Here is a 48,573-nt window from a genome sequence, read left to right as displayed (position 1 = left end):
ATATCTTTAAGCGTTAACCTGCCATCTGAAGGCAAATCGAGGTCTGCGCAAGAATGTATGCCTAAGAGGCTAACAGCAATTATAAATATTTTTATGATACTTTTCTTCATGATCTAAAATGTTAGAAGTTTGCACTGATACCAATATTAAAAACTCTAAAAGGTTGGAATGTATTCATACTTCCAATTTCCGGATCGATATATTTGGAGTTCATATTGTCGAGTGTGAACAAATTTTGAATAGTAAGGGCCACTCTGATCTTTTCGGAGCGAATTTTAGCCGAAAGCTGTTCCGGCAATGTATATGCCAGTTCCACATTCCGCAAGCGCAGGTAAGAGCGATCGGTTAAGAAGAAATCATTTGCGACATGGTTGGTGGATGGTGATAAAGAGAGGGCAGGATAAGTAATCTCTTCCCCGGCAGCATACCGTTCAGGTGTCCAGGCATTCAAATGGATATCATTGAATATTCCTTTTCCTTGATTTTCATACGCTCCGATGCCACTTAAGAATTGCGAGCTATGCCCCACACCATGCAAGAGGAAAGAAAACTCCCAATTTTTCCAGTTGATCCCTCCCACGATACTGTATTCTTGTTGCGGCCATCTGGCATATCCCAGAGGTGCCTTATCCTTCTCGTCGATGATGTTATCATTGTTTAAGTCTTGATAGATAAAATCGCCCACACGGGGTGTCCCGAAAGAGTAGGTGAGGCTTGAATTGGTCAATTCTTCTTCTGAGTTGAACATTCCATTTCCATTGCTCCTGTCAATCATATATCCCCAAAGCTGTCCGGCGGTATATCCTTGTGTACGGTAAGGATAAACATAATCATTTCCCAGCGAAGGTTCATTAATATTGATCACCTTATTTTTGGCTTGCATAAAGTTTGCCTGCGCAAATACGGACAAATCTTTTGAAAGATTTTTGTTGAAGCCTAAGGATACTTCAAATCCCTTATTTTCCATTTCACCTTCATTGAGTTTAGGAAAATAGGATAAGGGAATCCCTTGATATTGAGGTATTTTTGCGCTGCTGTTGATCAACATATTATTCACATGATGGGAGAAATAATCAAAATCCAACGTGAACATGTTCAGGAATCCCAGGTTTACCCCTGCATTTAGCTTTTTGATTTTTTCAGCTTCCAATTTTGGATTCCCTCTTTCCAGTTCACTACCATCGGAACGGATATTATCCAAATAGAGGAATCGTGCACCCCCAAGCTGGTCACTACCATTGATACCGTATGAGGCTCTAAGCTTCAGTAAAGAGATGACGTTGGATTGAAAAAAATCCTCTTTTGAAGCGATCCAGGCCGCTGAAACAGCCGGAGTAAATGTGTATCGATAATCCGGGTGGAATTGCTCCGAGCCGGAATAGGCCATGTCGGCTTTCAGAAAGTATCTGTCCTTGTATCCATACAGAGCAGAAAGTCCAAAGTTTTGTCTTTTATAGGGCAATACATCGCTGGACGATCCGGTCGCTTCTTTTTCCTGTTTCAAATAATAGGTATGGGCAGAAGCATTGATACTGTGGTCTCCAAAACGGCGATTATAATCGAGACTTCCCAAGAAGTTCAAATAATAAAAGAATACAGATCCCTTTCCGTAGCTTAATGGTGTGTTTTCAAACGTCTTATATTGAATGAAATTATCTAATGTTGAATAATCATCCTCTCTTATAAGCCTCTTATAATTCTGGCTGGTTCCTGTTTCATTTCGCACATAGGTTTGATACGCCATACCGCCACTTACAGATAATCCCTCCGCGAGAAAATCCAAATCCAATTTTAATCCTGTCTGGGCCAAAATATTTGTCTCAATCACTGTGCGATATCCGGATCGGTTCAACATACCATATACGGGATTATCCAGTCCATCTACAGTCACTACCTGTTCGCTCAACTCAGCATTCTCTTCATTGACCGGTGAAAGTGGGCCGTACATTGTGGGGGGTTGATTAAAAATTTGACTGTACACGGTCCATCCCATATTCCCGCCCGCTAACACTTCTCGTTTCACGTTTCCTGTCAATCTCATATAACCGGATATATAATCATTGAATTTGATATCCATGTTCGTCCGGAAGTTGCCAATATTTACATTGGGAGTGGGGTCATACTTTCTATTTGCTTCGTCGGCAATGATCAGGGGTTCGTTCTGATGGACGAAACTCAAGTTGGAGTAATAGCGAAATTTATCCGTTCCTCCGGCGACATTCACACCTACTCGCTGCCTCATCACGAACTCTTTGATGTATTGATCGAACCAGTTATTATTCGGGTAGCGGGGGTCATCACCTGCTTCGAAAAGATCGATTTCATCCTGGGTGAATTGGGAGTACGCACCCAACCCGTCTCTTTCTCCGGCCTCATTGCGTAATTTTGCATATTGTGCCGAACTGACGAATTGAGGACGGCGGGTTACCTGTTGAAAGGATTGGTCGGCATAGGCTTCCACATTCAATTTCCCTTGATATCCTCTTTTCGTGGTGATAACGATCACTCCGGCTGATCCCTGGATACCATATGCTGCTGTGGCTGATGCGTCCTTTAATACGGAAATGCTCTCTATTTCCTTGGGCGAAATGAATTCGATGTATTGCGTGGGAGCAATCACTCCATCTATGATCACTAACGGAGAATTTCCGTTAATCGATGAGAAGCCACGGATCGCTTTGCTATAATTCCCGTATCCAAAGAAGGTTAACTCTGCAATGTTGTTTACCACGGTGAGTCCGGGCAACCTCCCCTCGTAAGTGTCCGATAACACGTTTGAAGGGGTTTTATCCAATATCTCTCCGGAGACGGAGGCAACAGCCCCGGTAATCGATTCCTTCGTAAAGGAATGATATCCGAAATTAACTTCTCCTCCCATATTATGTGGATCGGAAGAGAGTGTGATCTCCTGTTGATCCATTATCTGATCAAGGGATAGACGGATATTTTGATACCCGGGCGCGGATACAATAATAAATTGGTTCTTTACATCGGAAGGTACATTAAACCCCCCATCCTTGGTGGTACGTGAGATGAATTTACCATTTTCCGTCTTAATCTCTGCACCGTGAATCGGTTGGTTAAATTCATTCACAATCCGATTATGCGTACTATTTGTTTCCTGTGCATACGAGGGCATGATCATCAGTAAACAAATAATGTTTAATGTTATGAATTTTATACTTTTCTTCATTTTATTTATCATTATTGAAATTACCATCCTGGATTTTGCCATTTTTGTCCTGTAACCGCTTCAAGGGTTGCCGCTTCATTTAAAGGTAATGGAAGAAGCAGGTCTCTGTTTTGCCACCCTCCCCTGGGATTACCGGAAATATTCTGACGGGTATAGGTGAATCCTCCGTCGCTTTTCTTGTTGATAACCATTGCTGTAAACCACTTGCATGTTTCGCTTAAATTCCCTGTGGGTTCTTGCCAGCGTCGCAGGTCGAAATACCGTTGCTCTTCCCATGCCAGTTCCACGCGCCGTTCATTGCGTATGCGCAGCGTCAGTTCCGCCTGGGACAGGCCTACGGGTAGCTCGGGCATTCCCGAGCGGGCACGCACTTCATTGGCAGCCGCTCTCGCTTCATTTAAATGACCTGCTTCGGCGGCGGCCTCGGCTAAATCTAATAGCGTCTCACCCAACCGATAGTATTTCCATTTCGAATTATTGATCCCGTTATTACCGCTTGCCCCGGGTGTAACCATTTTATTGTGATAATAGCCTGTTCTTGATGAACTGCGGTTCGTTATATCGAAGTTTAGCGCATGTGCTCCACCCACAAACGTCTCAATTTTGACTGTTTTACTATCGAATACAATGGAACTGCCGTTATGAATCACCGTTTCATAAAAACGGGGATCACGGTTGGCATACGGATCATTCGGGCTATAAAGCGTATTTAACGTATTATAATTGGGTTGTAGGTGCTTTTCGTCCAGATAGGGTTTTGTGAGGTTAAGAACCGGTTGCCCGTCGATTGTTTCAAAAGCATCGACCAATTCCTGGGTGGGTGAAGTCCCGCATTTATAGGTATTGGCCATATTACTGCCAATATACCCAATATGCCATACAAACACGTCACCGGACCGTACCTGGAAAATGGTTTCTTTATCCCGCGGTGTGGCTGAATAATCCGCATTTTGGGTGACCAGTTGGCGGAATGCCGCCCCGGGGCCCGTACCATATACTGCCGGCTGCGTTGTTTTGGTGAATAATTCGTACCCGTTTGCCTTTAGTTTGGTGACCGCGTCTTTGGCGGTAGTATAGGCTTCTTCCCAATAGTTTTGTCCTTCATTATGAAGCGGACTGGCGGCAAATAACATTGCTTTTGTCTTGAGTGCCAGAGCTAACGCCTTGGTTACACGCATTGCCTCATTGGAAGTATCAATCCTCCAGGGTAAATTGGGTTCTGCCAGAGCCGCATCGCAATCCGAAACAATGAATTTTGCCACATCATACACGGAGGATCGTGTCATGGTTGAAAAATCAGCATCAAAAGGTAGCGTTTGTTCCAGGATAGGTACTTTACCAAACCATTTAATCAATTCCATATAGAAAAACGCCCTTAATACACGGGCTTCCGCTTTAAAGCGTCCCCTGTCTGTTTCCTTGTTTACGGCCGCTCCATCTATTAACTCAATAAATTGTGTACACAGACGAATTTGCTGCCATGAATTTGCCCAGTAGCCGGTATTATTTCCTCCATGTCCATCATGGGAATCTCTCATAGCGTGACTGCTTGCCGAAGTGTTATCCGTATAGATATCCGTAGAAGGCACACCTTGCGCTTCGTCCGAGGTGTATCCATCGTCACTGGCCGCCACCACTAAAGACTCGAAAAACCAATAGCTATATCCTTTCTGGGGAATTTTTTCATAGCAACGGTTCAAAAGCGCTTCTACCTTGTCCGGGTCAGAAAGAACTTCGTCCATCTGCATGTTGCCGTCGGGTGCCATGTCGAGAACATCCGTGCAGTTACTGAAAATCAGGACCAAGGAAAGTATGATTAATAATCGTTGAAATTTCATATCTTGCATTATTTTGTTAGTTAAAATGAAATATTAAGCCCGAAATTGACCATCCTTGTCAGGGGATACACCAAGGCGTCGGATTGTTCCGGGTCCACAGTGTCTATTGGCATTTTCTTGAAAGTGAGCAGGTTATTTCCATTTAGATAGATCCTTATTTTTTGAATACGCATGGCCTCCATCCATTTGTCAGGAAGCGTATATCCCACCTCGAGAGATTTCAAGCGTAAGAAAGAGCGATCCATGATAAATACATCGTTAGGGGCTTGACTGACGCCACTCGACATTCCCAGCGCAGGATAGAGTATTTTTTCTCCATTCGCGTACCTCTCGGCTGTCCAGGCCTGTTTGTGCCACCCGCTATAAAAGCCGACCAGGGCAAATTCCGTCGCTCCCCATCCACTGGTATACCGGTGTGTTTGTCCTACACCCGTAAAAAGGAAAGAAAAATCAATGTTTTTATAGTTCAGGGATCCCGAAAGCCCGTAAGTAACACGCGGAACATTAGGATATCCTATAGGTACCATATCGCGGTCATTGATCACTCCATCGTCGTTTACATCTACATATATGAAATCTCCTAAACGGGGTGTCCCTCCGATTTGATACTCAGGCAGGTTTTCCAGTTCTTCCTGGGTATTGATATAGCCATTACCATTGCTGTAATCTATTTTATAGCCGAATGGTTGGCCGATGCTGAATCCTGTAACCCGGTTCCTGTATGCATAGTCTTCACCATATTGAACTTCATCGGCATACACCACCGTGTTTTTATTATAGGCATAGTTCCCTTTTACCAAGAAAGAGAAATCTTTATTCACAACCTTTCTGTAGGTTAACTCGGCCTCAAAACCTTTATTGTCTACTTCCCCGATATTTACTTTGGGGATATTTCCTAAAGGTATCCCTTGCAATTGGGGAATCGTATTCCTGCCGATTAGGATTTTATCCCGGTGTTCCTGGTATAGATCCACTGTCAGCCCAAGACTCCCCAATACTTCTACCTCAATACCCAGGTTCGTTTTTTTAGCCATTTCCCATTGAAGGGATTCATTTCCCATTTTACCCTGTATTACACTCTGCCCTCTTCCCAGGCCGGGAAAAACGCCTCCTCCCATATTAATGAAACTCTGATACAGGAATCTTTCATCGCCTAATTTATCGTTCCCCGTGAGACCGTGCGAAGCCCTGAATTTCAGGTTGCTGAGAACGGGACTCTCTCTCAAAAACTCTTCGTTACTAGCGATCCAACCAATAGAGAGTGCCGGAAAAGAGCCAAATCGATTGTTGGGTGCAAACTGTTCCGAACCGTTGTACCCGTAATTAAACTCGGCCAAATACCTGTTATCATAATTGTAAGTAACACGACCTACCACTCCTATTACATTATAGGGTAAATCGGCCCCATATTTATCCCAGTTGTCACGCTGGAAAAGAAACATACCGGTAAGGTTATGCCTGCCGAATGACCTGGCATAATTCAATGAAGCCTGATAATTGACATAATAACGGGTTTGCATGCTTTTCGCTAAGCGAATTGCCGCATCCTGATTGGAGCGGATTGTAGTATAACCGCTGGTTTCGTTGGCACTGCGCGCTACGTCAAAAGCGTAGGTATCCACACCCCGGGAACCTTCCAGGATTGTACTTGCATGGCTATCGAAAGCTATCATTCCTTTGGCGGACAATCCTTTGGTAATAAAATCCAATCCCCAGTCTAATGTCAACGAAGAGTTCAGGTTGTTGGTCATCTCCTGACGATACCCCCTTCTGTTTATTTCACCATAGGTATTCCTGTCCTGCCCCGATTGTGCCACAATTTCATTGGGCGGAACTCCATATCCGGCCACCGTAGTTGGTCCGGGATCTGTCGGAGGAGTGGCCCATGTATAGGCGATCATATTTTGTACCATTCCGGCCACGCTTCCGCTAAACAGATCCGCCGTTTGAGGCGTATTCATCTTTTCGAGATAGGTTGCGATATTGAGCGATGCTTTCAGGTTACTGGCAATATTGTAATCTACATTCCCACGGAAGTTATAGCGATCCATGCTGTAACTGGGATCATAGCCAAGGAAACTTTTCGGTTCTGTCTTAAAATTACCCCCCTGGCCGATATAACCCGCATTAAGGAAATAGGCGAACTTGTCACCTCCACCGTTAAAGTTCGCGTTTACGCGTGTTTGAGGCGCCCAATCTCTAAAATAGTCGTGAAAAACATCCCGGTCCGGATAAAACACCCGGTCTTCCCCGCTACGGTATTTATCAATCATGTATTGAGTAAACGGCATATCAGCCTCACCAGGGTGATCATTCAAATAGGCTTGATTACGGAGCTCCGCGAATTCCCATGAGTGCAAACGGTCGGCTTTCACCAAAAACTGCTGCATGCTCTGATCGACCGAGATATTGAGTTCCGATTTACCCGGTTGCCCCCGGCGCGTAGTAATCATCACAACACCGTTGGCTCCACGTACTCCAAATACGGCAGTCGCTGATGCGTCTTTCAAAATACTGATCGATTCGACTTCGTTAGGATCTATTGTGCTGATATTATTTCGCGGAACTCCATCTATAAGGATGAGCGGAGAAGCATCGTTCAATGTTCCCACCCCACGAAGGTAAAGAGTGACCACGTCGTTCCCCGGCTGTCCCGAAGTCTGCATAGCCGTTAACCCGGGTAAGCGTCCTGCCAATGCAGCAGACAGGTTGGCCGACGAACTCTGTTTTAAATTCTTTGTATCGACAGTGGAAATAGCCGCGGTTACGGATGCTTTCTTTTGTATACCGTACCCCACTACCACTACTTCTTCCAAAAGGCCGGAATCTTCCTGTAATACAATATCAATAACAGTTTTACCGTTCACGCTTATTACCTGACTTTGCATGCCGACGTAAGAAACTTCCAGATTAGCATTTCCCGGGACATCAATGAGCGCGTATCTTCCATCGAAATCGGTAATTGTTCCATGGGTGGTTCCCTGAATCCGAATGGTAACTCCGATGAGTGGTTCCCCTTCTTTATCAGTAACTATTCCTGTTACTGTAATATTTTGGGAATAGATACAAATGGAAATTGTCCACATCAATAGGAACAAAAATCCTTTGGATAAATTTATTAATTTCTTTTTCATTCTTTTTAGATTAATGATTTTAATGTGTTAGATTGCTGACAAATAATTTTTTAAATATTTTTTTATTTTTTACATTGAAATTAAAAATAAATATGATCTTTGGTTTAGATGACAAATTACTAATAAGAAAGGAACTCTATTATTAAAATATATGGATTGGACCGAATGAGGTCAAATAGTATTAACTAGTTTTAAGCCAGGTTTTTATTGAGACCAATTTAACTAAACACATTTTTCACTTTTTGTTATTATAATAACTGCAAATATAAAATCATTATAATTGCCCATCACTGTGAAAATTGATATTATAACTTCACAAAAAGATATTTTGTGTTAAAATAGTCGTACGAGAATTTAACGGGCGTATGGTTCTTTATCATTTTACCACCCGTATTCCTTTCGGTGCCTTGATCTCGCTTTTTATGGTTCCGTCGGCCTGTTTGGTATGCTTTACATAAATTTCCCCGTCAGGGGTAGGAAAGGTGCCTTCGGCAAATTTCAAATCACCCAGGTTGGGACGTATTTGAACCGTTTTGACTCCGGGCTCGAGCACTTGAATCCCCAGGACATGTGCCGTCAGCCACGATGTGGGGCCGGATGCCCACCCATGGCAAAGGCTGGCCCTAAGGCCGATATAGCAGTGGTCACCCCCGTCGGCGTGGATATTGAACTGGGAAGGGTCGGGCAAATGGTCGATCCGGGTAGCATTCAATCGTTCTTCGTAATTGAAATTCTCCCAGAAAGTGGTGGCGCCCAAATCGAGCATCGCTCCCCAATAATCGGAGATAATATCCATCGCTTCCCGGTATTTACCGTCTTTCGCCAATGCTTCCAGCATGTAATAGCCGTAGAAGGTCGCGAAATCATTGGCCCCGTCCCTGAGTATAACCTGCGAAGCCTGGCCGGCAGGTACCATATCGGCCAACGCGAGCAGCGCGGCAGCCTGTTTATTATCATGCATTGCGGGCGTATGTTTGCGCAATGAACGAAGTGCATTGGCACAGGTCTTTTTCAGCTGTTCGTCGTTTGTCCATCCGGCAATATCTGTTCCGGCCTGTATCGCCATGACCATCAACGATTGGAGTCCCGAGTGGGTCACGTTCGGGCTCTCCGAAGTAGGCCAGTCCAGGAAACGTCCTCCGTCGAGTTGCTCGTTGCCGTTCGACCCTATTTTCGAGATAACCTGATGGATCAAGGCAGACAGGTAAGATTGCTGTTCTTTCAGGTAGTCCAGATCTCCCTGATACAGATAAAGATCGCGATGTGCAATTATCCACCATAAGGAATAGGAGGAGATCCCGTTCATCCATCCGGGGAGGGGAGTGGTATCCCTTCCGAAATCGAGACTTTTTTTCACCACCTCGTGTTCGCCGAATACGGTATTTATCGTCATGATTTCGGGATGTATGTCACCCAACCATACCAGCCGGTCCCTTTTTATTCCGTCCCATAAATATTCCTGCATATTCAGATGAACGGTATATGCTCCCGTTTCCCATATCTCGTTCAATCGTTCGTTATCGCATTTGAATGAACCCAGGTAAGGAATATCCCTGTACCGGAAGATCGCTCTTGCCGATCTTATGGGCAGTTCAACACCTTTATCCAGCAGATCTATCCGCACAAACCGGAATCCGGAGTTACCCACCTCTACGGTCCCCAGCCAGGGAAGTTCCAACGTGTAATCTCGCAAAGAGTGATCGTTGGTGGCCGAGCTCATGCCGGGGACAGTATTGTCTATGCAGTCGCTCATGGCTTCCGAAACGGATTCACCTAAACGGATACGGATTTTTACGGGTTTTTTCTCACCTCTTATGGCGGCAGCTATTTCTATTCCCCCATATAGTTCTTTTCCGAAATCCAGCAGAACGGAGGCCTGTACATCATCGTCCGATCGTAGTATGCACATGCCTTCTCCGCTGGTAGACAACTGTCCGTCGAATTTTGTTAAAAGCACCTCCGTATTCTTCACCTGATTGTTTTTATTATCCGATTGCCAGATAATTTTCACAGGCGTAACATATGCCCGGGTAATTTCATCTTTGGTCAGATTATTCTCGAAATTCTTATCTAACGCGTTTTTTTGCGCCGGAACGTTTTCCACGAAAAGAGCAAGAAGCAATATAAATAATAGACAGGATTTCATTTGATTATTGTTTTAATATTTTATAATGATTTTATTATCAGAATTTTATACTGATATTTTGTGTGGTTTGAATGACTGATTATTCCTTACCATAGTATCGGAATTAAACAAGTGCAGGCGTCATTTTCTATAAATATGTTATCGTTCGACCGTGAAATTCCATTACATTAGGCGTTTTCTCGCTATGATATATCCCGAACAAGTTCGGTCTCTATTCATTTAGCTTAACGAAAACGTTCCATATCCCTGAACCGATATCCTCAATTACTGAAAAATTTCCCTCCCGTTTGTGTTTTACCGGCTGGCCATTTACGTGTAGGATCTGTTTTCCGGAATAGAAAGGGAGATACAAATCTGCGGTCGTGTTGGCCGGAATATTGACCTCGAGCCGGAACGAGTGGCCCGGATTGTTGGTAAAGCTTACGGACACATCACCCCGGATGGTGGGATGTTTTATTTCGGCTGATTCCAGCGGTCCCGGCTGCGGCTTGATCCTGATCTTCCGGAATCCCGGTTCCAACGGCTCGATTCCCATCAATTTCCGTGGAATCAGGTTAGCCGGCGCGGTACCCCAGGCATGATTCCAGTCCTGATTGGGTTTATACTTGTTGTCCCATGCTTCCATCGTAATGGTGGAGCCGGCACGGATCATATTGTACCAACTCCTTTCGCCGGTGGAGGTAAGCAGTTGCAGCCCGTATCCGGCATCGCCCCCATCGTACAGGCCATCAAGGAGGAACTGCGCGCCGTATACACTGCAAGCCATTCCCCGCGAGCGGATGAACTTCAACACGCCGTCGATCCGGTTTTGCGGCACTAATCCGAAAGCAAGCGGAAACATATTGGCGTGAAGCGACGCGTGATCCGTCCCGATGCCGTCGATATAAACGCCTCTTTTTTTATCGAAAAGATGCTTATTAAAAGATTGTCTCAACGTGACGGCGCGTTCGTCATAAAACATCTTGTCCTCCGTTTTACCCAACACCCCCGCAATTTGCGCCATCAATGTCAGCGCCCTGTAATGGAAGGCATTGACCACCGTGTTTATGTCGGTAAAGACAAATCCGTCGGTCTCACCTCCTTCTTCCTTCTCCAATCCGAGAATACCGGTATGGGGCCAATCGACAATATCCCGCAACTGCCCGTTGAAATGGACAGATTGGAGCACTTCCGGCGTCATCTTGCCCGTCCGCGTACTGATGAATCCTTTTTCATCGGAGAGGGCCGTCAGGGTTTTTGCTTTCAGGTCTTCGTAAAAATACGTTAACGAAAGTTTGTTGCCGGTGTACATATAATCTTCCCATGCCATGAGGACGGATTGCATTATCCATTCGGTCGGCCAGGTCGGTCGGCCGATCAGGTATTCATGTGTATACCGTGCCATGCTGTAGTCGCCCGCCACGCAATAATGCGACAACTGGTTGATCAGCGCGTCCGCTTCGTAAGGAATTCTCTCCCGGTCCCCGTCAATATATACGCCGGCGAAGGAGGTGGCTTTTATGGAATATTTGCTGATATCCCAAACCCGGTTTAATAGAGTGTCGGCACTATGGAAGTAAGAGTCCAGATCGTTAAACGGATAAAAAGCCGTCTCCCGTATCAGATCTTTTTCCTGTACCGGATGCCGGTAATTTTCGATTTCGCAATAGCGGAAAGGGATCACTTCACCGATGTATTCCGGCATCCGAACAGCCTGCGGACCGGTATTCCTGGTATCGGGACGAACAGTGACCACATAGGTTTTCCATCCTTTTTCAAGCCCTATTTTGTAGAGTGAATAGCGGACAGATCCCCCCGGAGAGCGGTTGACACCACCGTTTTTTTCTGCTTCGCCCAAATGGATGGTCACACTGTCCATCCCATTGTCGGAATAGAGATTCATCCGTATTCTGCCGAACGATGCTTTCCCAAAGTCGGCAAAATAGCGCATCTCGTCCATCCGGTCTATTTTTACGGGATATTCGTCTTGTTTCCGTATCGGGTACCGGTCTGTAGCGTAATCGGTTAAAATCTCAGATGTTTTAAAAGCCGAGAGTTCGGAAAAACCTGATTCTTCACCATGATGATCCCATGTTTTCACTTTCCAGAAGTAAACCTTTCCCGGTTCAAGTGGTTCGCCGTTGTAAGGAATATTGACGGAACAACTTTCTTCCACTTTTCCGGAATCCCACAGGTCGGCCGAATCTTTCAGCAGAAAGTCCCTCCCCGATGCGACTAATAACCGATAGGCTGTTTGCAGGGTGTTTTTCCTCCCGGAAGGTAGCATCCATCCGAAAAAAGGTTTACGGGTGCTTATCTCGGTAAACTGGAAATTCTCCCTTTGTGAAACGGCATTTTCTATCGGTGTTACTGCAGGATAACCATTGACATAAACCTGTCCGGTCTGTGATAACAGATTTACGGCTAATCCGTAGGGAAGGGATCGATCCTGTGCACCGGCGGCAGTAAACAAATATAAATTTATAATCGTTAATAACGCTGTTTTTTTGATATACATGAAAGGATGAGATTAGGTATTATTGTTATATTTAACCCTTCCTAAATTTCTGTATTCCAAAGGGGTAGACCCGACTCTTTTCTTGAAGAACGACAAGAAATATTCATAGGAACTGAAATTCAATTCGTAAGAAATCTCTTTTATTGAATAATTGGTTTCCGCCAATAACTCCTTGGCTTTTCTTAATTTTAATTCCTGAAAGTATTGTGCCGGAGCGTAACCGGTGTATTCCTTAAAAGCTTTTCTGAACAGAGAATAGCTGATCCCCAGATTGGTAGCGATACTTTTGATATCGATATTTTTATGGATGTTTTCAATCATGATGACCTTTGCCTGTTCGATTTTCTGGGCGGATTCCCTGGATTCGAAGTTTCTGTTCTGCGCCAGCGATAGAATCGAACCTAAGATATTAAAAGTAATTCCGGCCAGATTTTGCTGGGCAGCCGTTTTGTCCTCTTTTGCAATTTTAATAGCCGTAGAGAACAGATTAACAAGATCTTCATTTACACCCACATCGAGGATCTGATTCTCGGAAGATATAAAGCCGTTCGCCACAATATCGTCGATGATCTTTCCTTCAAAACCGATGTAATATTCGTTCCACCCGCTCTCTTTGAGCGGACAGTAAGTATGCCATTGTCCGGGAAAAAGGAATATAACCTGTCCTTTGGCAATGTTCGTTCTTTTCGTGGAATCGGATGAAAAGGACCCTTTCCCTTTACTGATATATACGATCTGATATTCAGATAAAACGCGGCCGGTATTCGGGGTGAAATAGTAGCTTTTGGGATGCTCCGTGGACGGATAAACCGCATCAGGAGCTATAGGCTGAAAGCCGACGGTATTTACCGTCAATCCGAATTTTTTATCCTTTTCATTGACCAACAGATATTTAAAATCGATGCCGAAATCATTGAATCTCATATCCTTTCTGTTTAGATTTGCATTTCTTTCTTTCAAATAGTAAATTTACACAAATAAACCGAATTCTATTCCCGACACATTCAAAAGATCCAGAGGGATCTATCTATCGTGTCAATTTGCAAATATTGTCAGATCCAGAGTATGATTCCCAACAACCGTTCCGGGTAATTTTCTGTCGAATCGATATGAACGAGACGTCTATTGTGATGAAAATACGCCGACAGGCTTAAAACAGATTGGGGATCACCAAAGAAAATATCAACACCGTCATACCGATGATCAGGAAAGCGACCGCCTTTTTTCCTGCGCCTTTCCACTCTTTCAGGATAATACCCCATACATTGCTGAAAACCACATTCAGCGACATCAGGATGCTCCATGAAAATGCCATCATCACACTGCCGGGTTCAAAAAAGCTTTGCCCCATACCCAGCCCGAAGAACTGGGAATACCAGAGAAGCCCCGCCAGCGCACAGAACAGAAGATTATTTACCAAAACCGTTTTTGATGAGCGTTTTATTTCTCCGCCGGTTTTATTCTTCCGGTTCATATAGAGACAATACACGAGATTGGTTACAAATCCGCCGAGGGTGACTAATAATGTGACCGGATTCTGTGCAAACAACTCTTTTGCTCCCGCTGCAATGGCCGCTTCCTTTACCGGTATCCCGGCACTCAGCCCCAGACTGAAACAGGCACTCATTACACCGGCAAACAAGGCGATAAGGAGGCCCTTTTTCAGTGCAAAATCTTTGATCGCTTTCTTCCGCTCTTCCTCGGTCATATTTTTTGAACGCAGGCTACCTGCATAACCCACCAATGCAATACCCACCAACGTAATGGCAACTGCCAGCAACAGAATCAACCCCTTTGGCGTGAAAAGATCCGTGCCTGTAAGCATTGCCGGGATAAGTGTCCCGAAAGCGGCACAGGTTCCCAGAGCTACTGATTGTCCGAGCGCAATACCCAGATAACGCATACTCAACCCGAAAGTCAAGCCCCCGACTCCCCAAAGCACCCCGTAGCCAATGGCCTGCCACGTGGCAGATGAGTTGGACGTATATATCTCAATCAGTTCGGGAAGCGAACTTGACATGAATGCCCCCAGAAGGGGGAAGAGCAGCCATGCGAAAACCCCCTGCATCAGCCAGAAGTTTTCCCACGACCACTCCTTTATCTTATTGATGGGGACGTATGAGCTCGATTGGCCCATACTTCCCACAGCAATAATAAGTAAACCCAAGATTGTACTCATCGTTTAGCCTCTTTTAGATGTTATCTGATCTTCATACTCCTGGATCTCTTTAATATATGCATCGTTTACAGGTACTTCCTGTTGCAGGCAATAATAATTGTAAACGGCGTTCCAGGGCATCGACTTCAATTCTTCCAAATAAGCTAACCGTTCGAAATTTTTATTCTGAATCTCGAATTCCCTTAATTTCTGGGTTGGCTCAAGAAGCGCCTGCAGCATGGCTTTCTGCGTAGAACGGATTCCCACTACGTAGGCTCCCAGGCGATTGAGGGAGGCGTCGAAATAGTCGAGTCCGACGTGAACACGGTCAGCATGTCCCGAGCGAATGATTTCCTGCGATAAAGCCAGCAATTCGTCGCTTAGGATCACCACATGGTCGCTGTCCCAGCGTTCCGGACGGCTTACATGCAGATTGATCTCAGGAACGAAGAGCAGCATGGAAGAGATCTTATCGGATATCACTTCGGTCGGGTGGAAATGCCCGGCATCCAATGTCAGCATCATATTGTTACTGACTGTGTAGCCCATATAAAATTCATGTGATCCCACCACATAACTCTCACTTCCAATACCGAACAATTTGCATTCTATGCAATCCTTCAGGTAATCCGTACTGATCTTCTCTTCCAATACCTCATCCAACGACTCCTTGAGCAGTTTTCTATGCTCGTAACGGGATACAGTTCTATCTTTCTCCCCATCCGGGACCCAGATATTATGAATACAGGGATCTCCTTGTTGACGACCAATTTCCGCCGCTATTCTCCTGCACTGTCGCAGATGAGCTTTCCAGAATTTTCGGATTGCAGGGTCAAAATCCGAAAGTGTATATCCGCTATTCGATTTTTCATGTGAAAAGAAGGTAGAGTTGAAATCCAGTTTCACGCCGACCTTTTTCGCCCAATCGATCCACGATTGAAAATGCTTCGGTTCGATCTGATCACGGTCGACGAATTCACCGCCAAAATCGCCGTAGATGGCATGCAGGCTTATTCTGTGTGTGCCGGGGACCAACGTGACCGCCTTCTCTAAATCGTTCCGCAACTCTTCGATGGTTCTGGCTTTCCCCGGATAATTCCCGGTAGCCTGAATACCGCCCGTCAGTTCTCCGTCGGGATTTTCAAACCCCGATACATCGTCTGCCTGCCAGCAATGAATGGAGATAGACAGATTGTTCAACTTCTCAAGAGCCTGGTCAACATTTACTCCCAGGGATGCATATTGCGCTTTTGCATCTTCATACGCTTTTTTAATTTGTTCTTCCTTCATACGATTTTCTATTAATATAATGTGTATCTCTTTTTAGAATCAAGACTTTTAGAGCAGGAGCCAAGACGATTTGGCGATTAGTAGATTTATGGATTTACTGATTTGTTGATTAAGTAATTTTTAAATCGTTACATCATCAAATTATCCCATTTTCTCTTGCTCGTTTTCATGATTATATAATTGTTGTATGTCTATAGATCTTTGTAAACATTCAGGTAGTCGTTATAATGACTGTCCCATTGTGAGATATTTTCAGGCTCGAATATTTCGAGATTGATGGAATTCCGCACAATTTGGCGGATCTCTTTTTTGCTGTCGACTATGCCCGCCGCTTTTGCCTGCAGTAAAATATTTCCAATCGCTGTGGCTTCTGACGGACCCGCAAGCACCGGCTTGCCGATAGCGTTGGCCGTAAAGTAGTTAAGCAGTTTGTTTTGGGCTCCCCCGCCAATGATATGTAACGTGTTAATAGGAAATGTGGCCAGTTGTTGCAGATTTGCCAATACCTGTCTGTAACGGAAAGCGAGGCTTTCGTAAATGCATCGGGCTGTTTCTCCCATCGTTTGGGGGATATATTGGTTTGTTTCTTTACAATATGTCTGAATGGCCGTGGTCATAGAGCGGGGAGCTGCGAAGCAGGGTGAATCAGGGTTGATGAAGCATTGGAAAGGGGCTGACTGTTTTGCTGCAATCACTATTTCTTCATAAGTGAGAGGTTGCTTATTTTCCCATTCCTTTTTGCATTGTTCGATCAACCACATACCGCAGATATTTTTCAGCAGGCGGATGGATCCGTCGGCGCCCCCTTCGTTGGTGAAATTAAGTGCGAAAGTTTCGTCGTTGATGACGGGGTTTTCCGATTCGATGCCCATCAGCGACCATGTTCCCGAGCTCAGGTAAGCGAAATTTTCATCTTCCGCCGGAGTGGCCAGGACGGCCGAGGCCGTATCGTGGCCGGCTACGGCAATCACGGGCAGGTCCTGCAAGCCGGTCAGACGCTGTACGGAAGGGGATATGTTCCCTATCTCATTTCCTGCGAATACGAGAGGGGCGAAATGATTCCCGGTAAGTTTTACCGCTTCGAGCAACGACTTGTCGAACTCTTTTGAATAGGGGTTTATCATTTGGGAGGTGGAAGCAATGGTATATTCCGTCACCATCTTTCCGGTCAGCAGGTAGGACAGGGCGTCCGGCATGAAGAGTACCTTATCTATTACGGGATAAATAGATGAGTCTTCTCTCCGTTGAGTATCAAGTTGAAACAGTGTATTGAAGTTCATGATCTGGATACCCGTTCTTTGATATACTTCTTCCTTTGAAATTCCCATGAAAAAACGTTCCGGCGCGCCAAACGTGTGGGAATCCCGGTAGCTGTAAGGCATGCGTAACGGTTCTCCATCCTTCCCGAAACATACAAAATCCACTCCCCATGTATCAATACCAATAGAAGTAATATGCAAACGGTTGGAACTGACCTCCTGTAGCGATGCTATGATCTGATCATACAAATGGAACAGGTCCCAATATAAACGACCGTTCACTTCGATGATCGGATTGGAAAACCGTTTGATTTCATTTAATTCCAACCGGTCATTTTTTATAGTTCCAAGAATAGCTCTGCCACTGCTGGCTCCTAAATCGATTGCTAAGAATGACACTAAATTATCTATACTCATGATGGGGTTAAATACTGTTTTTTAAAGATTGTCTGCAAACTTACAGGATAAATTGTATATATGTAATGAAATAAATGATTTTGTGACTGTGTTTTTTGATATTGATTCAGTATGTTGTAACCGGAGAGTTTTCCGGGAAAACGGTTATTTTTCCGAATATCAGGGAAGGATGAAATATTTAACTCTTTCTTTAAGTGTGGAGTATATAAATTTTATTTAATTTTACCGCGATTTAAAACTTTGCGGATAATAATTCCTGGATATTTTGGCTATTTTGAGTCTGTTGAGGCCTAACGGAGGATGATTATCTAAAAAACAATGATTTGTTATTTTTCAAATGAATCATTCATGGCTGATCGGTTATTAGCAGAAATGTACTCTCTGCAGTGGACAACTTAGTTATTTGATATGTATATGTTAAGTAGAAGTATCTTACTATCAGAAAAACAAAATGATAAAAATATTAGTGCTTATTGATTACGCCACAGAATTTAGTCGCCGGTTTTTAACCGGCCTGATTCGCTATTCCAATGAGAAAGGACCTTGGGATTTTTACCGTTTGCCGACCTACTATAAAACGTTATTTGGAGAAAACGGAATTCTTGAACGCATCAAAGAGTGGCAAATCGATGCAGTATTGGCGCAATGGGAATATGAAGAAGTCGGTTTTTTGGAGAAACTCGATATTCCTGTATTTCTTCAAAGTTATAAAAAAGAGAGCGGACGTTTTTCCAAGATTTCAGGTGATTTTAAAGGTACGGGAAGTATGGCCGCCCAATTTTTTACCAAAAGAAGGTTTAAAAATTTTGCTTTTTACGGAAATAAGGATTTTTTCTGGTCGAAAGAAAGAGCGGAAGGATTTCGTCGTGAAGTGGAGAAATTCGGTGGGAACTATTATTATTTCGAATCGGAGGTGTTTCATGGAACGGAATGGAGTGGAAGCCATATCGATCTGGATAACTGGTTGCTTTCATTACCCAAACCCGTTGGATTGCTTGCTTGCGATGATAATTTTGCCCTACAGGTATCAGAAATGTGCAAAATTAATAATATAGATATTCCGAATGAATTGTCTCTGATTGGAGTCGATAATGATGAATTGATCTGTAATCTCTCGTATCCTTCTATCTCTTCCATCATCACCAATGATGAACAGGGAGGCTATGATACCGGAAAAATGCTTCATTACCAGATAATGAATAAAAGGAACGTTCCCTTTAATATCAATATAGATCCTATTCGTATAGAGTTGCGGAAATCCACAGAGAAATATAACATATCAGATAGTTATGTATTAAAGACGGTCGATTATATAGAAAAGAATATCACCTCCTCCTTATCCGTTGATAGATTGATCGAGGTGGTGCCTCTCTCCCGTAGAGGGCTTGAGATAAAATTCAGGGAAGTTATGGAGATATCTCTTTATCAATTCATATTAGATAAGAAAATGGATTATGTCAGCGACTTATTATTGAACACCAATAAAGATTTGTTAGATATCGCCATAGAGACAGGGTTTAATGATGTAAGAAGTGTTTATAGAATTTTTAAGAAAATTAAAGGCTATACCCCGATAGAGTTCCGTAAAAGATTTTCAAAAACAGATAGTTGATAATTCCGAAAAATAATGCTTTATTCTAATACCTGTATAGAGGTAAAGAATATTGTTTTTATTATAAAAAGCGGAATATACGGAATTTTACTGTTTCCTGCCATTGATTATTCTTTATTATTCATTAATTCGTATATAATATACGCAAAATATCAGTTGTTTTACGCTATTTGTCTAAATCTACATAATCAAGACACTTTATCTTTGTCATATCTTAATCTCTAAATAAAGTGAAATCCGTTAGATTAGTAATTTCTATTTGCCATTTACGAGTAATACACAAGTAGCACTTAAGCGGATCACAAAATAATAAATAAATGAGATATTTTAAGAGAAGGGAGAAATGAAAAAATATTTGAAAAAGGCGCTTAAGATCCAGGAGTTGTTCTTTCAAAAGGTAGTTAATATAGATTATAGAAAAATGGGGTTACTGTCGAGAGCTTAAAAACTTAATCAAATGATAATTAATTAATAATGAAAAACAAAAAAACAAAAAACAAATTTTTGTTGAAATTGAATAAAGGGATTTTTATCTCTTTGTTCATAGGAATTTCAATTTGTAGCCTAAGTACTGGTGTACGAGCAGAACAAACGTCGGCTGCTGAGATTCAACAGCAGAGTAAAGGCAAACTGACCGGCAGGGTTATCGATAAAGAGAGTGAACCCTTACCCGGCGTTACGATTATTATAAGCGGCAGTACGAGAGGGGTTATTACCGACGAAAACGGTCGTTTTGAGATGGAAGACATCGAAATAGGAAGTATTTTGATCGCTAGTTTTCTGGGAATGCAGGACAAAGAATTTCAATTTTTGGGACAGGAAGATTTGACCATAGTGTTGGAAGAACAGGTAAGCGAGTTGGACGAAGTCGTAATAGTTGCGTTCGGCACGCAAAAGAAGGAAAGCGTGATATCCTCCATCTCAGCAGTCAAACCAGCCGACCTGAAGATCCCCAGCAGCAACCTCACCACCGCTTTGGCAGGACGTATTGCAGGTGTAATCTCTTACCAGCAGAGCGGAGAACCGGGGCTGGATAATGCCGATTTTTTTGTGCGTGGCGTTACCACTTTCGGATATGCCGCTTCACCGCTGATTCTGATTAACGGGGTAGAGATGTCGTCGTCGGATTTAGCACGTTTGCAGGTGGACGATATTGCCAGTTTTTCCATCATGAAAGATGCAACAGCCGCAGCGCTGTACGGCGCAAGAGGTGCCAATGGAGTTATATTAGTGACTACTAAAGAAGGGAAAGAGGGGAAAGCGAGCGTTTCGGTACGTTACGAAACATCTGCCTCGTCGCCGACACGAAACATTGAGTTAGCAGATCCTGTCACCTATATGCAACTGTACAACGAGGCGGTGACCACAAGAAATCCACTGAGGGTTCAGCCCTATTTACCGGAAAAAATTGACAATACCATTGCAGGCACCAATCCATATGTGTATCCTGCAGTAGACTGGTACAAGATGTTATTCAAGAATCAGGCCGTAAACCAGCGGTTGAATTTCAACGTGAGCGGTGGTGGAAAGGTAGCCCGTTATTATGTGGCGGCCACATACACCGACGATAAAGGTGTTTTAAATGTTGATGGACGGAACAATTTCAACAACAATATCAACCTGAAACGATATCTGATTCATTCCAACATTAACATCAATCTAACGAATACTACCGAAGCGATCATAAGGACGCATTCCACTTTTGATAATTACACGGGGCCAATTGATGGAGGTACAGGTTTGTACAACAAGATAATGCGATCCAATCCTGTATTATTTCCACCTTATTTCCCTTCCGATGAGACGTATCCGTACCCTTCCAACCGTATTCTATTCGGTAATGCCGGTATCACGGGAAACTACATTAACCCTTACGCCGACATGGTAAAGGGCTATAAGACTTACAATGCGTCTACCGTACTGGCCCAGTTTGAGTTGAAGCAAAATCTTGATTTTATCCTGAAAGGACTGAAAATCCGTGCCATGTACAACGAGACGCGAAATATCTACAGCGACGTCAACAGAAGCTACCGTCCATTTTATTACTCGGTTGGAAGTTATGACAAATACTCTAATACTTATATGCTTACTGAATTGAACCAGACTACAGGGACCGATTATCTGGATTATAGCGAGGGACCTAAAACAGTTGAATCCTCTCATTACGCAGAGGCTGCCATCAATTACGATCAGATATTTGGCGAAAAGCACGCTATTAGTGGCATGCTGGTGGGAACACTTCGAAACAAGCAACTCTCGAACGCCGGTTCGGTGCAGCTATCCCTGCCATACCGGAACGTAGGAGTGTCAGGACGTGCGACATATGCTTATGATAACCGCTATTTTCTGGAAGCTAATTTTGGATACAATGGCTCCGAACGATTTGATGCCGGTCACAGATTTGGTTTTTTCCCATCCCTCGGTATCGGATACTTAATTTCAAACGAACCATTCTATACCGAACAGTTGAAAAAGATCATGCCCATGTTTAAATTTAAGGCTACCTATGGTTTAGTGGGTAATGATAATATTGGCGATCCCGAAAGCCGTTTCTACTTTTTATCCCAAGTAAATATGAATGCCGGCACTACCCGGAGATTCGGTACCGATTTCGGTTACACCAACGACAGAATTCTCATACAGAGATATGCCAATCCATTCATATCTTGGGAAGTGGCAAAAAAAACCAATATTGGATTAGAGGTCAACTTACTCGATGCCATTGATATAAATGTGGATCTCTTTAAGGAATATATTAATGTCCCGTTCGTTTATTCCTCAGACGATGGGGCTTACAGGAGCCGAAGTACCGCAAGCCAATCTAGGAGAAGCTGAAGGGCAGGGGGTAGATTTCTCTATAGATTACCACCAGTCATTTAACAAAGATTTGTGGATGATCAGTAGGGTCAACTTCACATATGCCACCAGTAAATACGTGAAGTACGAAGAGCCGGATTATACAGAAACTCCCTGGTTGTCGCATGTAGGCCAGAAATTAAGTCAGCCATGGGGTTACGTTGCCGAGCGACTGTTCGTGGATGAATACGAAGTAGAGAACTCACCCTACCAGGGTTCTGCAACGGTAATGGCTGGTGACATCAAGTATCGCGACATCAATGGTGATGGGCAAATAACCACTCTTGACCAAGTGCCAATCGGTTATCCCACCACCCCTGAAATCATATATGGATTTGGGGTGTCTGCAGGGTGGAAGTCGTTCGATGTATCCTGTTTTTTTCAGGGATTGGCAAGGAGATCGTTTTTTCTAAGAACAACCTCCAGTGCGACACAGTACTCTACTATGCCATTTCAGAATCAGACGCAGTTGTTGAAGGCGTACGCTGACGACCACTGGTCGGAATACAACCGCAATCTCTATGCTTTGTTTCCCCGGCTTGACAGCGAGGAAAATGTAAATAACCGTATGCAAAGTACATGGTGGATGCGGGACGGCTCCTTCCTTCGCCTCAAAGCTCTTGAATTGGGATATACCATGCCCGCGAGTCTAACCGGAAAAATTAACCTGGAAAAAGTACGGGTATATGCCAGCGGAACAAATCTATTGACGTTCAGCAAATTCAAACTTTGGGATCCTGAAATGGGCGGCAACGGGATGGGGTATCCTATTCAAAAAGTAATTAATGCAGGTATTCAAGTATCTTTTTAAAATTCAGCCATCATGAAAAAGTATATTTTTATCATCATTTTAATAATCGTGTCGTCGTGGTCGTGCAACGATTTTATGGACGTTATTCCCGATAACATTGCCACGATTGACAATATTTTCGGTGATCGGACACAGGCCGAGAAATATCTCTTTACCTGCTATTATCCCCTCCCTCCATTTTCCACGAATAATGATCCTGGAATGGTTTGCGGGGATGTCGTAGCGCATCGTTTGGATGTAAACAATTATGCGCAACCGGGTTATAACCTGATGCTACGAGGAAACAATGTATCCAGTCCCATATTCAATTATTGGGGAACAGGATATGCCGGAATACGTTTTTGCAATACATTTCTAGAAAACATTGACCGTGTACCGGGTATGGACAGCTTTGAAAAAGCTCGGTGGGTAGCAGAGGTAAAAGTTCTCAAGGCCTTTTATCATTTCTGGCTGCTTCAAATGTATGGGCCAATACCAATTATACGGGAAAACCTTCCAATAGATGCCACACCGGAGGAAGTGGCAGTATACCGCGATCCTGTGGACGATGTGGTGGATTATATCGTACAGTTAATTGACGAAGCACTTCCCGATCTCCCCCTCTGGATAGAAAACGAGGTGTCGGAGTTAGGACGGATTACCCAACCGGTTGCATTAACCATCAAGGCGAAGGTACTGGTCACTGTAGCCAGTCCTCTTTTCAACGGCAATACGGCTTACGCGCAATTCAAAGACAACCGCGGAGTGACGCTGTTCAATCAGGACACTTCCGAAGAAGCCAAACGCCGGAAATGGGAAAAGGCAGCTATTGCTTGTAAAAGAGCCATTGACACTTGCTTAATGGCAGGGCATGAATTGTATGAGTTTTCCACTTTGACCACGATATCCGAAGACACCAGAAAAGTGGTTCAATCTTCCCAAATCGTCACAGACAAATGGAATAAGGAACAAATCTGGGGTGGCGAAATGCTGCCGTTTGGAGCAAATAATCGGTCCCTTCAGGCAGTCATTATACCTCCTTTGGACGCCAACCACATAGTTCCCTACGTGTTTCTTCACCCCACCTTAAAAATGGCGGAAATGTTTTACACCAAAAACGGCGTTCCCATTGACGAGGATAAGGAATATGGTTATGAAGACAGGTATACCCTGCAAGGGGTGGAGTCGGATGATACGTATCATAGATATTTTATGCAGCCAAATCGTACAACCGTTCAACTGCATTATAACCGCGAATCCCGCTTTTATGGAAGTCTCGGCGTGGACGGTGGATGGTGGTTTGGCTTGGGCAGGAATACCGACGATACACAATGGCCGTTGAATGTCAAATTCGGACAAGGAGTTGTAGGAGCTGACAGGTGCACCCTTACCGGATATTACATAAAAAAACTGTCCAGTTATTTATCGGCATACAGTGGTCAGACTTTCGTACAGAATATATACAGTTGGCCCATCTTCAGGATGGCCGACCTTTATCTGCTTTATGCCGAAGCGTTAAACGAATCAATCGCTACTGAAGTTATTCCTGACAATTCAGAGGTATATTACTGGGTAGACCAAGTTCGGGCACGAGCTGGACTAAACGGGGTGAAGGATTCATGGGATAATTATTCAAAACAGCCCGACAAGTACAAAACCAAAACAGGAATGCGTGGCATTATTCATCGGGAAAGAAGCATCGAGTTAATGTTTGAGGGACAGCGCTTCTGGGATTTGCGCAGATGGGGATTAGCCATTGAAAATTTTCGACAACCTATACAGGGATGGAACGTAGTGGGAGCCTCGGATGGTGAATTTTACACCGTACGGAATCTTGATTATTACAATTATTCCCTCAGGGATATTTTGTGGCCTATTCAAGAATCGGAAATACAGAAGAACCCGAACCTGGTACAGAATCCAGGATGGTAAGTGGTGAATTAAGAATTGAAAAACTGATAAGAACATGAAAAGAAATAAGAATATTATTTTTTTAACATACATGCTTATTTTGCTGTATGCCTGTAATGATGATGAGCGGGGACAATATCCAATAGATAGTGTAGCTCCAGCGAAAGTGGCCTCTGCATGGGTAGAAAAAAATACTCCCGGAGGAGCTGTTATCGGTTACAACATCCCGGAGGAAGAAGATGCGCTATACGTGAAAGCCAATTATACGTTAGATGACGGAACTTCGATGGAATTAAAATCCTCCATTTACATCAACAGGATTACCATCGAGGGCATCGGACGCTCTCGGGAGGTACCGGTGGTATTGATGGTGGTCGATCGCAGTCAAAACGAGTCAGAACCGGTAACGGTTATTGCCAATCCTTTGGATTCACCTATCTACGAGATCGCCAATTCATTGAATGTGCAGGAGGATTTCGGCGGGATCAGATTAACATGGGACAACCCAGGACAAGTACCCATTGTTATTGACGTTTTCAAGTCCGACGAAGATGAGCAAATGGTAGATCGATTTTATTCCGGTACGCGAGAAGGTAAAGTAAATGTGCGCGGACAGGAGTCTATAGAAACAACTTTCTCCGTCACTATCCATGACCGTTGGGGAAACACCACCGCCCCGATGTCGGGACGCTATACCCCAATCTTCGAAGAAGAAATCGATAAATCCAAATTTCGCAGGTGGAATCCGCCCGGGTTACCATATGCTGCCCAGGCCTCGTGGCCCATAGAAGCGGCGTGGGATAACCTGCTTAGCGCACCAGGGTTTGCCGGGACAGTCCCCTATTTTACCTTTGACATGGGGCAGGTTGCAAAAATATCCCGCTTCAAGATTCACAACAGGTCCGAGCAAACTTTGTGCTATAACCATGCCATGCTCAGGCTATTCGAAGTATGGGGTTCCGCTACTCCTAATGTAACTGACAGTTTTGACGATTGGCAGCTTTTGGGATATTTCGAAGTTACCAAACCTTCTGGCCTGCCTTTAGGGCAGCTAACAACTGAAGATGTTCAATACGCCGCCATAGACGGAATTGATTTTGAAGTTGAGGATTCTCCATATATCAGGTATCTCCGGTTCCGTTCAATAGAAACATGGGGTTTAAACGCTGGGATTCAGTTTATGGAACTGACGTTTTGGGGTTCTGCACAAGAAGAATAATGGAGTAATTTATAAAAATATATCAGAATGAAAATATATAATTGTTTTTTGTGTAGTTTGCTATTGGTAGTGGCGTTGCTGTCATGCTCAAAAATGAACGATCTGCATGATCAATATCTGGAAAATGGTGAGATCATTTATACGATGAAGGTGGATTCCGTAAAAGTGTTTTCCGGGAAAAACCGTGTTATGCTGCGTTATTACACCACAAGTCCCAACGCAAAAAAACTGTTGGTGTATTGGAATCTTAGAACCGAATCACATGTGTTTGATATCCCAGATAATAAAAACGCCGAAGACCCAGTGGATGTGTATATAGAAAATCTGGATGAGGGTCCGGTCTACTTCGAACTATTCACCTCAAAAGAGAATATGCAGAATAGATCCGTGCCCTACAACATGGAAGGTTTTGTATATGGGAGCATATATCAACAATCGTTGATAAACAGGGGAGTTGACGCCATTGTCCGCGTTCCCGGCCAACCCGTAATAATCACTTGGAACACAGCCGACTCCAAAGCCACCAGCTGCATAGTCAAATATACGAACCAATCCGGCGCTACCGCTTATCAAACCGTACCCGTAAACGAGTTTAGAACGGTCATTCCCGATGTATCCGAAAATGCCGAAACCATAGAATACCAAACCACGTATCTGCCCGATCTGGATGCCATCGACGTTTTCTCTTCCGATTTCAGTCAAGTCAGTATTGGAGAAATAAAAGAACAGCAACTCGACAAATCCAAATTTCTCAGGTGGAATCCGCCTGGAATAGCATACAGTGGCCAAACGAATTGGCACATAGAAGGTCTTTGGGATAATACATGGGCGCCGACTCCCGGCGCCTTGGGATATGCTAACGCCGGCTCCGCGACGGATATGATTACTTTCGACATGGGACAGGTTGCAAAAATATCCCGCTTCAAAATGCATTTCAGAGACGCTAACACTTTGGTATGGTGGCATTACATGCTCAAAAGGTTTGAAGTATATGGTTCTGCAACCCCGGATGTAAATGCCGATCTCAGCACCTGGCAATACTTGGGAACTTTCGAAACTGTAAAACTTTCCGGATCGCAACGGAATCCGCCGAATCATTTTACGGCTGAAGATAAAGAATATGCCGCCTACACGGGGATAGATTTCAGTGTAACCGATGACGCTCCGTACGTCCGATATATCCTCATTCACGCGGAAGAAATATGGGGTGTGCCGGGTGTGCCGGGTGCGCAAAACACAGTAGGGATAGGAATCCAGTTGATGGAACTGACGCTTTGGGGGTATCCGGAATATTAATGCGAATCTAATGTTGAATTTGATAAATTGAGTTACGGTATTTCAAAAAAAGAGAGTATTAACCAGAGGTAGATTGGGTGTCATTACAAAAGCATCTTTTTATCTGTGATTAAAACTCTCTTTTGACCTGTAAATTAAATATTATGGCGAGAAGAATTCATATTTTATTCGTGGTAACGGTCGCTTTTCTGTTGACTGCAATGTCCTGCAAAGGGGAACAGATTGAGAATCTTTATTTGGAGGTTTCGTCGAAACAACTGAATTTTTTCTCTGAGGGCGGTGTCAATTATATAAGAGTCCATTCGAACCGGGATTTTTCAGCTATATCCAACAACCCGTCATGGTGTATGGCTGAAATTATATCAAAAGGCAATCTGAAAGTAACCGTTTCCAATAACGACTTCTTTAAGGATAGAATGGCTGAAATAACTATTTTATCTGATGAGCTTGAAGAAAAAGTGAAGATTAGCCAACTTGGTGCAAATTCATTACTTGCCGTGAAAGAATCTTCTGTTGTTATCTGTGAAGAAGAAAGTCTCGATTTTACATTGACAGTGACAGCCACTGTTCCGATAGTTTTTGAACTCCCGGAGTGGATTGATGAAACCTCCGCCTCGATACCATTGACAGGAGAAAGGATATATTCATTTACGGCGGCTGCTTTAAACACCGATGAATTGATCCGTTCCGGGGAGATCGTGGTTAAAGCGGAAAATCCAGACATTGTTCCAAGCAAAGTTATACCGTTACAATTAATCAGGGAAACAGGCACATCCGTCTGGGATGAAGGCAATCAGGATCTTAAAGTTATCCGGCCCGGCGTTCTTTCATATGATGAGAGTAAAATTATCTATTGTCGCAACGGGCAACCACTCGTGAATATTGAATTGCAAGCACCTGTGCTGGTGGCGGTGGCAACAAAACAGGAGGAATGGGGTTTTTTTCAGTTTCCCGGTTTATACAGGAGTGCCGTCGGAGATTTACTTATAGCCTCTTATCAAATGCAGTGTGACGGTCTGGAATGTCAGGGAACCGGAGTAAATGTGAGGATGTTATCATCCGATAACGGGAAAACATGGCATTCATCCAATCAGAGCGTTTGGGGAAGAGGGTTGTTTCTTCCCGCGATAGGAGAGTTTATCACCTACACCTCACCTGCTCCATTAAAAGTAAGTGACTTACAATTACCTTCGCCTGTCGGGAGCAATTTGGAAGCATCGGGCAGATTATTTACCTACTACCAAATGGCAGAACTTCCGGCAGCCCTGCAAGGCGCTTATATAGTTAAGACCAAAGACGGCAGGTCAACTACGATACATGCATCACTAGACGATCCAGGGGCAGTCAGATATTCGAACAACGACCTGTTTCCGGTTACATGGTGGGGCGATATGAAACTGTTACCTGATAATTCCATTGTTGCCGGTATGTATGCCATGTTTTACGAACGCCCAGAGGGTGGCGTCTATCCATCGGGGGTCTCATTTTACCGTTCTACCGATTATGGCATGAGTTGGAAAATTCAAGGGAAAATACCGTATAGTTACGATCCATTGGTCGATCCGAATGGAAACCGGCGTTTAGCCTTTGGTTATACCGAGCCGGCGTTTGAAATCCTTTCCGACGGAACGTTTCTTTGCGTGATGCGAACCGATGATGCTTACGGGAGGGGTCCCATGTATCTCTCACGCTCGTCGGACCAAGGTGTGACATGGTCTCAGCCGCGAGCATTCACACCCTCGGGGGTACTCCCCAAACTGCTTCAACTGGAGAATGGCGTACTCGTGCTCGCTTCCGGCCGTCCCGGCGTCCAGATACGCTTTTCGCTCGATGGCAAGGGCGAAAAATGGACAGACCCTTTTGAAATGGTACCATTTAATGACGCGAACGATGTTGCTGCTTCATGCGGATATACGCAGCTTTTGGCTACCGGTCCCGATAGTTTTTTGGTCATTTATTCCGACTTCAGGTATTTGAATCAAAATAAAGAAGAACGAAAAGCCATTAAAATCAGGGAGATAAAAATTGCAAAAAAACAACTGTAAAATTTCGACATGGGATATTTGACAAAAAAAAGGAAGATATTATGTATAGGGGTTTTGATGTTGCCTCTATTGTCTTGTAATATGAAATCAAAATCAAATACAAAAATAACGGATTGTCTTGTGGTGAATACTCTTTCCATTTTAGAAAGTAATATGAAGAACCAAAAAGAATGGATAAAAGTCCATGCAGCAGAGTTTATGTTGTGGAGTGGATATCCCGATGGAGTGAAAGAACTTTTCATAAGAGAAGAACAGTTATATGGAGATATTTCTCCTTACCGGATTGGAATATGGCGGGTTTTGATGCAAACGGAAACAGAACTGCAGCAAAAGGAAGTGTGGATCGATAAGCTCAGGCAAGCGTATTTTGATAAAAATAGTACCGACAGGCTTCATGCAATAGAGACACTGGCGAAACTTGAGGTCCCGGTTTTTGGTGATGAAACCAAATTAAGCGATATCTTTACAGGGGGAATCCCGGATAGTTTTTCAATTTATAAACTGTGGAATTTTGCCTATACGTCTGATGAAAACTTTGAAATTGTACAGGAATTATTATTGAGGTTTTCCGTATCTGAGCAATATGATTTTTCAACTCGATCAATTTCTCTTTACGCATTAAGAAAACTAGGAATATTGAAAGATTCTTCATGGAAAATTCTATCCGACTCAACTCTTTCGGAATCAAATAAGAATCCAATAAAAGTGAATTTATTGACAACAGCAATCATAACAGCTAATAACAATGCAATTCAAACGGATTCATACAAGGAGATTTGGGACAACCTGCTGTCTTTGAGTAGAAATGAGGAAAAGAATAATGTTTGCATGAATGTTTTAGAGGCCTTTGCCGAAAAAGGAGGCCGAGATGAACTGGAGATTATCTCTGCTTTAATAGATAAGAAAAAAGGGTTAGATGATCCGCAATCTGTTGATGTCTTGTCTTATTGCGCGTTTGCGATTTTACGAATAAAACATATAGAGAGTTTCTGATAGAGAGTTGCACAAAATTAAACAGCAACGGGATATTCTCGATTTTTCACATTATACATTGAAGAGATTGAATTACAAAAGTCTAATAAATAATTGTTTACTTACTTATGAACCGGAAATATTACATTATCACGTTATTACTAACTGTCTCGTCAGTCGTTACCTGTTATTGTAGCAATAATCCCAAGCAGTCGGATATCAGAAAAATAAAAGATATAATTATCTATGAGGATGCTCAATATTATTCATCGTTTCCATCTGTTATTAAAACGGATGAGCAAGATTTTATTGTTGCTTTCCGTCGTGCTCCGGAGAGAAAGGTGTTTGGCGAAAGTAGTAGCAGTCATGTGGACCCCAATAGCTACCTAGTATCGGTACGTTCTAAAGATGGAGAAATATGGACCGAGAAACCGGAACTTATTTATGCTCATCCGTTTGGTGGATCCCAAGACCCTTGCTTAGTAAAATTGCAGGATGGTACAATTCTTTGTACCAGCTACGGATGGACTTTCATTAAACCTGATGGACTTTCAAATCTTAAAACACCATACTTTAAGAATGGAGGAGCAGTCTTTCTCGGAGGATATATTGTCCGGTCTTTTGATAACGGAAAAACATGGGAAGACCCGATTTATCCTCCACATGTGGATGAGGAAATAAATTTCAATCCTTTTGGAGATCCCTTGCCCGCCTACAATAGAGGTGCACTATATGAAGGAAAAGACGGACGGGTTTTTTGGGTGGTTGCAGTTAATGATTCTGTACCTGTAAGAAAGAATTCTAATCATCTGCTTGTCTCTGAAGACAAAGGTTTAACCTGGCAATATTCAGGCTTGGTAGCCAAGGATGACAAAGTAAGCTTTAATGAAACTTCCATATATGAAACACCCAAAGGAGACTTGATCGCGTTTATGAGAACAGCAAATTTTGATGACCAGGCTTGTATTGCCCGTTCTACGAATGGAGGCAAAACTTTCAAATGGGAGTCAATGGGGTTTCAGGGGCATCCTTTGAACGCGCTCAGACTCCCGGACAACCGTGTTTTGCTAACTTACGGTTACCGTCATAAACCTTATGGAATTCGTGCCAGAATACTCAATGCCGAATGTACAGACTATGCTACTGCCCCTGAGTTCGTTTTACGTAGTGATGGGGGAAACGGAGATATAGGTTATTCATGGCCTGTTCAATTAGATAAAGACAGGGTACTTGTTGTATACTACTTTAATAAAGATAATGGTACACGTCATATTGCAGGAACAATTTTGGAAATTGGCAAAGAGTATTAAAATTTTCCTATAAGCGAGAATAAAAAAGGGAATATAGATAAAAATCAGCAAAATGCCAACACCGAACCCCCATCAACTACCTTCAAGAGCCTGGCTTACAGTAGGACTTCTTTTTTTGGTCGGACTGTTAAATTATCTGGACCGGATCATGCTGACTACTATGAGGGGGTCAATCATGGAATCGATCCCTATGACCGAGGCAGAGTTTGGGTTGCTGACCTCAATCTTCCTGTGGATATACGCGATCCTAAGCCCTTTAGCCGGATTTATGGCTGACCGGTTTAAAAGGAGCCATGTTATTATAGCAAGTTTATTTATCTGGTCTTTAGTAACATGGATGACTGGTCATGCCACAACCTATAATCAGCTTTTATTTTCAAGAGCGTTGATGGGTATTAGCGAAGCATTTTATATCCCGGCAGCTTTGGCTTTAATTGTAGATTACCATAGGGGATCTACTCAGTCCCTAGCAACGGGTCTACATTTAGCCGGTGTTATGTTAGGACAGAGCTTGGGGTTCTTGGGAGGATGGATTGCTGAAAAATTTAATTGGAATTTAGCCTTTAATGGCTTCGGGCTTATTGGTATCTCTTACGCGGTTATATTAATATTTCTATTGCGAGAACCGGTTCATACAGGTATTCTTGAAACTACGGATACAAGTAAGAAAAAAGAGGACAAGAAAGAAAATATCAAGTTTACAGGTGTTTTTAAAATTATATTTAGCAAACCGGCATACATCTACCTTCTTATTTTTTGGGGATTTATGGGACTTGTCAGTTGGATGATATCCGCGTGGCTCCCTACTTATTACCAGGAAAACTTCCAGTTATCTCAAACGCAGGCAGGCTTATATGCAACAGCTTATCTTTATCCGGTATCAATAATAGGCGCTATTCTGGCAGGGGTAATTACCGATAAATGGAGTGTGAGAAATAAATATGCCCGTGTTCTTGTCCCTATCATCGGGTTGGCTATTGCTGCCCCTTGTGTCTTTTTGGCAAGCTACACCTCCGTACTGCCCTTGGCTATAGTCTTTCTAATGGTTTACGGGTTTATGAGGATGACCGTGGACGATAACCTGATGCCAATCATGTGCCTTTTTGTTGAAAACAGGTATAGGGCTACTGCCTATGGAGTGATGAACATGTTCGCGACAATGGTTGGCGGATTGGGTATTTTTCTAACAGGAGTTATGCGTGATATGAGTATTGACTTAGGCACTATATATCAAGTTGCAGCGTTTAGTTTACTCGTTTGTATACTCCTCCTTTTCATGGTAAAAAGTAATATTAAAATAGAGAAATAGAAAATCACATATATCACGATAAAAGAATGATATGAACATGAAAGAAAGCAGGGTATTGAGAAAATTGAGAGCAGGCGAAATAGTTAGTTGTTTCAAATTAAACTTGTCGGGAGGTGAAGTTGCCGAAATTGCAGCGATGTCGGGTTTTGATTGTATCTGGCTGGATAGAGAGCACGTTGTGCAGGACTGGAGTCAAATTAAAGCCCAAAATTGGGCAGTAAAATCATACAATGCCGATGTAATGGTTCGGGTTTCTCGTGGAAGCTACAGTGATCTTATCAAACCGCTCGAGATGGATGTCACGGGACTACTGGTACCTCATATCATGGATCTGGAAGACGCGAAACAGGTGGTTTTTCACACCCGTTTCCATCCCATCGGGAGGCGTCCGATTGACGGAGGTAATGCTGATGGGGCTTATACGAATCTTGATTTTCAACACTATTTAAAACAAGCCAATGAACAACGATTTATTGCCTTGCAAATCGAAGATCCCGAACCCCTTGATGATTTAGAAGCAATTGCAGCTTTGGATGGGTATGATATGCTCTTTTTCGGACCAGGCGATTTTAGCCAAGGGATAGGAGCCCCAGGACAATGGGATCACCCTCTATTGATAGAGACACGCAGGCGGGTAGCAGAAATTGCACGCAAGCATGGAAAATTTGCCGCCACCACCGGAAGTATCCATAATGTAAACGAATTGATAAATATAGGATATCAATTTATTAGTATTGGTGCTGATGTAATAGGCTTAAGTGATTATTGCAATGAACTGGTTGATAGTTTTAACCGATTGAAGGTTAATAAAGAAGTAGAAAACCTTTCTTCCTTTGGACCGTATAAATAAAGAGTATGCAAAAAAGAGAATTAGGGAAAACAGGTATAGAAATTTCGGAGATTGCTTTCGGAGGGGTTGAGATAGGTATGCCTTACGGTATAGGAATAAACAATTCCGAGGATATGCTGTCCGAGAAAGAAGCTGTGAACCTGCTTCATTTGGCTGTCGATTCAGGAATTAATTTTTTTGATACAGCCCGAATGTATGGCAACAGTGAAAATGTCATGGGAAAAGCCTTTAACGACAGGCGGAGTAAAATTGTACTGGCAACAAAATGTAGACATCTGCTGGATAGAGACGGCAATCTTCCTCTCGACTCAGAATTACGTAAAATAATTATTGAGTCGCTCCAGGAAAGTTTAGAGGCATTGCAGACCGACCACGTGGATATCTTTATGCTCCATCAGGCAAATCTGAAAATACTTGAGAACGAAACGATCGCTGTTGTTTTTAACGAGTTGAAGAACAAAGGCCTTTGCAGGGCTACAGGTGTTTCTACTTATACAACCGGGGAGACCAAAAAAGCGATAGACAAGGGATACTGGGATATGATTCAATTACCATTCAATATAATGGATCAAAGGCAAGGAACTCTATTCCAAGAAGCCTACCAGAAGGGAGTGGGTATAGTGGTACGATCGGTACTTTTAAAAGGGCTTCTGAGCGATAGGGGTAAGAACCTGCATCCAGCATTGAAAGATGTGGAGAATCATATTTCCAGATACGGAGATATAATCCGGGAAGCGGATATAACTTTGCCGGCACTTGCTACAAAATTCGCCCTTTCGTTTCCTGAAATATCATCCGTATTAGTAGGTATCGATAGGAAAGAATATCTTGAAGAGACACTAAAAACGGCTAATGGCAATTATCTGAATCCGGTAACTTTCAATAAAGCAAAAAAACTGGCATATCCCGACCCGGAATTTATAAACTTGCCGTATTGGGATAAAATGAATTGGTTGAGATAAATAATAAACTGATGTTTCGCGGTTTAAAACTGAATTGATAATCAGAGGATAATATGTGAAATTTTGTCATACAGAGATATAGAAATCAATGCATTCCCCTTCTATTTCTTTGTCAATGGTTTGAGGGAAGTGCGAAACATGAGTTAGTAATTTTTTAAACAATTCCCGACCGAAATATCTCTATTTTTCACATTTTTGAGAAATGAGGTTTTAGGGAGGGCAATATTTAATTTATAATGATAAAAATTCGATTGTTTTTGTATCTTTTTTTCTTTCCTTCGTTATTTCTAAGTTTATCGGCACAAGAGATAATTAATACTGTAAATCCGGAAGGCTGGATTTTGCAGACAGATAACTCTGTATATCAAATGACAGTGTCAAATAATAAAGTAGAACATGTATTCTATGGACAAAAAGATCAATTCGATTTTAAACGAAGAAATACAAAATGGGCACCCCTCGATGAAATTCCGGTGAGAGGAGGGCTCCCTTACAAAACTCCTGTGATTGAAGTGGTTTTTTCGGATGACGTCAGGGACTTGAATTTGGTGTATGATTCATATCAAATAACAAATGACAATGGGATTCCCTTATTGAAAATAGTGCAAAAGGATTCTCATTATCCCTTTGAGGTCACGTCATATTTCAAAGTTTACAAAGAATTTGATATAATAGAAAAATGGATATCTGTGACAAATACCGACAAAGAGAATAAAGTGCTGATTGAGAATTTATTATCGGGCAGTGTTAATTTGCCAGCCGACAAATATATCCTGACTCAATTCTCGGGGAGGTACATGAATGAATTTCAAATTGAACGGGCTCACCTCACCACGGGTTTAAAAGTGATTCAATCTAAGGGTTTCAAGAGTAATGAGAATGCTCCTTGGTTCATGGTTCAAACATCAGAAGCTACAAAAAGCGACGGTTCTACATGGTTCGGCTCCCTTCATTATAGTGGAAATTGGGGATTGTTTTTTGAACAAAAATTTGATGGTGCCCTGCAGATAACCGGAGGGATTAATTTTTGGGATTCAAATTGGACTCTCTTTCCGGGGCAGAGTTTTATTAGCCCCAAAATCACATTCGGTTATTCGAACCGGGGAGCAGATAATGCTTCGGTGAATCTTGCTAATTATATTCGGAGTCATGTCCTTCCCTCCAATTTTAGAGATGAATTACGTCCTGTGCTCTATAACAGCTGGGAAGCCACTCATTATGATGTCAATGAACAACAACAAATTAAATTGGCGGACGTGGCCAAAGAAATCGGGGTTGAGTTGTTTGTCGTGGATGACGGTTGGTTTAAAGACAGAACGGATGGAAGGTCGCAAAGCGGATTAGGAAACTTTGATGTTGATACGCACAAATTTCCTAATGGTTTAAAGCCGTTAATTGACCATGTTCATGGACTTGGAATGAAATTTGGATTATGGGTTGAACCGGAAAATGTTAACCCGAACAGTGATATCTATAGAAAACATCCCGAGTGGGTATTCCAATTTCCTAATCGTGAGGGCAATAAATTTAGAAAGATTCTTAATTTGGCGAATGAAGGCGCTTATGGGTATTTATTGAATTCATTAACCAATCTTTTGGAAAATAATGATATAGATTTCATTAAATGGGATCAGAATAATCATTTATCTGAACCAGGCTGGCAAGAAGCACCACAGGGTTTAAAGAGAGAAGCGCGTATTCGGCATACAGAAAATGTTTATCGACTGGTTGATGAACTCAGGAAAAAATTTCCAGATGTACTATTTGAAACCTGTGCAAGTGGAGGGGGCAGAGTTGATTTGGGAATGTTGTCCAGGATGGATCAGGCATGGTTGAGTGACAATACCGACCCTATTGACAGACTGTTTATTCAACACGGATATGCGAAAATGCTTCCTGCCAATACCATGGTGTCTTGGGTAACCAGCATGACCAGACATCAAACCATGCCTCTTGACTATCGATTTGATGTCTCCATGACTGGTGTATTGGGTATCGGGGCAGATATCACCACATGGAATGATGAAGAAAAGGAAATCGCGAGAAAAAAAATTGAACAATATAAAAACATACGTGGGATTGTACAAAAAGGAGATCATTATTCTTTGATTTCACCATTCGAGACGAATAGATCTGCTTCACAATATGTAACTCATGATAAAAATTTCTCTCTGTTATTCTGTTTTAATATGGCCTATAACGCCACCGGTAGTCAGTTTATTGAAAGAGGATCAAAGAGTATCCAACTTATGTCATTACGCCCGGATTCCATGTATATTGTAAAAGATATATCAGAGAATAAGGAGATAGGAAGATATACAGGCTCGTTTTTGATGAATGTTGGTTTGAATTGGCCTGTTGAAAACCGCACGTACAAAAGTAAAATATTGCTTCTTGAAACAGAGATATAGATTAATGCATTACCCTTCTATTTCTTTGTCAATTGTTTGAGGGAAGTGCGAAATATGAGTAATGAAGAAAGAGATATGATAAAATTAGGTGTAATTGGAATGAGTCCGGGTAATGCACATCCCTACTCCTGGTCTTCAATAATAAACGGGACTTTCGACGGCGAAGAGATTAGCAGACTCGGTTATCCGGCGGTCACAAATTATCTCGAAGCCAATAAGGATACACTCGGCATTCCCGGAGCCGAAGTGGCTTGTGTTTGGACACAGGAACGTAGTATCTCCGAAAGCATTGCAAAAACATGCAATATATCGAGGATTGTAGATAATCTGGAGGATATGATTCCTTGGGTAGACGCAGTGCTGCTTTGCCGTGATGATCCGGAAAATCATGTTGCCATGGCGAAGCCATTTTTAGATGCCCGAATACCGCTATTTGTCGATAAACCGCTTGCTATAACGATGAAGGACCTGCACTACTTTTCTGAAGAGAATGCCAAAGGTAAATTCCTGATGTCTTGTTCTTCCATGCGTTATGCCAATGAATGCAGAATTGTGAAACAGGAAATAAATGCGTTGGGTAAGCTGGAACTCGCTACGGCTGTCGGAAAAAAAGATTGGAAAAAATATGGTGTCCATTTGTTAGAGGCGTTATTCTCCTTATTGGATGATCCTCGTCTCGCTTTTGTGAAATATACAGGAAAAACAGATAAAGATATTGTTCACATAGAATTTGAAAACGGACTTCAAGCGACGGTGCATCTCTTTATGGATATTTCCTCCACTTTTCAACTTTCACTCTTCGGACAGCAGGGTTGGAGACTTATTGATATAAAAAATTCCTATTCGATGTTTAGGGATACTATCATCGAGTTCATCCGTTCAGTGCAGGAAGGGGCTTCACGTCTGTCTTTCGATAAAACCGAAAATATAATACGTACGTTGATTGCTGCCAACGAAAGCAAAAAGCAAAGTGGAGCAACTATAGATATGTCGAAGTTTTAAGATATTGAGTTATGAATGTAAAAGAATTATTGAGCCTGCGTGGTAAAATAACATTAGTAACGGGGGGGGCCGGAAACTATGGCAAATGCATCGTGGAAGGTTTGGCAGAAGCTGACGGAACGGTGATTATTGCATCCCGAAATATGGATAATGTAAAGGATGTTGTATCCCGGTTTTGTGAGAAAGGGTTTGATGTGCATGCTATGCAAGTTGACCAGGGAGATCATGAGTCGGTATTATCATTAAAAAAAGCAATAATTGATCAGTTTGGCAGGTTGGATGTGTTTGTAAACAATGCTGTTGCCAGACCGATGAAGGGATATGATGACCCGATGGAGAACTTCGCGAAATCGATGGAAATAAATGCTACGGGAGCCATGGATATTCTACGTGAGATGGCTTCTTTGATCGAACAGGGCGGAGGAGGAAGCATCATCAATATCGCATCCATGATGGGGATGTTTGGTCCCGATTTGTCAAATTATAAAGGTACCAGCATGGGTAATCCTCCACCAGATTATTTCTTTCATAGGGCAGGATTGATCAATTTAACACGCTATCTAGCAAGAATATATGCTGGAAAGAATATACGAGTGAACTCGATAAGTCCCGGCGGTTTATTCAATAATCAGCCCGAACGTTTTGTTGAGAATTATTCTCAAAAAGTTCCGGTCGGGCGTATGGCAAATAACGATGATATCAAAGGGATTATAGTTTTACTTGCTTCCGAAGCAGGAGCTTATATCAATGGGGAAAATATCTTGATGGACGGTGGAATGTATGCGTAACATAGGAACAGCGGGGATTTTATAAAGGAAAATATCATTGGATAACGGGATATGTGTGGGAACAAGGTTGGGAGAACCAGTGGATAGTGAAAACAATTTGAATAAAAATAAAATAAAGGAATAAGAAAATGAAAAAGGATGAGAAAATGAAAAATCAAAATCCGGGGATTTTCTGTAAGATAATTTTATCTACGTTATTGGGAGTCGTGTTATTTTGGTTTTCATGTAAAGGTGAAACCGAAACCGGTATAGGTAATCGTCCGGCACAGGTGGAAACGCTCGATGTGCAGGATGTTGGTGATGTAATGGCTGTATGTAAGGGAAAGATTTCAGATAAAGGGACCGGTACCATCACTCAATATGGCATTGAATTGAACGATGGAAACGGGTATAAGAAGTATCCTCAGACTAAGGCTTCCCTCGATATTTTCGAGGTAACTTTTGCAGGCTTAACACCCGAACATACCTACCACTATCGTGCCTATATTAATGATGGCACCGTTCAATACGGTGCGGAGAAAAATTTCACTACATTAGCAACATTAATTTATACGGTAGCTATTAGTCCGGAAGCAATCACAAGCAATGCGGCTGTAGTATCATTTGCTTTAACAGATCATTTGAGTGAATGGGGGTTTCATTATAGCCAAACGGAAGTAACCGTACATGATCCGGTGATAAAAGAGTTTGTAAACGCGAACATTACATTATCAGGATTAAAACGAAATACCCAATACAATATTTTACCTTATGTAAAAGACAAAAGCGGTAAAACAGTTTATTTGGAAGAAATTAATTTTACAACTTCAAAAGTATATGCTGAATTAACCTTAGCCGATCCTTACATACTTTTGCATGATGAAATGTATTACGCGTATGGCACCAATTCGGATAATGGTATTGAAGTTTATGTTTCGCAAGATTTAAAGGAATGGAAGAAACAAGATAGGCTCGCGCTTCACAAGGACGATTCTTTTGGTAATAAATGGTTTTGGGCACCGGAAGTATATTATGTCAATGGAAAATTCTACATGTACTATTCTGCTGAAGAACATATTTGTGTGGCAATTGCAGACTCTCCGCTAGGACCTTTCAGACAACCTGTCAAAAAACCTATGTTTGAAGGAGAGAGAGCCATCGATAATTCACTTTTTATTGACGATAACGGTAAGGCGTATTTATTTTTCGACCGTTTTAATGATGGATTAAATATCTGGGTGGCGGAATTGGAAAATGATTTGATGACTATTAAAACCGAGACACTGCACCCGTGCATCCATGTTTCGCAGGCTTGGGAACAGGTTTGGCCTAGGGTGAACGAAGGCCCCTTTGTGATCAAGCATAACGGATTGTATTACATGACGTATTCGGCAAATAGCTACGAAAGTCAATTCTACGGTATCGGTTGTGCCACAGCTACTGATATTATGGGGGAATGGCTAAAATATCCCAATAACCCTCTTTTGCAAAAGCCAGGTGATCTTGTTGGAGTCGGGCATAACTCCATGTTCAAGGACAAACAGGGAGACCTGCGAGTTGTTTTTCACGCGCATTATAATAAAGAAAGAATTCATCCCCGAAAAATGTATATAGCAAAAGCAGGTTTTAACAAAATAGGCGAAGTTGATCATTTATATATTGAAAATAATTATGAAACTCCACTGTTAATAGTAGACGAATAAAAAGACCGCAACAACCACGTGCCCTATACGGTTGAATTTGACGGATCGTAGCTAGTAAAACGTCATACCGCTGGTTGCGTTAAATGGTTCGCCGCGTCCGGCACGGTTGTCCGGTGGGAACAAGGTTTATGCATGAAGAAAAACGCCATAAGAAACTATTGAATATAATTTCTAATTGATAATATGAATACAGAAGCAGGTAATAAATTGTCTTTCAAGGGACAAATCGTAATGACATCCGGAATAAAGGATGGGTACATTACTATAGAGAATGGGTACATTATTGATGTTGGGGAATTACCTCCGGACAATCATATTGTTGATATGGGAAACGCTTACATCCTGCCGGGTTTTATCGATTTACATATTCATGGTATCCATACATCATTAGTCGATGATGGCCCGGAGGCCTTGACAGAAATATGCAGGGCGTTGCCTCAGTACGGAGTTACCGGTTTTCTACCTACTGTTGCCCCCCGTCCGAAAGGAGAAGATGAGGCTTTTCTTTCCGGATTGGTAAAGACAGAAACCCAAGGTGCTGAAATTTTAGGATTTCATCTGGAAGGGCCTTTTCTCAAAATAACAGGAGCGCTGAATTCCGATGCGATCGCACACTCCGATGCCGACAGGGTAAGATCTTTGATCAATGCCGCTAAACCCTATAAAGCCATATTCAGTATCTCTCCCGATGTGGAAGGAATTGAAACCCTTATTCCGCTGATGGCGGATAATGATACTCCGGTATTTATGACCCATACTGCCGCAAATGTAGAAGAAACCCAACGGGCGATAGAGTTGGGTGCCTGTCATGCAACCCATTTCTATGATGTTTTCCCTTGTCCGGAAGTTACGGAGGCGGGGGTGAGACCTTGCGGTGCAGTGGAAGCGATCCTGGCAGACGAACGTGTAAGCGTGGATTTTATTTTGGATGGGGTACATGTGAATCCGGTTGCGATAAAGATGGCATTGGCTTGTAAGGCGCAAGGCCCCGGGAAGGTTTGCTTAATTACGGATGCCAATGTAGGTGCCGGGTTGGAGCCCGGACGATTTGTATTTGGCAATAGCGGTGAGATTTACTTCTCATCGAAAGGGAGTCCTGCCCGGTCCGTAGAGAATAATACACTGGCAGGTAGCGGATTAACTATGGATCAGGCATTGAGAAATGCCATGAAATGGTTGGGTATAAGTCTTGTAGAAGCTTCTAAGTTACTTAGTGCCAATCCGGCAAAGGTACTGGACATTGATCATAAAAAAGGAAAATTATCTGTCGGTTACGATGCTGATTTTGTCGTGATTGATGAGAAATTAGAGGTATTGCAAACGTGGATAAAGGGAAAATGTTTTTTTGGAAGGAAATGATATGATACCGACAAGAAAAAATAAAATAATCATATGAAACAAACAGAAAGAACCAAGCCTGACCATCTGACTCTTGGGCATCGACAATTTGATTTTAACCCTTCTGAATGGGTACCGTTTAAAGATAAAAACGAGATACTCAGGGTTACCAATATTAAGAAGGAAGATATTGAGAAGCACTCAAATCCTGAATTTATAATAAAAGTAATGCCTGATGCCGATGTTGATTATATCTGGCTTACAGATATGTTCGCGAGGATCAAGCATGCTTCCGAAACAGGAAATAAACTTGTGATGATCCTTCCCAACCCCGCTCCGATATACAGGCATGTTGCCCGTTTGATTAATACCTGCCATATTGATTGCAGAAATATCTATGCTTTCGCTATGGACGAATATGCTGATGAGCACGGAAACATTGCCCCTGAAAATTGGAAATTCGCTTTTACCCACGCTATGATGAAGTATTTTTATTATGAAATAGACGAAAAATTAAGGCCCAAAAAAAGTCATTTTATCGGATTCACCAACAAAAATTTGAAAGATTACGGAAAAATGATTGATGATATGGGTGGAGCGGATATATGCTACAGCGGTCCGGGATGGACAGGCCATTTGGCCTTTATAGAACCCGATGCTCCGGAATTTCAAGGGACACTTGAGGAGTGGAAGAATATGAGTGCCCGGGTATGTACTTTGAGTCCCTTTACTCTTGCTCAGAATTCTTTGCACGGATGTTTCGGTAAGAGCGGTAATTTGGCGGCAATTCCTCCGAAGGCCGCCACGATTGGGCCTTTAGAGGTAATAAAAGCGAAGCACCGGATAGATGTACATGCTATTACGGTGCATGGCACGACAACAGCCTGGCAACGTTTTATCTCCCGTCTTGTACTGCATGGCCCGGTAACACCTCTTGTGCCGGAATCCTTATTACAAACACTACGGACGGATGTATTTATCTCGGAAACGATTGCTCAGAATATTGAAACTGATTGGAATAAAGGATATTAAACAACTGCCCTCCATTCTTTCTAATAGAAAAGAAGGGCTTCTCTTAATACCCATAGCCTGTTCAGATTTTTAACGAAAATAGATCCATATAAAAGAATGATTGACAATATTTTTCCAAAAACCTCCTCTACCGGGAAGTTTGGGGAGGCTCAATTCAAAGCCGGAGCAGCATTTACAAATATTACGCCTCAAGATTCGCATTTTCTTCACGGTTATCCGTTTGTGGAAAGAACAAGTACGGGAACGCATGATCTATTACTAAGTTCTGCTTTATATTTGAGCGATGGAAAAGAAGAAGTTTTGTTTATTTCCAACGATATCATTTATATAAGCAAAGATATGGTTACCCGGATCAGACGTGTTATTTCTGAGAAAAAAGGTATTCCGGCTTCAAACATCATGATAGCAGCAACCCATACGCACTCAGGACCGGTAACCGTAGATTGTATTATCAGTGAAAATGATCCGATTGTCCCGAAGGTAGATAGGGATTATTTGAGGTATATGGAAAAGAAAACCGTACAAGCTGCTTTTCAGGCTATTGAAAATGCCGTTTCAGCTGAAATTGCATTTGTAACGGGCGATGCAACGGGAGCAGGGACTAATCGGCATGATCCTTCCGGCGCCAAAGATATGGAGGTACCCGCTATGATTGTCCGGAATAGTAGGAATAAGGAATATATCGCATCTATGTTGGTCTGCAGTATGCACCCGACTATTCTGCACGAGGACTCCAGACTCTACAGCAGCGATTTCCCTTATTTTGTTCGCGAAAAATTGCAGCAGGAACTATTGGGGACAGATTGTCCCGTAATATACTTTACCGGAACTGCGGGGAATCAAAGTCCGCGCCATGTCACCAAGTCGAATACATTTGAGGAGGCCCACCGTATTGGAGAGATCGTTGCCGGCTCAATTTTGTCAAAATTGACAGAGGATATTGTTTATTCATCAGAATGGACAGTTCGATCCGTACAAACCGGGACGGATTTACCGAAACGCAAATTCCCTGCGGTCGAATGGGCACAACAACGTAGAGACAAGGCAAAAAAGCGCTTCGAAGAGCTGGGAAAATCGTCCGGTAATCGACAGGAAGTCCGGACGGCAGAAGTGGATTGGTTTGGAGCGGAAGAATTGTTGTTTCTTACTAAGAAGGCTCAATCCAATTTATTGGACGAGGCCTATAAGAATTGTTTACCGGCAGAAATACAGATGATCAGGATCGGGTATTGGAGTTTTATTGCCTGGCCGGGAGAAATTTTTGCCGAGTATGGGCTTGAATTAAAAGCTTTGTATAAAAATATCTCTTTAATCACTTATGCAAACGGAGAATTACAGGGATATATCACTACAAAGGAAGCAGTCGATAAGGGTTTTTACGAAGCCGGAAATTCGCTTTTCGACTACAGATCAGGGGGAATACTAATAAAAAAAACGATTGATTTACTGGAACGTTTTCGTTAAGCAAGAGCAGAAACAAAGCTTGCTTTGGTTATACCAAGCGCAGAAAACGACTAATGTAATTGAACAATTGAACAAATGAGTTTCTTTCTTGGAATAGATTTAGGCACAAGTTATTTCAAAGCAGGTATATTTGATGAAAACGGAAAACTGCACGGGTTAGGCAGGCATCCGGTGGAAAAGAGTGGCTATGGAGGAAGTGTTTGTGAGTTGGAAGTCGCTGTTTTCTGGAAAACGCTCCGTCTTTGTATCCGGTATGCAATGAAAGAGGCGAACATATCTTCCAATAAAATACAGGCTCTGTCTTATTCTTCCCAGGCCAATAGTTTCCTTCTACTGGATGAGTCGGATAATCCGTTAACACCCTTGATTTTATGGAGTGATGAGAGAGCTGAGGATGGATCTGCCCAAGTGCAAACACTATTAAAGAAGACGGACTTTCTTTATAAAACAGGACTGGGAATTTCACCCGGCAAACATTCACTTATTGCAAAAATAGGTTGGTTTCAAAAACAACAACCCTATATATGGGAAAAGGTAAGGAGTATCATGTCTATCTCTGATTATTTGACATTTACTCTTACCGGTAACCGTATAAGTGATGTAAGCACTTCGTCTATGACGGGTTTACTAAATGTTCCGGAAGGTCGGTGGTGGCAGGAGGCTACAGACATTTTTAATATTGAAAAAACACATTTGCCGACTCTATTAAAAATGGGAAGTCTGGTTGGAAATCTTACTGAAAAAGGTGCAGGGCTTATAGGTTTATCTCCCGATACAAATATGTTTTCAGGCGGATTAGACCACCATATGGTCGCTATCGGTGCCGGGCTTCCCAGACTGAACTACATCAGTGAATCAACAGGAACCGTTCTGGCTTGCGTCAATTGCCAAAAGGAATATAAACCACGGATAGGTGTGAATATCTCGCAAGGGGTGGATGACAGTCACTATTTTCAGATGGCTTTCAATGCAAACGGAGCGATAGTTTTGGAGTGGTATCAATCAAATTATGCTCCCGCACTTTCCATACCCCAACTGCTTGCATTGGCCGAAACAATTGCGCCGGGATGTGAAGGGCTGGTTGCAAAATCATCTGCGAACGAATATATGGATTTAAAAGGTTTTATAAACGTAAAAAAAAGATATACCCACGGTCACTTTGTAAGGGCGATCCTCGAGTCGACGGGATTGAGTTTAGATGGCCTTGTCAAAAAATTAGATGGGACGGATGCGCAGGCCATTGTTCCTTCAGGAGGAGGAGCCCGTAGCCGGCTGTGGTTGCAAATTAAAGCCGATATACTGGACCGGCCATTTTTACTGCCCGAATCCGGCGAACTTGCCTGTAAGGGGGCGGCGATGTTATGTAGGGTAGGAATGTCGCGCTTTAAGAATATGGATGAAGTTATGGAAAGTCAAATGGCGTTCACAGAAACCATTTATCCCGATCCGGTGGAAATGGAAAAATATAAAAATTGGAGTAAAGATATTAAAAACAAAGAATTATGGGAGGATTGACAAGAGATGTCATAATGCAGAAAGCAATAGAGTCCCTGAGAATAGAACGCGATGCTATATCGGACATCATAGATTACCTGGATATTGAGCGTTTTTATGAAGCTGTTACAGTATTGAGTACCTGTTCCAAAATTATTACCTGCGCAGCAAAAAATGTTTCACATTCTCTGTGCTGTATTGAACGGAATGCTCAATTCCTGTCACCCGCGGAAGCTGTTCACGGCGGATTGGGATGTATAAAAAGAGGGGACGCGGTGGTTATGGTTTCCCGCGGAGGAAAAACGGCTGAATTGCTCCCGATCATCGATGTGTGCAATAAAAAAGAGGCAATACTGATCGGTATCACGGAAAATCTGAATTCTCCCTTATCCGAGAAATCTCAAATAGTGGTTCCGATGAAGATCAGGAGGGAGAGTGATCCGTTAAACATCATGGCCACATCAAGTTTTGTAGTCACAGTCGCTATTTTCGATGCCATGCTTTCCGCTATTATGGAACAAACCGGATATAAAATTGAGCAATTTGCCCTTATCCATCCGGGGGGAGCGGTAGGAAAGAAACTTAATAATTGACATAACCATGTATAAAGGACTAACGATTAAACCGCCATTTTTTGAGATTGGACCAAAAGCTTTTCTCTATGGAGAAAAGATGTTGAAATTGGCAAAAGCGGCCGACGAAGCTTCAGCCAGATACGATGTGAGGATTATCTTAACCCCTCAGCCTACCGATATTTATCGGTTAGCAAAAGAAACCGAACATGTACTCATATTTGCCCAGCATATGGATCCTTTACCGGTGGGCAGGGGATTGGGTTCGATCCTTCCCGAAGCGGTAAAAGCTGCCGGAGCCGTGGGTGTGATGCTTAACCATGCGGAAAAACCGATGACGATGGCTAATTTGTATCAGGCAATCAGGCGGGCGGATGAAGTCGGGTTGGTAACCATTGTTTGTGCCGATTCTCTCAAAGAGGCGGAAGCTATCGCCCATTTCTCTCCCAATATCATTGTGGCGGAACCAACGGAGTTAATCGGGACAGGACAGACCAGCGACGAGGAATACATAATAGCCACTACTTCGGCTGTCAAAAGGGTAAATCGGGAAATTCAGGTCCTGCAGGCTGCAGGAATCAAGAACGGACAGGATGTTTACAGAGTAATAAAAGCCGGGGCCGACGCCACAGGAACTACAAGTGGCATCATGAAAGCCAGGGATCCGGAGGCTATGTTAGATGAAATGATTCATGCCGTGCGCATAGCATGGGATGAAGTACACGGGAAGTAAGTGATAAATTATAAATTTAAAAAATTAAAAGGAGATTAAAAGAATGAAACTTTACAGAGGAACAATTGAGTTACAGTCGAAAGATCACAGACCCGATTTTCACAACGTAACCGACGGCGTTAAAAAAATTGTTGATGAGTCTGGAGTCAAAAACGGAATTTGTGTAATTTATTCGCATCATACCACATGCTCCGTGATCACACAGGAATGCTCCCACGATTTGAATTTTTTCGGAAGGGAATATTTGCAGCAGGATTTGAACAACATTATGGAGAAGTTGGTCCCTACTTGCAGGACAGAAGGGCAATACCTTCATCCGGGCCCCAGGCATATTGAATTCGCCCTCACGTTTCCCGATGAAGAACCGAAGGGAAGCCTGAATACCGATGCCCATCTGCGTTCGGTATTCTTTGGCCGCTCAGAGACAATCCCCTTAATCGACGGTGAACTTTCCCTGGGAGATTTCGGGTTTATTTATTTTATCGATTGGGATCAAATAAGAGAACGGAAAAGAGTATGCGAGGTCCAGATCATGGGTGAGTAGATACAGTCGAGATTATGTAAAATTGTTGAAGAGGTTGTCACACGTATGATAACCTCTTTAATTTATAGCTGATTAAGATTTCTATCAAAAATCACAGAGGAAAAATCAATTATTGAACCGACCGAAAGATCAAATTCAGTACATTTGTCGATATTTCTGTGTGGCTAAGTTAAATATAATGAATAGAATGACTTTTGGTGAACCAAAAATATTATGTATTAATTTAATGGTATTTATCTTTGGAGGCAATCAAAGGTAATATATCATCGCGTCAGCATAGGTCAGCACAGTTGATAATAATTAAAATTATATATATTTGCATATTTAAATCGTGCATCAATGGCAGTTGTAGTAATCATGCCCAAGCAGGGGCAATCGGTAGAGAGTTGTATCATCACCGGGTTGAACAGGAAAAAGGGCGACACGGTGCAGAAGGGGGACGTGTTATT

31 protein-coding genes and 1 pseudogene are annotated in these 48,573 nt (G+C 42.6%); 23 read left to right on the top strand and 9 right to left on the bottom strand.

Annotation, left to right across the window (positions count from 1 at the left end; all coding sequences use genetic code 11):
* Nucleotides 1-121 precede the first annotated feature (121 nt).
* The 9 genes from Q0502_RS09535 to rhaB all read right to left on the bottom strand — a co-directional run bounded on the left by Q0502_RS09535 (nt 122) and on the right by rhaB (nt 17,932).
* Entirely contained in the window at nt 122-3,193 is a 3,072-nt protein-coding gene (locus tag Q0502_RS09535) for a SusC/RagA family TonB-linked outer membrane protein (RefSeq protein WP_298649962.1), read from the bottom strand.
* A 20-nt stretch (nt 3,194-3,213) separates the two neighbouring features.
* Nucleotides 3,214-5,031: a RagB/SusD family nutrient uptake outer membrane protein gene (locus Q0502_RS09530; RefSeq protein ID WP_298649959.1), complete on the bottom strand. Its 1,818-nt coding sequence runs from the start codon at nt 5,029-5,031 to the stop codon at nt 3,214-3,216.
* 20 nt (nt 5,032-5,051) lie between these two features.
* Complete coding sequence (locus Q0502_RS09525) at nt 5,052-8,165, bottom strand: TonB-dependent receptor (protein WP_298649956.1); 3,114 nt, start codon at nt 8,163-8,165, stop codon at nt 5,052-5,054.
* Nucleotides 8,166-8,541: 376 nt separating this feature from the next.
* Nucleotides 8,542-10,311, bottom strand: coding sequence for an alpha-L-rhamnosidase C-terminal domain-containing protein (locus Q0502_RS09520; RefSeq protein WP_298649953.1), 1,770 nt, complete (start codon nt 10,309-10,311; stop codon nt 8,542-8,544).
* A gap of 211 nt (nt 10,312-10,522) precedes the next feature.
* On the bottom strand, nt 10,523-12,763 hold the full coding sequence (locus Q0502_RS09515; protein ID WP_298649950.1) for an alpha-L-rhamnosidase C-terminal domain-containing protein: 2,241 nt from the start codon (nt 12,761-12,763) through the stop codon (nt 10,523-10,525).
* A 57-nt stretch (nt 12,764-12,820) separates the two neighbouring features.
* Nucleotides 12,821-13,732 (bottom strand): AraC family transcriptional regulator, encoded by a 912-nt coding sequence (locus Q0502_RS09510; protein ID WP_298649948.1) that lies wholly within the window; start codon nt 13,730-13,732, stop codon nt 12,821-12,823.
* A 226-nt stretch (nt 13,733-13,958) separates the two neighbouring features.
* Nucleotides 13,959-14,987: an L-rhamnose/proton symporter RhaT gene (gene rhaT, locus Q0502_RS09505; RefSeq protein WP_298649945.1), complete on the bottom strand. Its 1,029-nt coding sequence runs from the start codon at nt 14,985-14,987 to the stop codon at nt 13,959-13,961.
* A 3-nt stretch (nt 14,988-14,990) separates the two neighbouring features.
* Nucleotides 14,991-16,256 (bottom strand): L-rhamnose isomerase, encoded by a 1,266-nt coding sequence (locus Q0502_RS09500; protein WP_298649944.1) that lies wholly within the window; start codon nt 16,254-16,256, stop codon nt 14,991-14,993.
* 191 nt (nt 16,257-16,447) lie between these two features.
* Nucleotides 16,448-17,932: a rhamnulokinase gene (gene rhaB, locus Q0502_RS09495; protein ID WP_298649943.1), complete on the bottom strand. Its 1,485-nt coding sequence runs from the start codon at nt 17,930-17,932 to the stop codon at nt 16,448-16,450.
* Nucleotides 17,933-18,383: 451 nt separating this feature from the next.
* Here rhaB and Q0502_RS09490 point away from each other — a divergent pair, with 451 nt between their 5' ends.
* The 23 genes and pseudogenes from Q0502_RS09490 (at nt 18,384) to Q0502_RS09385 (ending at nt 48,124) form a co-directional block, all read left to right on the top strand.
* Complete coding sequence (locus Q0502_RS09490) at nt 18,384-19,544, top strand: DNA-binding transcriptional regulator (protein ID WP_298649941.1); 1,161 nt, start codon at nt 18,384-18,386, stop codon at nt 19,542-19,544.
* Between the two features lie 504 nt (nt 19,545-20,048).
* A complete protein-coding gene (locus tag Q0502_RS09485) occupies nt 20,049-22,379 on the top strand; it encodes a SusC/RagA family TonB-linked outer membrane protein (protein ID WP_366521785.1) in 2,331 nt (776 codons plus the stop codon).
* The gene (locus tag Q0502_RS19015) at nt 22,303-23,211 is read left to right on the top strand and encodes a hypothetical protein (protein ID WP_366521784.1); all 909 of its coding nucleotides are present in this window, start codon (nt 22,303-22,305) and stop codon (nt 23,209-23,211) included. The genes Q0502_RS09485 and Q0502_RS19015 overlap by 77 nt, the downstream gene beginning before the upstream one ends.
* Before the next feature lie 12 nt (nt 23,212-23,223).
* Complete coding sequence (locus Q0502_RS09480; RefSeq protein WP_298649939.1) at nt 23,224-25,122, top strand: RagB/SusD family nutrient uptake outer membrane protein; 1,899 nt, start codon at nt 23,224-23,226, stop codon at nt 25,120-25,122.
* A 34-nt stretch (nt 25,123-25,156) separates the two neighbouring features.
* On the top strand, nt 25,157-26,320 hold the full coding sequence (locus Q0502_RS09475) for a DUF5000 domain-containing lipoprotein (protein ID WP_298649937.1): 1,164 nt from the start codon (nt 25,157-25,159) through the stop codon (nt 26,318-26,320).
* Between the two features lie 27 nt (nt 26,321-26,347).
* Complete coding sequence (locus Q0502_RS09470) at nt 26,348-27,616, top strand: DUF4998 domain-containing protein (protein ID WP_298649935.1); 1,269 nt, start codon at nt 26,348-26,350, stop codon at nt 27,614-27,616.
* Between the two features lie 143 nt (nt 27,617-27,759).
* Nucleotides 27,760-29,661, top strand: coding sequence for a BACON domain-containing carbohydrate-binding protein (locus tag Q0502_RS09465; RefSeq protein WP_298649933.1), 1,902 nt, complete (start codon nt 27,760-27,762; stop codon nt 29,659-29,661).
* 81 nt (nt 29,662-29,742) lie between these two features.
* The gene (locus Q0502_RS09460; protein ID WP_298649932.1) at nt 29,743-30,654 is read left to right on the top strand and encodes a hypothetical protein; all 912 of its coding nucleotides are present in this window, start codon (nt 29,743-29,745) and stop codon (nt 30,652-30,654) included.
* Nucleotides 30,655-30,761: 107 nt separating this feature from the next.
* Nucleotides 30,762-31,943 (top strand): sialidase family protein, encoded by a 1,182-nt coding sequence (locus Q0502_RS09455; protein WP_298649931.1) that lies wholly within the window; start codon nt 30,762-30,764, stop codon nt 31,941-31,943.
* A gap of 52 nt (nt 31,944-31,995) precedes the next feature.
* The gene (locus Q0502_RS09450) at nt 31,996-33,252 is read left to right on the top strand and encodes an MFS transporter (protein WP_298649930.1); all 1,257 of its coding nucleotides are present in this window, start codon (nt 31,996-31,998) and stop codon (nt 33,250-33,252) included.
* A 31-nt stretch (nt 33,253-33,283) separates the two neighbouring features.
* The gene (locus tag Q0502_RS09445; protein ID WP_298649929.1) at nt 33,284-34,102 is read left to right on the top strand and encodes an aldolase/citrate lyase family protein; all 819 of its coding nucleotides are present in this window, start codon (nt 33,284-33,286) and stop codon (nt 34,100-34,102) included.
* A gap of 5 nt (nt 34,103-34,107) precedes the next feature.
* Nucleotides 34,108-35,064 carry an aldo/keto reductase gene (locus Q0502_RS09440; protein WP_298649928.1) on the top strand — a complete coding sequence of 319 codons (957 nt, stop codon included), beginning with the start codon at nt 34,108-34,110 and terminating at the stop codon, nt 35,062-35,064.
* A gap of 236 nt (nt 35,065-35,300) precedes the next feature.
* On the top strand, nt 35,301-37,475 hold the full coding sequence (locus Q0502_RS09435; RefSeq protein ID WP_298649927.1) for an alpha-galactosidase: 2,175 nt from the start codon (nt 35,301-35,303) through the stop codon (nt 37,473-37,475).
* 75 nt (nt 37,476-37,550) lie between these two features.
* On the top strand, nt 37,551-38,477 hold the full coding sequence (locus Q0502_RS09430; protein ID WP_298649926.1) for a Gfo/Idh/MocA family oxidoreductase: 927 nt from the start codon (nt 37,551-37,553) through the stop codon (nt 38,475-38,477).
* Nucleotides 38,478-38,488: 11 nt separating this feature from the next.
* On the top strand, nt 38,489-39,265 hold the full coding sequence (locus Q0502_RS09425) for an SDR family oxidoreductase (protein ID WP_298649925.1): 777 nt from the start codon (nt 38,489-38,491) through the stop codon (nt 39,263-39,265).
* An 824-nt stretch (nt 39,266-40,089) separates the two neighbouring features.
* Nucleotides 40,090-40,947 (top strand): annotated as a pseudogene (locus Q0502_RS09420) (glycoside hydrolase family 43 protein); the annotation flags it as partial.
* Nucleotides 40,948-41,130: 183 nt separating this feature from the next.
* Complete coding sequence (nagA, locus tag Q0502_RS09415) at nt 41,131-42,306, top strand: N-acetylglucosamine-6-phosphate deacetylase (RefSeq protein WP_298649924.1); 1,176 nt, start codon at nt 41,131-41,133, stop codon at nt 42,304-42,306.
* 33 nt (nt 42,307-42,339) lie between these two features.
* Nucleotides 42,340-43,317 (top strand): hypothetical protein, encoded by a 978-nt coding sequence (locus Q0502_RS09410; RefSeq protein WP_298649923.1) that lies wholly within the window; start codon nt 42,340-42,342, stop codon nt 43,315-43,317.
* Between the two features lie 96 nt (nt 43,318-43,413).
* The gene (locus Q0502_RS09405; RefSeq protein WP_298649922.1) at nt 43,414-44,781 is read left to right on the top strand and encodes a neutral/alkaline non-lysosomal ceramidase N-terminal domain-containing protein; all 1,368 of its coding nucleotides are present in this window, start codon (nt 43,414-43,416) and stop codon (nt 44,779-44,781) included.
* A 75-nt stretch (nt 44,782-44,856) separates the two neighbouring features.
* A complete protein-coding gene (locus tag Q0502_RS09400) occupies nt 44,857-46,296 on the top strand; it encodes an FGGY-family carbohydrate kinase (protein ID WP_298649921.1) in 1,440 nt (479 codons plus the stop codon).
* A 14-nt stretch (nt 46,297-46,310) separates the two neighbouring features.
* Nucleotides 46,311-46,868: an SIS domain-containing protein gene (locus Q0502_RS09395; protein WP_298649920.1), complete on the top strand. Its 558-nt coding sequence runs from the start codon at nt 46,311-46,313 to the stop codon at nt 46,866-46,868.
* Nucleotides 46,869-46,875: 7 nt separating this feature from the next.
* Entirely contained in the window at nt 46,876-47,580 is a 705-nt protein-coding gene (locus tag Q0502_RS09390) for a triose-phosphate isomerase (RefSeq protein WP_298649919.1), read from the top strand.
* A 43-nt stretch (nt 47,581-47,623) separates the two neighbouring features.
* A complete protein-coding gene (locus tag Q0502_RS09385) occupies nt 47,624-48,124 on the top strand; it encodes a secondary thiamine-phosphate synthase enzyme YjbQ (protein WP_298649918.1) in 501 nt (166 codons plus the stop codon).
* Nucleotides 48,125-48,573: the final 449 nt, after the last annotated feature.

This window comes from uncultured Proteiniphilum sp., from assembly GCF_937873925.1.
GTDB lineage: Bacteria > Bacteroidota > Bacteroidia > Bacteroidales > Dysgonomonadaceae > Proteiniphilum.
The sequence above is the reverse complement of the archived record's forward strand: the minus strand, read 5'-3'. Positions and strand labels throughout refer to the sequence as shown.

Bases quoted from the DNA above. Each gene is read 5' to 3' on its own strand.
- Q0502_RS09535 (WP_298649962.1), bottom strand. From the start codon at position 3,193: ATGAAGAAAAGTATAAAATTCATAACATTAAACATTATTTGTTTACTG.
- Q0502_RS09530 (WP_298649959.1), bottom strand. From the start codon at position 5,031: ATGAAATTTCAACGATTATTAATCATACTTTCCTTGGTCCTGATTTTC.
- Q0502_RS09525 (WP_298649956.1), bottom strand. From the start codon at position 8,165: ATGAAAAAGAAATTAATAAATTTATCCAAAGGATTTTTGTTCCTATTG.
- Q0502_RS09520 (WP_298649953.1), bottom strand. From the start codon at position 10,311: ATGAAATCCTGTCTATTATTTATATTGCTTCTTGCTCTTTTCGTGGAA.
- Q0502_RS09510 (WP_298649948.1), bottom strand. From the start codon at position 13,732: ATGAGATTCAATGATTTCGGCATCGATTTTAAATATCTGTTGGTCAAT.
- rhaT (WP_298649945.1), bottom strand. From the start codon at position 14,987: ATGAGTACAATCTTGGGTTTACTTATTATTGCTGTGGGAAGTATGGGC.
- Q0502_RS09500 (WP_298649944.1), bottom strand. From the start codon at position 16,256: ATGAAGGAAGAACAAATTAAAAAAGCGTATGAAGATGCAAAAGCGCAA.
- rhaB (WP_298649943.1), bottom strand. From the start codon at position 17,932: ATGAGTATAGATAATTTAGTGTCATTCTTAGCAATCGATTTAGGAGCC.
- Q0502_RS09490 (WP_298649941.1), top strand. From the start codon at position 18,384: ATGATAAAAATATTAGTGCTTATTGATTACGCCACAGAATTTAGTCGC.
- Q0502_RS19015 (WP_366521784.1), top strand. From the start codon at position 22,303: ATGTCCCGTTCGTTTATTCCTCAGACGATGGGGCTTACAGGAGCCGAA.
- Q0502_RS09480 (WP_298649939.1), top strand. From the start codon at position 23,224: ATGAAAAAGTATATTTTTATCATCATTTTAATAATCGTGTCGTCGTGG.
- Q0502_RS09475 (WP_298649937.1), top strand. From the start codon at position 25,157: ATGAAAAGAAATAAGAATATTATTTTTTTAACATACATGCTTATTTTG.
- Q0502_RS09470 (WP_298649935.1), top strand. From the start codon at position 26,348: ATGAAAATATATAATTGTTTTTTGTGTAGTTTGCTATTGGTAGTGGCG.
- Q0502_RS09465 (WP_298649933.1), top strand. From the start codon at position 27,760: ATGGCGAGAAGAATTCATATTTTATTCGTGGTAACGGTCGCTTTTCTG.
- Q0502_RS09460 (WP_298649932.1), top strand. From the start codon at position 29,743: ATGAAATCAAAATCAAATACAAAAATAACGGATTGTCTTGTGGTGAAT.
- Q0502_RS09455 (WP_298649931.1), top strand. From the start codon at position 30,762: ATGAACCGGAAATATTACATTATCACGTTATTACTAACTGTCTCGTCA.
- Q0502_RS09450 (WP_298649930.1), top strand. From the start codon at position 31,996: ATGCCAACACCGAACCCCCATCAACTACCTTCAAGAGCCTGGCTTACA.
- Q0502_RS09445 (WP_298649929.1), top strand. From the start codon at position 33,284: ATGAACATGAAAGAAAGCAGGGTATTGAGAAAATTGAGAGCAGGCGAA.
- Q0502_RS09440 (WP_298649928.1), top strand. From the start codon at position 34,108: ATGCAAAAAAGAGAATTAGGGAAAACAGGTATAGAAATTTCGGAGATT.
- Q0502_RS09435 (WP_298649927.1), top strand. From the start codon at position 35,301: ATGATAAAAATTCGATTGTTTTTGTATCTTTTTTTCTTTCCTTCGTTA.
- Q0502_RS09430 (WP_298649926.1), top strand. From the start codon at position 37,551: ATGATAAAATTAGGTGTAATTGGAATGAGTCCGGGTAATGCACATCCC.
- Q0502_RS09425 (WP_298649925.1), top strand. From the start codon at position 38,489: ATGAATGTAAAAGAATTATTGAGCCTGCGTGGTAAAATAACATTAGTA.
- nagA (WP_298649924.1), top strand. From the start codon at position 41,131: ATGAATACAGAAGCAGGTAATAAATTGTCTTTCAAGGGACAAATCGTA.
- Q0502_RS09410 (WP_298649923.1), top strand. From the start codon at position 42,340: ATGAAACAAACAGAAAGAACCAAGCCTGACCATCTGACTCTTGGGCAT.
- Q0502_RS09405 (WP_298649922.1), top strand. From the start codon at position 43,414: ATGATTGACAATATTTTTCCAAAAACCTCCTCTACCGGGAAGTTTGGG.
- Q0502_RS09400 (WP_298649921.1), top strand. From the start codon at position 44,857: ATGAGTTTCTTTCTTGGAATAGATTTAGGCACAAGTTATTTCAAAGCA.
- Q0502_RS09395 (WP_298649920.1), top strand. From the start codon at position 46,311: ATGCAGAAAGCAATAGAGTCCCTGAGAATAGAACGCGATGCTATATCG.
- Q0502_RS09390 (WP_298649919.1), top strand. From the start codon at position 46,876: ATGTATAAAGGACTAACGATTAAACCGCCATTTTTTGAGATTGGACCA.
- Q0502_RS09385 (WP_298649918.1), top strand. From the start codon at position 47,624: ATGAAACTTTACAGAGGAACAATTGAGTTACAGTCGAAAGATCACAGA.